Source organism: Bacillus sp. XT-4 (assembly GCF_050864245.1).
Classification (GTDB): Bacteria; Bacillota; Bacilli; order Bacillales; family Bacillaceae; genus Bacillus; species Bacillus altitudinis.
This window is the reverse complement of record NZ_JBPAFI010000006.1, coordinates 57,672-115,342: the sequence shown is the minus strand read 5'-3', so window position 1 is coordinate 115,342 and position 57,671 is coordinate 57,672. Positions and strand designations below refer to the sequence as shown.

Below are 57,671 nucleotides of genomic sequence, written 5' to 3'. Positions count from 1 at the left end.
TTCTTCTATTAGGTGTCGGATTATTAAGCGGCATAGCCACGGCGTATTTGACAAAGCTATTTGTGCAAGGGACTGTTCAATCCACTAAGGCATTCATGGGAATGTTTAAAAAGAAGGTCGTGAGAGTATGAACGTGAATGATTTAAAAAAGCAATGCATCAAATGGGGGATCATCTTCACCGTTGCCGGAGGAATTGTCATGGCAATTGGTTTTGGACTTTCAGGCTTTGACCTAGATGCATATCAAAATAATGACCAGTACAATGTGTTCCGCACGATCAATTGGAGCAAGCCATAAATGAAAGACCCGCTTATGCGGGTCTCAGCGTGTAGACAAACCCTCGCATTCGTTGTCAGTCCTGCGCTTCGGTGCTCACGAATGTCAAATTCGCTCCGCGCCGATGCTCGTCCTTCCTAGGGCTGCAAAGGTTTTCTATCACGCTGAAAAGAAGACAAAGGGCTAAAATCAAGTTCATTTTAGCCCTTTGTCAACAATCTGCGACCCGCTTATGCGGGTCTTTTTTTCGCTCTGGCAACAAAGAAAAAATAACAGCAAAGTGCGCCAAGGTCACAGAGCATAATAATCAGCCCCATTGGAAAGGCAGTCTGGCTTCCAGCTAAGCCGACAAGGGGTGTCATGCAAGCGCCTAGCAGCATTTGCGCCACACCGATGAGGGCAGCGGCACTTCCAGCATGTGCGCCGTGATGCTGCATCGCAAGAGATGGTGCAGAGGTGCCGACAATCCCAACGCTTGAGACCACAAAAAAGAGCGGAATGAGAATGCCATACAATCCTGCATCAATAGAGATCATCACACACAAGGTGACGCCTCCTAAAGCAGCTGTCAGCAGCCCGATGCGAAGGACTTTCTCCTCACCAATTTTCGCAGCAACGCGGGCAAATACTTGTCCGGCTGTGATGATGCCAAGACTATTCACCGCAAAGGCAGCACTGAAGCCTTGCGGAGAAAGGTTGAAAATCTCCTGCAATACAAACGGTGATCCAGAGATATACGCAAACATGGCGGCGAAGACAAGTCCTTGTGAGAGAGCATATCCGACAAAGAGTCGATCGCTCGCTAGAATTTTCATCGCACCTAGGATCTGTTTGAAGCCTCCAGTCTGTCTACGTTCCACAGGTAAGCTTTCTTTCAATGAAAACATCGATCTTAGGAGCATGAGCGTCCCGAGGATTCCTAGCAGAACAAACACTCCCTGCCACGTCGTGAACCGTAACATTTGTCCGCCCACGATCGGTGCCGCTGCAGGAGCCACTCCGTTGACTAACATGAGCAAAGCAAAGAATTTCGTCATTTCTGAGCCTTCATAATGATCTCTCACGATGGCTCGTGCAATAACAATGCCTGCTGAACCAGCAAGTCCTTGAATCAGCCTTAAAAGAATGAATGTCCAAATTGATGTGACAACTGTACATAAAAGAGATGCTGCAATAAAAATGATTAATCCAACCATCAGCGGCTTTCTTCTGCCGACTGTATCACTGATTGGACCTGCAATGAGCTGTCCAAGCGCAAGTCCAATCAAACAAGCCATGAGACTTAACTGAGACAGCGCCGTGCTTGCTTCAAAGTCACGGGCGATATTAGGTAAAGCAGGTAAATACATATCCATTGCCAGCGGTGCAAGGGCTGTTAAAGAGCCAAGAAGCGCGGCAAGGAGGAATCGATTTTTTTTCGATTCTTGGGGATAAGATAAAGAATTCATATGATGCCACTCCTCGTATACGTCCTCAAATCAGCATAATGAATCAAGCTTTCCATTTCAATCAAAATTTTCAAAGAAGTTTTCGTGCAAAATCATTGATCTTTCGAAGGAGACTCTTTACATTGAATGAGTAGAGAAAAGAATCAGATCATCGGCATGCAATGATTGCATGATTCGTATATCCATTCATAGACAAACAGGAGGTGCTGGCATGGAGCAACAAGAGTTGATCATTCGTCAAGCGGTGAGCGAAGATCATGAGGCGATCACACATGTGTTGATCAAATCATACGCACAGTATGAGCCTCAATTTACAGAGGAAGGCTGGCAAAATTATTCTGCAGCGCTGCGAGCGGCTGTAGATAACCCAAACATGGAGTTGATGCTCGTGGCCGAGCTTGAGGGCAAGGTCGTGGGGACCCTTCAAATGTTTCGATCATCAGAACAGGCATATGACAAGCCGGAGATGGGCATTACTTCAGCGATTGTCCGGTTTTTAGGGGTAGATCCTGATGTGAGAGGAAAAGGCATTGCAGAGTCATTGTTGCGTAAAAGTATAGAACTAACGCAATCGTGGGGCGAGAACGTCCTGTACCTTCATACGTCGGATAAAATGCAGGCCGCCATTCGTTTATATGAAAGAATGGGCTTTGAACGGGCACTTGATAAAGAATTTGTGAATCAAAATGGGACGCATGTGAAGAGCTATCAGTATGTGATTAAAAAAGAACAGCCGGCTGGCTCATAACATACATCGAATAAGAAGAGGAAGAGTATGTCCTGCATGGACGGGACTCTTCCTTTTTCTCATGACACCCATACGTTCAGTGCCATATATGAAAAGCACCAAGAGATTAACCCGAACATGACAAAGAATTTCAACACATGTTCATAAGGGGTTAGCTTTCGATCTCTTTTCGTTTTCACAAGCCGCCAGTAAAGGGCATAGCCACAAAAAACCAAGATGATTTGTCCGAGTTCTGCTACGGTTTCGATGATTGTGATTCCGTTCATTTGTTTTCACCTCACCATATGTCTTCCATAGGCAGCAGCAGTGAACCTTTATTTCTTCAAAAGAAAGCAGTGTATACTAGAATAAGAAGTAGATGTAGAAGGGGTTGTGACCGATTGTTTCCGCTATATGCAAATTCTTGGGATGACGTCATTGAGAGAAAAATCAAATACGATGATCAGGTTGTGGAACATACGTGTCAGCTGTTAGACGCACAGGAGCAGCAAGTCGTGTTGTTTCATAAAATTCAAGAACCATTTACAATGGTTGCTGGTGATGGCACTGTCACGATTCCAAAAGGGAGTTATACGACCGCCTATTATTGGACAGACCGGCCTTACAATGTCTATTTTTGGCGGGATGATCAAGGCAATGAACTTGGCTCTTATTTGAATATCGTCAGACATACATGGTTTGAAGAACGGGCGGTTGTTTTTGAAGATTTATTGATTGATCTACTCGTTCTTCCGAATGGTGATTTCTTTGTTTTGGATGAAGATGAACTGCCGGAGAGTTTAGCTTCCTTTGAGCAGGGCTCGGTTCATCGGGCACTCCGTGATGTCATCCATTCGTTAGCGCACATCCTCGATCAAGTGAGGCTGGATGCGAAAGGGAAATATCATCACACCCTGTTTCAGAAGATGTTGAAATAGAAAAAACGATTCCTTGCTGAAAGGAATCGTTTTTTTATCAAACCTTGATCCGGTTGATTCGTTTTTGTAAATCAGTTTTTGTTTTAGATGCTTTTAGTTGTTTGACCGCACTTTGAGCGGTTGCTTTTGTTTTCTTTGTTCGTTTGGCTTCGGCTTTTTTGACTTTTTGTTTGGCATCTGTCACTTTCTTTTGATAGGCGACTTGTTTTTTGACTTTGTCGAGCCGGTTTTGCAGGCTTGTTTTTTCTTTGCCTTTGGATAGCTTTTTAATAGCCGTTTGGGCACTTTTAATCGAGCCTTGGGTTTTACTTTTTTCAGCTGATTTGACCTTCGCTCGTGCGTCACGAATATCAATGGCTGTTTGGACTTTTTTGACTCGGTCAGTGAGTGCGGTTTTTTGCTTGCTGGCAGTCAGTCTGCCAATTTTCGTTTTGGCTTGATCAACATCTGTCTGTTTTTTAGATGTTTCGGCTGTCTTGACTGCGCTTGTCGCAGCCTTTAAAAAGGTTGACTGCGGCACATATTGCACGCGGCCATAGCCGAATTGTGGATCTTTTCCTTTTGCGCCAAGATCGACTGTATAGCTGCGCAATAAAGTGCGGAGCTGAACATTTGTTTTCTTAGGATGTAGCTGTTTTAAGAGCGCCAGCATCCCTGTGACATGCGGTGCCGCTTGTGATGTACCCGTGGCATACCAATATTCATTTTTCAAATAGGTACTGATGACGTTCTCGCCGGGAGCGGAAAATTCAATTCCTTTCCCCGTATTAGAGATGGAGGCGAGTTTGTCTTTGTCTGTCGTTGCGGAAACAGCAATGACGCTATTGTATGCGGCAGGATAACTAATCCCATTCTTCTTTCCATCATTTCCACTTGCAGCAACGACCAGCAGTCCTTTTTTGTATGCTTCATCAACTGCTGAACGTAAAATCGGAATGTTATCTTCAAAAGCTAGACTTAGGTTGATGATGTCCATCTTATTGCTAATCGCCCAATCAATGCCTCGGAGCAGACTGTATAAGTCGCCCTCTCCTTTTTTATCTAATACTTTTACAGCATACAGCTTCACACCAGAAGCGACGCCGACCGTACCGTAATCATTATTGAGCGCCCCAATTGTACCGGCGACATGTGTTCCATGTCCTTCATCATCTTTGTAAGAAGACGTGTAATCGACGAATGATTTACCGCCGGCTACCTTTAAATCTTCATGTGGGAAAATACCAGTATCGAGAACGGCTACTTTCACATTTTTCCCTGTCACGCCTTCTTTGATTGCTTGCTTTACATTGAGCTTCTGCAAGTTATAAGATTTTTGTACCAAAGCATCCTGACCAGTAGCAGCAGCCGTTTTTTTCACGGTAGAAGCAGCGAGTTTGACCCTAACGTTTTTTGAAACATAAGCGATGTTTGGGTCTTTTTTAAGTGAGGTGACAGCTTGCTCATCTGCTGTCACTGCTACAGCTGGAAGGTGTATGTATTGAGCGTTCACTTTTTCACTTTCTTGAATAGCCGTCTGTTTTCCTTTTTGATTTTTATAGACGATGATGACATCTGTTTCTTTTGGTGGTGCAACTGCCTGCGAATGGAAAGGCAAAGCAGTTGTCAAAGCAAGAAGAAACGCGATGACCACGACGATTTTCTTTTTCAAGGCAATGGCTCCTTGCATATGAGGTGACCTCCGTCTTTTTTTCTTTATTATATCGGAGAAATAAGATGGATGGTTAGAAGAATCATAGTCTAGAAAGAAAGTTTTTTTCACACGTATCCCGAAATTGAATTTCATAGAATTCTAGTAGACAATAGAGAGATCATAATATGAGAAAGAAGGACATGCCGATGAATATAAAAGAGTATATGACGTATGATGCGACGGGACTGGCATCACTTGTGCAGAAAAAGCAGGTCACGCCCGAAGAGCTTGTACAAGCTGCATTTACTAGATTGGAAGAAGTGAATCCAGTACTAAATGCGGTGATTCAGACAAGGCGAGATCAAGTGTTCAAAGACATGAAGTCACTAGATGCGGATCAGCCGTTTGCTGGTGTTCCGTTTGTGTTGAAAAATATATCGCAGGGGCTGGAACATGAACCTTTGACGGCGGGTGCTTTGCTGTTAAAGGATGTAAAGGCGCAAACAGATTCCCACTTTGTCCGTCGATTGAAGCAGGCTGGGCTCCTCATGATCGGTCATACGAACACACCTGAATTCGGATTGCGAAATGTGACAGAACCCTTTTTATATGGTCCGACGAGAAACCCTTGGAATGCTGACTATTCTCCGGGCGGTTCAAGCGGCGGGACGGCAGCAGCTGTGGCAAGCGGCATCGTACCGGCGGGTGGAGCGAGTGATGGCGGAGGGTCTATTCGGATTCCGGCATCCTTTACTGGTTTATTTGGACTCAAGCCAACAAGGGGGAGAACACCGGTCGGCCCGGGTGCAGGAAGGCAGTGGCAAGGAGCTTCCATTGACTTTACGCTCACAAAAACAGTTCGAGACAGTGCAGCCCTGCTTGATTTGCTTCAAGTCATTCAGCCAGAGGCTGCGTTCCAAACGCCATTATATGACGGTAGCTATCAGGAGGATTTAGTGAAACGAACCTCTTCGATGCGAATTGCTTACAGTGTAGACTCTCCAGTAGGCACGAAGGTGAGTGAGGAAGCAAAGCAGGCAGTCTTGAACACTGTGAAATGGCTGAGTGAACAAGGGCATCAAATAGAGGAAGCGAAGCCGGACATTGATGGTGTCCATCTGATGCAGCAATATTATGTCATGAACAGCGGTGAAATGTCTGCCTTATTTACCTCTCTGGCTCGTTCATTCGGGCGTCCGGTGAAGCCTGAGGAGACAGATATTGTGGCATGGGTACTGGCGGAAGCAGGAAAAAATGTGACAGCTGCTGCTTATACAGAAAGTCTTGATGCATGGGATATGGCCGCTGCAAAAATGGCCGCATTTCATCAAACCTACGATCTATATGTGACCCCAGCTACTGCCTATTCGGCTCCAAAGGTTGGCGAGCTGATGCATAACGATCAAGAAATTGCTGCATTGTTACGTGTGTCATCCCTTTCAATGCAAGCACAGCAGGATCTGATTTATGAAATGTTCCTCAAGAGTTTGACCTACACACCATTTACACAGCTGGCTAACCTAACCGGCCAGCCATCTATGAGTGTGCCAGTTCATCTCACAGAAGCAGGCATGCCTTTAGGCGTACAGGTGACAGCACCGAAAGGAAAAGAGGACTGGCTGCTCAGACTGGCGTCAGAAATAGAATCATCCTCATTATGGAAAGGAACGCATCCATTACTGAATCAATAATACAATGGCATCGACGTTGGTCTATGGAGGAAAGGAGTGTCACACGTGAGTACGAAGGACAAAATCATTCAAACGGCCGCACTTCTTTTACGTAAACAGGGGTATCATGCGACAGGGTTGAATCAAATCATTCGAGAGAGCGGCACGCCGAAAGGATCTCTTTATTATTACTTTCCAAATGGAAAAGAAGAGCTAGCCATAGCAGCCGTTGAATATATGAGTCAAAGGGTCATCGATCAAATTGAAGCAAGCTTTGCTTATTCTGATGACCCATATGTCGCCGTCGATCATTTTATGACAAATATTATTCGGGGTTTTATGGAGCAAGAAAGTGAAAGAGGGATACCGATTGTCTTACTGGCGGCAGAGTCAAAACCTGAACATACAAAACTTCATGCTGCATGCAAACAAGAAATGATCCGCTGGCAAGAGCTTGTCAAAGAAAAGCTGATGAATAGCGGATATGATGAAATAAAAGCGGATGAGCGGGCATCTCTCCTTCATTCAATGGTCATCGGCGGATTATCAATGACTACTGCATTAAAGCAAACGACACCTTTAGAGCACGTAAAATGTTACCTTAGACACTTATTTATGCGAGAAGAGTAAAATCTCTCGTATATTGCCTATCTATTATATCAATTGGTCTATATAATAAAGATAGTCAATTAGTCATGAGGAGTGATGGGATGTCGGAGCAACCACAATCGATCAAGCAATCCGAAGATACCTCTTTTTATACCGTGTCCGGTTCGGGGGAGCTGTATGGTTTGGAAAATCAGCTTGTACATGTGCTGGCAGAAGCAAATCAAACAAATCAACTGTTTGAGCTTGTCTTAATCACAGGTGGGAAAGGTGCTTACTTTCCGCTGCATTGTCATGAGACGCTATTTGAAACCATCTTTGTGCTGGAAGGGAAGCTGGAAGTGATACTGGACGGTAAAAAGTATATGGTGACGGCCTGCGATTATATTCATATTCCGCCCAAAACAATTCATGGCTATAGGATGCATAGTCACAAAACAAGGTTTATTTCTTATACACTGGGCGGGCAAATGACAGATGTCTATCAGCAAATCGGAAAGAGGCTGTTGCAGAATGAATGGCCGATGACTGATCACCCATTTGATGCAGACAGCTTTCATCAGGCTGAAAAAGAAAGCGATATCATGTTGATGCATGGCATTAGAGAGCTATCCAATACAACCAAGCCAGCTGTTTTGTTTCATAGTCAGCTCCCGCGCGCAGTGCAGCCATATGTGCTGGAGGCTGGTGAAGGAAAGCAATACATGGTCGAAGGTCAGCTTCATGAGCTGATTGCGACAACGGAAACAACAGGAGACGGATTTAGTTATTTTGTGATTGAAGGGACAAAGGGAAAAGGGTTACGTTCGCATTATCATGAAATGCATACAGAAGCACTTTATTGTGTTGAAGGCAGAATCAATCTTCAGTTAAGCGGAGAAAATATTTGCTTGATGCCAGGGGATTTTGCCTATATTCCTCCGAATACCGTTCACTCGTATGAATTCGTATCACATTCAAATAAAATGTTGGTTTTGCTGCTGCCTGGCTATATTGAGCAAGTGTTTGAACAATTTGAAGAAGCACAAAGTCCAGGTATGTGCCCTTATTTTATACAGGAAGGGGACATGATGGAGGATGGGGAGACCTCTGCTCAGTATGATTTGGTGTTTGTCGAAGATAAATAGCTGTGTAACGCGTTACACAGATTTGAATAAACAGCCTGTCGAATCAATCGGCGGGTTATTTTATTTCCCTTATGGAACAGCATCCCTATTTACATGCATGAACCCTCGCATTCGGTGTCAGTCCTGCGTGCTGGTGCTCATTAATGTCACATTCACTCCGCGCCAGTACGCGTCCTTCCTAGACTGCAAAGGTTTTCTATCACGCTAAAAGCAAACAAAGGGCTAAAATAAAGTTCATTTTAGCCCTTTGTCAAAAATCTGAGGCTTAGGATAATTCCTAAGCCTTTAATGTGCGCTCGTCCATCATTTTTTCGATTAATTCAAAAAATGTTTTTTTATCTTCTTCTGATAGGTGATTGAACAGTTGATTGACAAGCAGCTGACGATTGTCGATCATTTGTCTGGCGATTTGTTCACCTGATTCAGAGAGTGTAATCCATACCGTACGGCGGTCATTGTTATTTCTAGAGCGGATAATCAGCCCTTCATCTTCTAAGTGATTGAGAGCGGTTGTTGTTGCGGAGGGAGATAATGAAACTTCCTGCAGAATATTTTTCACAGTACATGATTGATGGCGGTAGATGATGCGTAAAATAAACCCTTTTACATTCGTGACGTTTTTCGGGATATTCTCTTCATCTATTCGTTTCGTCGCCTTTAAATACTTTGTCAGTGCATGGTCTAACAAACTTGCCTCTAGCTCGAAATGTTGCATTCTCCATACCTCTTTTCCTATTGCATTCGCATTTTCCGATCAATTACTAGGTCTATCTTATCATAATAAGCATCATCATTTAAACCAAAATGGAAGACGGCTATAAAATTACCTATATTATCAATTAATAAAAGGAACAATTCCAAAATGAAATGATTTTACTTTCACCTTTTTTTATTTTAGAATGTGAATGAGATAAAATCTGCCAATCCAATTCACTGGAAATTGGCTATTGGACATCAAACGTTTGGAGATGAAGATATTGAATACTTTACAGGCATTACTAAACGACAGAATGGAACGCTCTTCACAAATTGAAGCGGTAACTGGCGGAGGTGTGTCTTATACATTTGAAGAATATGCAAAACGCATTGATCAGCTAGCGCATTACTTACATCGTAAAGGAATTCGAAAAGGTGACCGGGTGTGCTTTATTTGTCAAAACCATCATCACTTTTCTACGATTATGCTGGCAGCCATTAAAGCAGGTGCAGTCGCCGTACCGCTTAGCTGGCAACTTACCTCTTTTGAGCTAGAAGGTATCTTGAAAAAAGCAGAGCCAAAGGCTTTATTTTTTGACCGTGAATTCCGTGACATTATTGCGGCAGTGAATGTGTCTTTAGAAGATTGTCTCATGGTGGAATCTGGTGTCAATGCGAAAACAACACAGCTGTTTGAAGACATATTGGCGTCTAATGATGGAAGTGATCTTGCTGAAGAGGTATCAGAAGAGGATTTGGCCATGATTTTATTCACTTCAGGTACAACAGGCAATCCAAAAGGTTGTATGGTCGGACATGGGCGAATCTATCAATTTTTAACAAGACATGGGAACCGAGGATTTGATCTGAGAGGAAAACGGTACTTGGCAAGTCATCCGCTGTATCATATGAGTTCAATTAATCACCTGATTGCAGCTGCAATTGAAGGGTATACGTTAGTCTTCTTACATGATGCAACGCCGAAACGCATTTTAGAAACAATTGAGAAAGAAAGAATTACGTTTATGATGGCTTTCCCATCAGCTTATACGTACATGCTAGAAGAAATGAAGCGCGGTTCGTACGATCTCTCATCTTTTGAAATTGCGATTTCTGGTGGTACGAAGGTACCGGTACGCTTAATTAAAGATTACAAAGAAGTAGGCATTCAGATGATGCATGGCTATGGAAGTACGGAAGCGTGGGTTGTGAGTGCGTGGCATCCAGCGATGGGCGAGGATAAGATGGGCTCTGCTGGTAAAGTGGATCCGGATGTAGAAGTCAAAATCGTGCATCCTGAGACAGAGGAGGCGCTGCCAGCTGGAGAAATTGGCGAGGTCGTCATGAGAAGCCCATTTTATTTCTTAGGCTACTATCATCAACCTGAAGCGACAGAGAAAGTGCTCAAAGATGGCTGGTTCCATATGGGGGATGCAGGCTATCTGGATGAAGACGGTTTTCTTTACATCACAGGGAGATACAAAGATGTGATTCTATACGGTGGGGATAATATTTATCCTGACCAAGTGGAAGAGGTCATTGATCAAATTCCAGGTGTAATTGAATCTGCTGTCATTGGGGTACCAGATGACTTATATGGTGAAGTACCAAGTGCGTATATCGTAAAAGACGAATCTGTCGATTTCTGCGAAGAAGATGTGTTGAATTACTGCAAGGAACGTTTAGCAGATTACAAAGTGCCTTCCATTCATTTCACGCAGGATCTGCCAAAAAATAAACTTGGTAAAATCATGAAGAAAGATTTACGTGAATTGGTTGTGAATGCGTAGGACCTATTCTGCTATAATGAAATTTGAATGATTTTTTTGTTTTTCTAACGTTTTGGAGGGAAAGGGTTTGCGACATATACTTCGTAAGAAACACATTCACGATTTGTTAGAACAGAGCAGACAGCAAAAGGTAAAGAAAACACTGGGCGGGCTCGATCTCACGCTCCTTGGCATAGGGGCTGTGATTGGGACGGGGGTCATGGTGTTAACCGGAATTACAGCAGCTAAGGATGCAGGACCGGCTGTTATTTTCTCCTTTGCGATCGCAGCGATTGTGTGCAGTTTAGCAGCACTTTGTTATGCAGAAATGGCTTCCGCGCTGCCTGTGTTCGGCAGTGCGTACATTTATTCATATACCACAATGGGTGAACTCGTAGGTCATCTCATGGGATGGACGTTATTATCTGTTTATATGCTGACTGCTTCAGCTGTAGCGAGTGGCTGGTCGAGTTATTTTAACAGCCTGCTGGAGGGGTTTGGAATCTCAATTCCACATCAATTTTTAGCTGGTCCAGAACAAGGCGGATATATGAATTTGCCAGCAATTATTATTGCTTTACTCATTGCGTGGATCCTATCTAGAGGAACGAAAGAAAGTAAAAAATTCAATAATATCATGGTGTTTGTGAAACTTGGCATTATTGTTCTTTTCATTGTAGTAGGTGGTTTTTATGTAGAACCAGCCAATTGGCAGCCGTTCATGCCGTTTGGTACGGAAGGGATTATTGCTGGTGCCGCTGCTGTGTTTTTTGCCTTTTTAGGATTCGATGCCATTTCGGCTTCTGCAGAAGAGGTGAAAAATCCACAGCGGAACCTGCCAATTGGCATTATTGGTTCATTGCTCATTTGTACGATCATTTATATTGTCGTTTGTTTGGTCATGACAGGCATGGTGCACTATACGAAGTTGAATGTGACAGAGGCAATGTCTTATGTATTGCAAAGTGTCCATCAACATAGCGTGGCTGGTATTATTTCTGTCGGTGCTGTAATTGGATTGATGGCTGTGATTTTCGCCAATAATTATGCGGCAACTCGAATTGCTTTTGCGATGGGGCGGGACGGGCTCTTGCCTAAAGTGTTTTCAAAAACAAACAAAAGTGATACACCTGTTGCCAGTATATGGGTGATTGGCGGGATGACAGCTGTTATTTCAGGGTTTATTGATTTGAAGGATCTGTCCAACCTAGCCAATATCGGTGCATTATTAACGTTTGCGATGGTGAGTTTATCCGTACTCATTTTGAGAAAGACACATAAACAGCTGGAAAGGGGATTCCGGGTTCCGTTTGTACCGGTTTTGCCAATTATCTCGATGGGCTGTTGTGTGTTTCTGATGCTCAATTTACCAGGCCGGACATGGCTGTACTTCGGGGTTTGGCTGATGATCGGTGTCGTCATGTACGCAGCATATTCTAACAAACACAGTGAATTAGCGAAATCTGCTTGAGAAAAAGGTGCAAATCCGTTGACGATTTGTGCCTTTTTTCATACGATTTGGGATAAGCTATATAAGAGATAATGAACGGAACAAGAGGAGGATGAGGGAAATGATCAGCGTTAGTCCTTATATTGTCGTAGAAGATGTCAAAGAATCTCTTCAATATTATCAAGGAATTTTTGGCGGAGATATTCGTATCTTAAATGAACATCAAGACCGTGTATTGCATGCTGAGCTGCACCTTGGAGAATCACTGCTCCACTTTTCAGATACATTTGGTCGCACACCAAAACCGGAGAATCTTCGATTGATCATGCAGTTTGACAATGAGGAAGAGTTAAAGGCTGTATACGAGGCGCTTGAAGCTGATGGAGATGTCCTTGTAGAATTACAGGATACGTTCTTTGGCGCACTTCATGGACAAGTACAAGATCGGAAGAATGGTTTGATATGGGTGCTGAATTATATGAAATAAATAAAGACCTTCACCCTTGTGAAGGTTTTTTTGTGAGTGTTTTTATTTTCTGAAAAATGGAAAATATGCTATGTTGGAAGAATGATAAGACATGGGGAAAGGGTGGAAAAGGAATGGATCAAGTTGAGTTTCAATATATTCAAACAAACGGCATAAAGGTCCATACAGCAATGGCTGGTCCTGAAGATGGTCCGCTGCTGGTCCTGCTGCATGGATTTCCTGAGTTTTGGTATGGTTGGAAAAATCAAATCCTCCCCCTAGCTGAGGCGGGGTATCGTGTCGTTGTTCCTGATCAAAGGGGATACCATCTGAGTGACAAACCAGAAGGAGTCGAATCATACGTTTTAGACAAATTAAGAGATGATATCGTGGGGTTAATTAAGGCGCTGAGTCCAAATCAAAAGGCCATTGTCGGCGGACATGATTGGGGTGGAGCTGTTGCTTGGCATCTTGCTTCAACCCGTTCTCAATATGTAGAAAAATTAATCATCGTCAACATGCCGCATCCTCGTGTGATGATGAAGGTCCTTCCGTTTTATCCGCCGCAGTGGAAGAAGAGCTCTTATATCGCGTTCTTTCAGCTTCCAAATGTACCAGAGACAGCCCTTCAAGAAAATCACTTTCAAAGACTGGATGAAGCCATTGGACTGTCTGCTAGACCTCATCTGTTCACGAAGGAAGATGTCTCAAGCTATAAGTTGGCATGGACGCAGCCGGGAGCCATTACGTCCATGTTGAATTGGTATCGAGGTATTAAAAAAGGCGGCTTTGAAAAACCGATTTCCAAACGAATTCTCGTTCCTGTCCGTATGATCTGGGGAATGGAGGACAAGTTTCTAAGCAGAAAGCTCGCAAAAGAAACGATCAAAATTTGCCCAAATGGACAGCTGATTTTTGTCGATGATGCCACTCATTGGATCAATCATGAAAAACCAGATGTCGTGAATAAGCTCATACTCGAATTTTTAACATAAAGAAATAAGCTCTGATCATATGACCAGAGCTTATTTCTTTTATCCGATTTGATTCTTTTTCAAGGAAACAGGTTCGTCGTCCCAGCATTCAATCTGTTCATTGTTCGGAACGGCGTTTTTATAGAAAACAGGATCTTTGCCTTCTTTTTTCTGTCGCATGTAATCCCTCAGTGCTGCAAAGGCGACTTTAGACAGCATGGTAATGGCAATGAGGTTGACGATGACCATGAGACCCATGAATAAGTCGGCCAGACCCCAAACGAGAGGAACAGTGGCAATGGCTCCGAATAGAACCATGCCAATGACAGCCACACGATAGATGTTGAGCCAAATTTTATTCGCTCCCAAGAATTCAATGTTCGTTTCACCATAGTAATAGTTACCGATTAACGTACTAAAAGCGAATAAGAAAATCATGATGGCTAGGAATCCAGAAGCCCAAGGCCCAATGTGCTGGCTTAATGAAGCCTGAGTTAGCTCAATTCCTTCCAGATTGGTTGTTTTATACGCATCAGAGAACAGAACAAGAAAGGCTGTGCTTGTACAAATAATTAACGTATCTGTTAACACACCAAATGCTTGGATTAATCCTTGTTTGACGGGGTGGCTCGTAACAGCAGTTGCTGCTGCGTTAGGGGCACTACCCATACCGGCTTCGTTTGAGAAGAGACCGCGTTTAATCCCTTGTAACAATGCTCCACCTAATGTACCGCCGGCAAACTGTTCAAATCCGAAAGCGTGCTTCACAATCGTACTGATGACACCTGGTAGTTCAGTGATATTTGTGATAATCACAAAGAAAGCAATCCCGATGTAAGCAACGGCAAGAAAAACGACAATATATTCAGATGCTTTTGCAATCGCTTTGATCCCTTTGAAAATAATGAACGCAAAAATAACAGCCATAACGATTCCGACAGTTAAACGATCTAGGCCAAAAGAGTTTTTAAAAGCGACGGTGATTGTATTTGATTGCACGGCGTTAAAGACAATCCCAAAAGAGATCGTAATCAGGATGGCAAATAAAATCCCCATCCAGCGCTTATTTAACCCTTTTTCCATGTAATAAGCAGGTCCACCGCGGAATCCTGTTTTATCTTTTACTTTATACACCTGAGCTAGTGTACTTTCAACAAAGCTTGAAGCAGAACCGATAATTGCTACGATCCACATCCAGAAGATTGCGCCAGGTCCACCGATCGCAATAGCGATGGCAATCCCTGTGATATTCCCTGTTCCGACACGTGCTGCCATACTGATGGCAAATGCTTGGAACGGTGAGATTCCCTCTTTTTCTTTTCTTCCTTCTTTTAGAACACGCAGCATTTCTTTCAGCATTCTGACTTGCAGGAAGCGTGATCTATATGTGAAGTAGACCCCTACTCCAAGTAACAGAGCAATGATTAGATAAGTCCAAATAAAATCATTTGTAGTTGTTAAATAAGATAGCAAAGCTTTTTCGTTCATAACATCACCTCTTCGAATTCATCACTGTTCTTTTTAAAAAATACTGAGATCCCACTCTTTGGCGAGTTTCTTCAGCATCATGACACCGGTAATACTATTTCCACAATCGTCAATGGCAGGACCATAAATGCCGATACCGCAGCCTGTCTGAAATGGGAATTCTCTTCTTGCGCTTGGCGGAACGCAAGCCATGATTCCTCCAGACACACCACTTTTGGCTGGAACGCCTACGAAAGCAGCAAAATTACCAGACGCATTGTACATGCCGCATGTCAGCATCAATGCCTTTGTTAGTCTTGCGATATCTTTTGGGATGACTTGGACTTGTTTAAAGGGATGGTAGCCATCACTTGAAATAATCAGTCCAATCAAGGCGATGTCCTCTGTTGTGACCTCAATGGAACATTGCTTTAAATACACTTCTAACGTGTCCTCGACATCTGATTCTAAGTAATTGGTTTCTTTTAAATAATAAGCAAGTGCCCGGTTGCGGTGTGCCGTTGCCCATTCTGATTGATAAACCTCTTCATTAACAGAAGGACGCTTACCTATTAAGTTTTCGATTAAATCGAAAATATATGCTAGCTTTTCTGTAGAAGTCTTTCCAGGAAGGATGGAGGATACGGTAATAGCTCCAGCATTAATCATTGGATTAAAGGGCTTCCCTGGTTTATGCATCTCAAGGCGGTAGATGGAATTAAATGCATCACCAGTTGGCTCTACATCTACCCGATCCAAGACGTACGGAACGCCTCTTCCTAAACAGGCAGCTATAAAGCTGATGACTTTTGAGATACTTTGCAGGGTAAAGGGAACGTCCCAATCACCATAACGTACAGATGATCCATCTGGGCCTATCACGCTGATACCAAGTTGAGAGGAATTTACTTTTCCGAGTGCTGGAATGTAGCCAGCGTTCTGCCCGTTTTTGTAATACGGACGTATTTCTTCTGCCCATTGATCAACAGAAGACTGGCATGCGTGTTGTGTATTATTAGAAATTGCTGTTTTCATACGATTCCTCCAATCAAAAATCAAAAAGTACCCTATTGAATTGGCGGATGACAAAAAATGCGATCAAATAGGCACGAAAACATGTTACACATCTTCAAAGAACTTGTCATGCGCTGCTTGTACCACTCCTTTACACCTAAATATATGTTCAAATGAAGGCTTTGGCGGCGAAACAACAAAAAGGGTTTTTAGTGAAAAGTAAGAAAACGCTTACATATAGTTTCACTAAAATTATTTATTCAATTTATCTTGGAAACTACACAATCTGACGAAAATCTACAGAAAAACTTACAAATAAAAAATCAGTCTGCATACAATTGTCTAAACAATTCCCATTATTGTAGACAATCTCCAAATCGTAGGATAGCTGAAAGGTCACCATGCCTCCTCGGAGAATAGTCATAAAAAATGATTTTGAAGAGAGAAGTAGCCGTGAAAATAATTTTTTTGCTCATTGTGAAGCAAAGAGTCTCCTTGTATACTGTGGCTATGTAAACAGGGGAAGGGATGTCAGTCATTTGAGTTTAAACCAGCTTGTCAAAAAAGACGCATTTATTTTGATTTTTATGATCGTCATTGTGCCGCTTGCGGGAGAGCTGAAGTTTTATCCTGTGAATGAAACATTTCGCATTAGTTTTGGGGCACCTGCGTTTTTCTTTTGCTTATTACTTTTAAGAAAATCAAGACCATTGCTGCCAGGGTTTTTAACAGGCGCAGCCATTGTTCTATTTCGGGTAGGTTTAGACCTTATTCAGCAAAAAGCTGATTTGGCTCTGTCATTTTATCAGCAGTTTCCGAGCTTCTTTTTTTACTTTACTTATGCTTTGCTTTTCTTTGTTGTCCGTACAGGACGTTTCAAGCAACGTTCCATTTTTATTGGGCTGATCGGACTGATGATTGAACTGCTTGCTGATTTTGTTGAGCTGTTTGTACAATTTTTAGTGTTTGATACAACCATGACTTTCTCAAAGCTGAGTGATATGATCCTCATTGCATTTGCTCACAGCTTCGTGGTCATCAGCTTTTTTAATATGATGAGGCTGTATGAGGCACAATCAAGAGAGAAACAAATCATGAAGCAAAATGAGCATATGATGATGGTCATTTCAAATTTATATGAGGAAACAGTTCATTTAAAGAAAACGTTAAATCATACAGAGCACATAACGCAAGAATCCTATCGGCTCTATCGTCTGCTGAATGAACATGAGGCGGGAAGGAAAGTGAGTCAGGAGCTGCTCAAGCTTGCAGGGGAAATACATGAAGTCAAAAAGGACAATCAGCGTATTTACGCTGGGCTTTCAAAGCTGATTTCAAAGGAAAATATGCAAGATTATATGAGGGCAGAGGATCTTGTTCAAATCGTGATTCGCATTCAAGAGAAATATGCGCTATCTCTCGGGAAGAACATTTCCTTTACATCTGATATAAAAGGCATTCACTTGCATGAGTATCATGTGTTCATTTTTTTATCGCTGATTAATAATTTAATGGCAAATGCAGTTGAAGCAATCAAGGATGATGGAGCCATCTCACTCGTATTGAAAGGCAGTCATGATAAAATAGAGGTTCGGGTTGAGGATGATGGACCGGGTATTCCTGAGAAATTGAGAGAGATTGTATTTGATCCTGGATATACCTCAAAATTTGATGCATATGGAACACCGTCAACTGGGATTGGCTTATCCTATGTGAGAGAGCTGGTTCAAGAGCTGGACGGTCAAATCCAGATTGAGCAAAAAGAAACGAAAGGAACAGCTTTTCAGCTTGTCCTTCCGATAAAAAATTTAATACAGAGAGGGTGAGTGTATGCGATTTTTCATTGCAGATGATGATCGTGCAATACGCTCGATTTTAGGTCAGATCATCGAGGATGAGGATTTGGGAGAGGTCGTGGATGAGGCTGATGATGGTGTTGGATTAGAGGCGCATTCATTGAACCTGAAAAAAGTAGACATCCTTCTGATTGATCTTTTAATGCCAGCTAGAGACGGCATTCAAACCATACGTCATATTCACCCTGAATTCAAAGGCAAGGTCATCATGATATCTCAAGTAGAAGCAAAAGAGATGATGGCAGAAGCCTATGAACTTGGAATTGAATATTATATTCATAAACCTGTCAATCGAATTGAAATTGTCAGTGTCATTCGAAAGGTCATGGAGCGGATCAAGCTGGAAAAATCAATTTACGATATTCAAGCTTCTCTTCGACATGTGCTGCCATTAGAGCCAGTGATTTCTCATGAGACAGGTACTGGATCAAAGCGAAGAACGATGAAAGAGGCAGGAGAATTCCTCCTATCTGAATTAGGAATTGTCGGAGAGAGTGGCTCTAAGGATTTACTAGAGATATTGATCTACTTACATGAAACGCAGACAGCCAATTCTCATGAGGTGAATTTTCCGCCATTAAAGCAGCTATTTATCAAAACGGCGGAACGAAAGCTTGGTCGTGGTGCGTCGGATGTGGAAGTGATGCGGGAAGTGAAAGCAGCAGAGCAGCGAATTAGACGAGCCATCCATCATTCCTTAAATCATTTCGCATCACTAGGGCTTACAGATTTTTCAAACCCTAAATTTGAGCACTATGCGTCGAAGTTTTTTGATTTCACTGATGTCAGCCAAAGAATGAAAGAAATGCAGAAGACTTCTTCATCCGCAGGGTCAACAGGCAGAGTCAATACGAAAAAGTTCGTGCAAATCTTTTATTTTGAAGCAAAGCAGCTATTCGAAGGGATGAGCTGAGGGAAATCTATTGGAATGATTGGAGAAAATAAACAGAGACAGAGTGCTTTTGACTATGAGTCGCCTTGCTCTTTTAGACGTCTTTGTTATTTATCTGATCATTCTGATTTTTCTTTTTTCTTGAAAATAAAACTCTCCTGTGCAATCGTTTGTTAAAATAGTGAGGTTAGACTAGAATGTCGGAGGTTTTATTTTGGGAAAAATTAAACGAAATGCGCTCTGCCCATGCGGAAGCGGAAAAAAATATAAACATTGCTGTGGTCAAAAGTCAGGCGGAGAACAAACGTCTGAGCTTGTGTTTAAGGAAGCTGTACAAGTTCAAAAGGATTTAATGAATTATGCGTTCTCTAAGCATCAGAGAGCGATCAATCAATTCATTAATGAGTTTTCTTTCCTAGCAGATATGGATAAAGAAACGCAACAAATCTCAGTCTTTCATTTGAGTGTATGGGGCATTTTCTTCCGCCCATTAACAGATAAGAAAGAGACCATCTTCCAAGAATTCCTGACAAAAAAAGCAGAAGATATTACCCGTCCTAAAACAAGACAAGTGGTGGAATCTTGGACAGACATGGAGCCATCTTTGCTTTTATTAAATGAAAAAACGGACGAGTCTCTTTACTTTGAGAATATGGTGACAGCTGAGAAGGTTGAAGTTGATGTGAAGCCGGATCAAACCGTGCTGCCAGAGAAAGGCAGCCTTGTTCTTGGTTTCCCTGTTCAGTTTGAAGAAAAAGCAGAGTTTTTCATTCAATATACGATGTTCGCGAAAGAGTTTACTGATACGCTTCTTCTTCAGGTTCGCCAGCTCGTTGAAGCACATGAGGCAAACGGAGGAGCACGTAGTACATTTATGAGAGAAGCCTTCCCTGAAGTGCTGAAGTGTATGTTTGCGAAGCAAGAAGTTGAAGAAACAGAAGCGCCTGCTCAAACAGAAGGAAATACAGTAGGACTATCAGCAGATCGTATGGAATGGGCTAGTGACGTTCAGCTGGAAACAGCCAAGCTAATTGAAGACGGGATGAAAGAGCACGGTGACCAAAGCCTGACAGATGGCGCTTTAACGGTTTGGAAAGCTTACTGTGATCAGAAAGCACCTGTGATCCGTAAAGCGGCGTCATTTGCTGCGGGAATCGAATATTATATTCATTCACTTGCAAGCGATGCCCCGCTTTCTCAAGCACAAGTTGCTAAAAAGTATGGCATTAGTGCGTCCACTGTATCGAGCCGATTTAAAGACATTGAAAAAGCGGTCAAAGAAGAGCAAGAGACGACTGTATCATAGCATGAAAAAAGACGCGGCACCTTTCAAGGAGCCAGCGTCTTTTTTTCATCATCTTGTTTTAATAAAACCACTCATGTATTGCTCTGTATTATAATCATTGAGGTCAATTTTCCACTGACCATCTCCGTTACGTTTCATTTTCACTTCATACTCAGCAGGGCTTGAGACTGGAGGAAGCTTTTCAAACTCAGATGCGTACATATTCAAGCTTTTCTTATACAATTCTTCTTTCGAACGGATTTTGCCGTTGTAAAACTCATCTCTTTGTTTGTCTAGTTTGTCTTTTAAGTTAGAAGCATCAATACCGGTTACTTGAGCGACAACCTTCGCTTCGTCATCTGAGATGGTTTTCACACTTGTTTCCACTTTCGCTTTATCCTTCATTGTATTTTGCATGCGTTTGTACATGGATAAAATATCGCGGTCACTGACTTCGTTTCCGTATATGCCTGCACTTCTCTTGAAGTCTTTCACAAACATTTCGTGATATTTATTAACGACATCTGATTGATTGTCACCTGTTAATTCTGAGAATTGATCATTCTTTTTGTCAAAAACAATGATATCTGTATAAGCAGATAGTGCTTTTGCTGGGTTATCTAGCTTTTTCGCTGTATCCAGTATCTTTTCGCCATCTAGTTCAATTTCGATCGAATCGCTGTTTTTCTTGATGCTATCTTGGTACACGAACTGATATTTTTTGCCTTTATCTACTAGGAAATAAAGAGCTCCTGATAGTGATTTCCCTTTGTTCAATGACCCAAGATCAAGGCGGTCTTTACTGCCGTAGAATTTTAAATCAGAGACTTTGGCATCGTCCTGATAAAGGGTGAAATCAGAGTTATATAATGAAAGGGCTTTGTCACCTTTGTTCGTGATCGTCAGGTTGACTTTTAACACCAATTCATTGTCCCGCAGGGTAGTTGTTGAGTCTTCTGGTAACGTATATTCGTAGCTATTCACTTTTACCTCTGCTGTTTTTGTTGATTTTTGGTCAGCCTTTGTTGATTTTGCTGAGCTCTGGCAGGCTGCAGAGATGATCATCACGAATGAAATCATGAGGAGTGCACTTATTTTTTTAAGATTCACAGTTGATGCTCCTTTGCTTTTCTTTCGTCATTTTCTTCCCGCTATCTGACTAAGAAAAAAGAAACAGATAGAATGGTATATTCGGGTGTTAAAGGGGAAAATCTCCTAATGACGATTTGCACTATTCATTCTATCGAATTTCATTCGTGATGAGGAATAGGTTTTAGTCCCTATCTTTAATAGATTTTTACACAAATACCTATAAAAAACGGAATTTAATAAGTAAAATATACTAGTTAATAAGAATTAATTTATCTATTTATCATGGGTTTTAAATGTTTTTTGTATAAAATTCTTGAAATGGAGGTAGTTTTCATTTCAAAAGATGTGTTAGAATTCACATCGCAAAACTTTTTTCTTTCAAAGCGTCCACCTCCAGATTGATTTTCAGAGAGCAGAATACTTGAATGTTGAAAATGATTCATGGGAAAATAAGGATGATTAAGCAGATAAGGGAGATGAGCTTTTGAAAAAAGTAACGCTTGGACGAACTGATTTACAGGTGAATCCGATAGGGCTTGGAACAAATGCAGTAGGCGGGCATAATTTATTCCCGAATCTGAGTGAAGATGCAGGGCGGGAGCTAGTAGAAACAGCTCTTGATCATGGTGTCAATTTCTTAGATTCTGCTTTTATTTATGGGCTGGGCCGTTCAGAAGAATTGATTGGCGAGATCATTGCCAAAAGAGGCGGCAGAAAAGAACTGGTTCTTGCGACAAAAGGGGCTCATAAAGAAGTAAACGGACAAATTGAACTGGATAATAGCCGAGATTTCTTAAGACAGCAGGTCGAAGACAGCCTGAAGAGGCTGCAAACCGATTATATTGATTTGTACTATATGCATTTCCCAGACGGTCGCACGCCGCTGGATGAAGTAGCCGGTACTTTAAAGGAATTGAAGGATGAGGGGAAAATCCGGGCAATTGGGGCATCAAACCTTGATTTTGAACAGCTTCAAACCTTTAATCGAGATGGATACCTAGACGTGCTTCAATCAGAGTATTCTCTGCTGAAACGTCAGGCCGAGCAAGACCTTCTCCCATACTGCGTGGAGCATGGGATTTCCTTTATCCCTTATTTTCCATTGGCGTCAGGCCTGTTGACCGGGAAGTTTACAAAGGATGCGACATTTGATGATATTCGAGCAAAGGACCCGCTTTTCCAAGGTGATGCTTTCCTTCAAAACCTCGAAAAAGTAGACAAGCTGAAGGCCATTGCGCAATCAAAACATGCCGAAACAGCTCATGTAGCGCTGGCGTGGCTATTGGCGCAGGATGGCATTGATGCCATAATTCCGGGTGCAAAACGAGCCGAGCAAGTCTTACAAAACTTGAAAACAAACGATGTTCAGTTAACAAAAGAAGAAATCAACGAAATCGATCAGATCTTTTCATAATATAAAAAATAAGGTGCCAAGCAGCACCTTATTTTTTTATGCCATTGTGAGAGGAATCTTGATCACGAGCCTCAGGTTTGGAGAACGATACGTAAAATCAAGCGTGCCGTCTGCCTTTTCAACAAGCTGATGAATGATATAAGTACCCATACCTTGATGATCACCGCCTTTTGTCGAGCGGCCAAACGTCTTAAACAGATGATCTAATACGTGTTTTTCCATTCCCTTCGTACTGTTTTCACAATGAATCAAAAAGAGCCCGCTCCGTATGGAAGTCGTGATCGAGATGCTTCCCTCGTTCCCAGCTTGCTTCGCTTCAATGGCGGCGTCTAATGCGTTATCAAGCAGGTTGCCAGTAAAACTCACCTGATCCGCCTTAGAAAAAGGCAGAGAAGAAAAGGGTGCTTGAAGATCTAGTGAAAGGGCGATGTCCTCTTTTTCAGCCCGCTGGAAAAAGGAATGAAGGGTTGAGGCCAAATAAGCATTTTCCCCTTTGATCCAAGGGAAATGTTTCACATATTGCTGAATCAAATCTTTGATCTCATGCTCGTCATTCGATGCGGAAAAGGCATTTAAATGTCTAGCTGTTTCATGGTGTTTACTTCGCAGCTCAAGCAGCAAGTCATTGGTTCTCGACTCAGCATGAATCAGCTCTTGAAGCCGTCCATTTAATCGTTGCTCCGTTTGCATTATCTTGAAGGAAAGGAGATCGGCTGTCAAAATGATGATGACAGTTAAAAGATGGCTTAGTCCATTTCCATGCGTGAGAAAAAGTGAAATGCCTGAACAGGTAATGAGCACAAAAGCGCCTAATATCATGTAACCATTCATACCTAGCCAAAACCTTTTGTAAATGAAAAAGGTGTAAAGGCACAAGATGCAAAAGGTCAGAAGCCAAACCATGCTTGATGACAAAGGCAGAACAGCTTTAGCAGAAGCTTGAACTGCAAGACCCAGCCAGATGAGCGTATATATGCGAAATCCAAGATAGAAAGCGTTCACGTTCGTTCTCCTTAAAAGTAGTATTTCTTAAAGTATTCTAATTGCTGCTTCGTCATCATGGCTTTTTTATCAGTCCCTTCAAAAGACACGATAAATGAATTTTTGGCATACGCCGAAAAGTTCTTAATGTAATGAATATTGATGATAAACGAGCGGTGGGAGCGGATAAAGTCTTTCTCAGCTAAATCACCTTTTAACTCGTTGAGAGTTTGGTATGTTTGAATATCTCCTGTTGTTGTGACAATGGTCGTCGACCTGCCAGTACGTTCAACAAAGATGACATCCTTTTTTTGCAGTACATGGATATCTGATTGCTGTTTGATGAGAAGCCGTCCGTGAATGCTTTTCTCCTGCTTGGTGGACATGTAGCGCTCTAAGGATTTGGCGATTCGATCAGCTTGATAAGGCTTCATAATATAATCATGGACATTCAAATCAAAGGCATGGACAGCATACCCACTGTTTCCCGTCACAAATACAACATCCACATTCAGTGCATGAGAGTGAATAAGGTCTGCTAATTCATAGCCTGACATGCCAGGCATCTCAATGTCTGCAAACAATAGATCAATGTCTCCCTGTTTGACCTTCTCATATGCCTCCTCCGCTGACTGCGTCACAAAAACGATGTCAACGGCATCCATTCTGCCGACAATGGCATGCAGCTTTTCTAAATCCACTCGGTAATCATCGACAAGACCTACTTTTATCATAAAAATCACCTATGACTCTTCTTATTATTTGTCTATTTTACCATTTGTTTTTTAAAATGGATCATTTCAAGACAGAAAAAGGACGATTCGCGACATTTTTATGTCAGTCAGGCGGTATTTTTTCTATCATAGACGTAGATAGTCGAAAGGGGCGAACCAAATGATTACTCTCAGCGATTGTAGTTGCTGGTTTACAGATAAGAAAAAAGTCGTAAAGGCGATGAAACATATGACGTTCTCCGTGAAGGAAGGAGAAGTCGTCGGCATCTTAGGAGAAAATGGTGCAGGGAAAACCACATTATTACGAGCCGTTGCGACATTATTGGAGCCTACGCATGGAACAGTCAATGTTGCAGGCTTTGATACAGTCAAAGAAGCAACTGAAGTGAAGAAGCGAATTGGGGTCTTATTTGGCGGCGAGACGGGACTTTATGACCGTTTGACGGCTCGTGAAAACCTTGAATACTTTGGGAAATTATATGGCTTAGATCAGCATGAAATCAAAGCAAGAATTGAGGATTTGGCAAAGCGATTCGGGATGAGGCAGTACATGGATCGCAAGGTAAAAGGATTTTCAAGAGGGATGAAACAAAAGGTGGCGATTGCCAGAACATTGATTCATGACCCTGACATTATTTTGTTTGACGAACCAACAACAGGTTTAGATATCACATCGAGTAATATTTTCAGAGAGTTTATTCATCAGCTGAAACAGCAAAATAAAACGATTCTATTTTCAAGCCACATCATGGAAGAAGTCAGCCTGCTTTGTGACAGTGTCATGATGATTCATCAAGGGGAGCTCGTGTACAAAGGAACGCTTCCAGAATTATATGCACAGGAACAAAGTGAAGACTTGAATTACATCTTTATGTCGAAGCTCGCAAGGGGGAATGTATAATGTGGAAAACCGTCTTTTTAAAAGAAATGACAGATTCTCTCAGAGACAGGAAAACGTTGCTCTTAACAGTGTTGATCCCTCTTTTGACGATGCTCGGACTCGTGTTTTTCTACGAAAGCATGATCGCTGATCCAGGCGATAAAACGTATACAGTCGCAATCAATGAAAAGCTTCCGTCCGATATGAATGACATGATCAAAGAAGTGAAAAACCTGAAACTTGAAACATTTGATGACCCGCAGCAAGCCGTTAAAGACGGTGAGGCAAATGCTTATCTAGAAATACCAAAAGATGCAGGCGATATGCTTCAGCATCAAACATCGTTTGCCATTAAAGTCCATGGGTATCCAACAGATGATGATTCAGTGATTGCGGTTCAAATGCTGCAATCGTTGCTGGAGCAATATCAAAATCAAGTCGTAGAAAAGCGTTTGGCACAGGATCAGATCAAATCGTCAGTGATTCATCCGTTTGAGGTGCAATCGGTTGATGTGCAAGAAGGAGAGGACGGGGATGGAGAAAACGGTGTGACCACCATGCTGCTGTCGATTCTCCTTCCAATGATTTTAGTGACGTCCGTGATCTCAGGTGCTTTGCCAGCTGCGCTTGATATCGTAGCAGGTGAAAAGGATAGAAAGTCAATTGAAGCTTTATTCCTGACACCGGCCAGCAGACTTCAGCTTTTAATTGGAAAATGGCTAGCTGTTTCTATGTTTGGTATATTAAGTGGCATTGTGGCGATTGGTATGCTGCTGCTCTCTACATTGCTCTTTACAGAAAAGCTGAAACAAGCGCTGAACTTCGGAGATCAAGTATGGAGCATCATCGGTGTTATGTTTGCGGCATTAATTATTTTCTCATTCATGGTATCCATGATTGAACTGCTGCTCAGTGTCGTTTCAAGCTCAGTGAAAGAAGCACAGTCGTACATGTCCATGATTATTACACTAGGTGTGATTCCGATGTTTTTCACCATGAGAGCAGGCGCTACGCAGCTAGATACGTATTACTTTGCGATCCCATTCCTTAATATTCACGCACTATGCAAGCAATTGATGTTTGGCATCGTTGACCCAATGTCGATTGCCCTGACGCTCGGCTCCTCGGCGCTGACAGTGATGATTTTGTTTGTCATCGTGAGAAGTTTGTTTATGAAAGAGAAATGGATGCTGGCGAAATAGAAAGAACATTTCATTGATAGAAATGAAGAACTTGTAGATTTTTTCTACAAGTTTTTTGTTTTGTATGTTTAAGTGAGTGATAAAAAAGGGCTGATAGAATTGAGAAATGCAATTGATAGAGCTTTAGGTTCTGTTGCACATTTATTCCAATCTGACTATGAAGGCGATGAAACTTATATTGCTTTAGTAGACGATGAGCAAAGGTTCGAGAAATTAATCACTCCTTATGTAGAGGAATACATACAAGAAGATGATGCAGTTGATCCGATTGACATCATAAAAGGATATGATGCTGAAAAGGGGAATTTATCTTCATAGTATGTTGTATCCTTTTGTCAGTATACGCCTTACAATAAGGAGGTGCGAAAATTGCCCGCAGCTTTCAGTTATGGAATCACCTGTTTCATCGCTTTTCTACTAATCATTTTCGTTCTCACCCATAAAAAACTAGAAAAAAAATTAGATCTCACAATTTTGATTGTAGTAGCCACCACATTATTGATGGTGAATGTCTTGTGGGTGTGGGTCACCATTTTCTTCCTTACTTGCTTGTATGTCGGAATCAAATATAGACATCAATCGAAAAAAGACTAAAGAAAACCCCCGGGAAACGGGGGTTTTTCTTTAGTTCTTGATGAACTTTTCAACCAATGAGCTTGTTTTGTAGTCGTTCAAATCAAGTTTCCATTGGTCGATGTCGTTTTTCTTCATGTTCACTTCTACTGTTTCTTCAGAAGATGATGGTCCTAATTTTTTAAATTCATCTGGATAGATAGAAAGTAGATATTTCTGTGCATCATCATAAGATGCTGTACGATTTTTGCTGTAGAATTCAGTTGCTTTTTCTTTTAAACGATCGACAAGCGGGCTTGCATCAATTGGTGTAAGTGTCACAGTCACGACAGCTTTATCACCGCTGATTGATTTTGTTTTCGTTGATACTTTTGATTTTTCAGCTAATGTTTCTTTCACAGCTTTTAGAAGCTTATCAAGGTTTTCGTCTTTTGCTGAGCTAGATGAAATACCAGAAGAAGAAATGTAGCCTTGTTTGAATGATTTATCAAATTCGTTGACGACAGTTGATTTGTTATCACCTGTTAGTTTTTCGAAATCGTCATTTTTCTTACCAAAGATCATGACATCAATATAAGAAGAAAGGGCTTTTGCAGACGCTTGAAGTGTATCTGCCTTTTTCATCAAGTCTTTTCCTTTAATATCGAATTCTAGTGTTTTGTCATCTTTTTTCGATCCAGAACCAGGCTCTGCGTAAACCAATTGATAGTCTTTTTCTTTATCAACCACAAAGAAAAGACCGCCTTTTGATACTTTACCTGCATTTAGAGAGCTTGAAGATAATACTTCGTTGTAGTCATCAGGAGAGATGGTAGACACCTGAGCGTCATCTTGGTAAAGCGTAAAGTTGCTTTTATCCACATTCAATGGTTCTTTGCTGATGTTTTTTACAGATACATTCACTTTTAGGACATATTGATCATCCTGAACAGATGTATCGTATTGAGGTGGTAAAGTGTACTCAGCACTTTCTACTTTTACTTCAGCTGCATCAAGGGATTTTTTTGTATCGCTTTCTTTCGCAGCAGTTTTGTCTTTTCCACCACTACAAGCAGCAGCGACAACAGTTACACACAAAATCAGAAGAAACAGGGATAATTTCTTTTTAAACATGAGATGTTTTCCTCCTCGGGTTTTATGGTGAATTTCATTGGAAAGCTTTAGTTCATATCATTCTTTTTGCACAAAAAGAAAAATACTGTATGTTTTTTACTGTAGAATGAAGCGAAAGTACTGTCAATACCTCAGTGCGTTCGAAAGGTTCATCCACTTCAAGTAGTAAAAATGACACTATGTTGAGAGGAGAAATGTGTATTTTATTGTTTGAAATCTCCTGTAAAAACTCAACATTTTATATTTTAAGGTTTTGAGTCGGATTATTGAATAGGTTCAAATGACTGTTTTTGAAGAAGATGTAGCAAATAGAAGGATTTTTATGACTTGTAAATGAGTCGTTAGTAATGAATATTTTTTCCTGTGATGTGTATGATCACTAGGTTTGTGTGTTGTTGACAGAGAGACACTTGTCCAGCGAAATGTTGAGGTATTTAGACAGGCTCTCGACACGGAATGTGTCTTTTCCCTTCAAAATGGCAGTCATCTACACAGAAACCCTACATAAAATAAAAGAGAAATGAATGGGAGGTGGATGTATGGCAGTGGTAAGAGCGACAAGCTCTGATATTGATTTAATGGCCAGACTGCTGAGAGCCGAAGCGGAAGGTGAAGGGAAACAAGGGATGCTGCTTGTAGGAAATGTAGGCATCAATCGTTTGCGTGCCAACTGTTCTGACTTTAAAGGGCTGCGTACGATTCCACAAATGATTTACCAGGAGCATGCGTTTGAGGCAGTCACGCATGGTTATTTTTATCAGCGAGCACGAGAAAGTGAAAAGACACTTGCACGGAGGAACATTAATGGTGAACGATTTTGGCCTGCGAAATTCAGTCTTTGGTATTTTAAACCGCCTGGAAATTGTCCATCCACTTGGTACAATCAGCCGTTTGTGGCAAGGTATAAGTCACATTGCTTTTACCAGCCCACAGCTGAAACTTGCGAGAATGTTTATAACACCTTTTAGCTTGATGAACAGCACAATCCTTTGTATTCAAGAGGATTGTGTTTTTCTTTTTTTCAAAATGGGTAACCATTGTGTATCAACAAGATGAAGCACGTGATTGGAGGAAATGAAGATGTATCAAGATTTAAAAGGGAAAACAGCCATTGTGACAGGTTCTTCTAAAGGGATTGGACAAGCCATCGCCTTGAGGTTTGGACAAGAACAAATGAACGTGGTTGTGAATTATAAAGGTGATGAAGAGGGTGCTGAAGAAACGGTACAAGCCATTCAGCAGCAAGGGGGTCAAGCGGTGAAAGTACACGCTGATGTCTCCAAACAGGAAGGAATTCAGGCGTTAATGGATGCCGCGCTGGAGAATTTTAACGCATTAGACGTGTTCGTCAATAATTCGGGATTTAATGGTGAAGAAGCAATGCCGCATGAAATGACGCTGGAACAATGGCAAAAGGTCATTGATGTGAATATCACAGGCTCATTTTTAGGAGCAAAGGCAGCGATTGCCTATATGATGGAACATGATGTGAAAGGATCAATCTTGAATATATCCAGTGTCCATCAAGAGATCCCGCGTCCGTTCAATGTTCATTACTCTACTTCTAAAGGAGGAATGAATATGATGACGAAGACGCTGGCTCTTGATTATGCCGAAGCGGGTATTCGGGTCAATGCGATTGCACCAGGTACAATGGCAACGGAATCAAATGACGACCTTCAAGATGAACAGAAAAAACAAAAGCAGCTTGAGAAAATTCCAATGAGAACGTTTGGCGATCCGAAAGAGATTGGGTCCGCCGCTGCATTTCTCGTATCGAAAGAAGCGGCCTATATTACAGGTACTACATTATTTGTTGATGGAGGAATGACGCTTTATCCTTCTCAATTAAATGATGAATAATAGCAAAACATCCGCCCCATTAGCCGGCGGATGTTTTTTCTTTGTAGCGGTGTGCTGCTTTTGCTGGTTTGCCGAGCAGCATAGGATACTTGCTCAAGAAAGAGATACATGGCACCATGAGCAGCAATGTACCGATCGTATAAAAGAGCGTCCAAGAAAGCTGCGCTGTATCAGAGATATTGATGCCTAGTCCGTAATAAACAAATGCCTTCATGATATCGAGACCGGCAAATTGCAGGACGAGAATCACAATGGAATGACGTCCGAGATACGTCAATATCGTGGACGTTTTCAATTTGAAGCTTAAATAAATAACAGCAGCTGAACCGAGCAGTGCACAAGCATAAAAAATGAATAGATCCCCATAGTCATTGACCCGCATATCAATTCGTGAATTAAAGCTTTGCATATATGCAGTCAGTACAAGCAGACCTGTACATAACAGAAGGGTAGGATCTGTTTTTAATTCCACAAACCATTGTTTTGCTAAAAATCCGATTGAATAAAACACAACAGCCGTTAACGCAACATTGGCATTCCAAGGGAGACTCTGGTTTAACAATAGCGTGGAAGCATATCCGGCTCCACCGCAAAGGACGGTCAGTAAAATCAATACAGCTGGTTTTCCTTTTGTCAGACGATGCATTAAGAAAAACAACATTTCTACTAAAAAGAGCGTCGTTAAAAACCAGATGGCTGGGTTATGCGTCAGTCTTGCTTCATCGGCATTTGAAATGAAAATTCCCGTAAATGGAACGAAGGGATCAATATCTGTTTGCCCTTTAAAGGCGAAAAATCGGGTCACCGTGAACCAGAAAACGTACGTAATAATGGAGAAATAGAGATAAGGTAAGAGCAAGCTTTTCGCTTTTTTCTGTATAAATGACATAGCAGGTTGTGAGGATGATCGAAACATCATACCTGATAGTAAAAAGAAGAGTGGCATATGAAAAGAGTATATAAATTGCTTGAATGAATCAGGAATGGGTACATGCGCCATAACGACGAGCAGAATGCCGATTCCTTTAGCCGCATCCACCCAGTCGAGTCGTTTATTCATGGCCAGTCATCTCCTTCCATCTCAGCATTGTAAACCGTTACTTCATATGTACCTCTACTATATAAAAGGTACACCTACAATGCGTTTACAGTTCGCTAACGATTAGAAGACACATTTGCGATCAGATGACAGAAGGAAGCGTTTTGACATCTCGATGTTACATTTCCCATTTTTTATGACAATGTAAAAAAAGAAGCCAACGAAAGATTGGCTTCAAAATAGTTCTGCGATTCGTTCGAAGGAACGCTGTTTTTCCATTGGATCAAATGAATTGTTTAATATCATGATCTCGCCTGTTTGATAGCGGTCCATTAAGATTTGCAGCTGTTCTTTCACTGTTTGCTTTGAGCCAACAATCATTCGCTGGCGGTTTTGTAACACTTTTTTCTTTTCTTGTTCAGTGTAATGATAGTTCTCTGCTTCTTCTATAGAAGGAACGTGACTGTCCAGCCCTTTTTCAACCCGAAGTAGCCATAAGTCTGTACTGGTGGCAATGCGGCTTGCTTCCTCGTCTGTGTCTGCGCAGATCACAAAGACAGCAAACATAGACTGAGGCTGACGTGAGAAAACGGATGGAGAAAAGTGTGACCGATACGCTTCAAAAGCTTGCTGGCCTCGTGCAGGATGAATAAAATGTCCGAAAATATAGTTGATTCCAAGTGATGCCGCCTGGATGGCACTGTTTTCCCCGAGTCCAAGCAGCCAGACTGGCGGATAAGAATCAATGAGCGGAGCCGCTTTCACTCCTGCATGCCGATGACCAGAAGGCAGGCTGTCAGATAAGTAAAAAAGAAGGTCCTCCAGCTGGCGGTCAAATTGAGACAGTTCTTTCTTCACGCCGTCTGTCAAAGCGAGTCTCGTCCGTTCAATTCCGCCTGGGGATTTACCAACCCCGATCTCAATCCGCCCAGGGTAAAGGGCTTCAAGCTGGCGGGTGACTTCTGCTACTTTAAAAGGGCTGTACTGCGGGAGTAAAATCCCTCCAGAGCCTGTGCGCAATGTCGATGTGTGTGAAGCAATATGTGCCATTAATATTTCAGGTGCTGTACTCGCGAGTCCTCTCGTGCTGTGGTGTTCAGCAAACCAATACCGCTCATACCCCAGTGTTTCCGCAAGCTTGGCCAGCTCTGTCGTATGAACCAATGTTTCTTGTGCGGATTGGCCTTTAGGGATGGCGACTTGATCTAATATATGAAGTGATGGCATCATCAACACCCTTTCATCAATACGTTGAATTCTATCCATAAGTATAAAGAAAGTCATGAACGGAAGGAAATGAAAGGGTTTATCACAGCTATGTACATGAATTTTCTATATCAACATATGAAGTGGATGCGCGCCCTGTTTTTAAGCGAGAGGCTTTGTAACGGGAACATTCGACAATGTTTCACATGAAACACTTCTTTTACGACATGAATCATTTTTGCCATGGATCTTTCTTTAAAAAAATATCATCATATTGAAACCTCTTTTATACATAGATCGTATATACTAGTAAATAGAAAAAAGAGTAAGAGGCTCCAATGTCATTTCATGAATTTTGTCGAATTTTCATGTATGATGATTTTAATAGGGTCCATCGCTTAATAAATAGATTTTTATTATGCTGGAGGAGTGATTGATTTGGCGATTACATTAGAAAAAGGTCAACGTATTGATTTAACAAAAGGAAAAGCAGGACTAACCAATATTCTAGTTGGACTTGGCTGGGACCCTGTATCACAAGGCGGCGGTTTTCTTGGAAAGCTGTTTGGCGGCGGAGGCGGCGCTGATATTGATTGTGACGCTTCAGTGCTGATGCTGAAAAATGATAAGTTTGTTGAAAATAAAGATCTGATTTACTTTGGTAACTTGAAAAGCAAATGCGGCAGTGTTGAACATACAGGTGACAACCTGACAGGTGAAGGAGACGGAGATGATGAACAAGTCCTCGTCAACTTAAGCAAGGTACCAGGCAATGTGAATAAATTGGTGTTCGTTGTGAACATTTATGATGCACTTAGAAGAAACCAACACTTTGGTATGATTCAAAATGCTTACATCCGAATTGTTGACCGTTCAAACAATCAAGAATTAGTGAAATATAATTTGAAAGATGAATATGCAGGTAAAACATCATTAATCGTTGGAGAGCTTTATCGCCACGAGAATGAGTGGAAGTTTGTAGCTGTAGGAAATGGTACAAACGATGCGAAGCTTGCCGATATTACGAGAAACTACATTTAATTAGAAGGGAGAGGTTCCTAGTGGGAATTTCTTTAGCGAAAGGTCAAAAAATTGATTTAACAAAAACGAATCCAGGTTTAACAAAAGTAGTCGTAGGTCTTGGCTGGGATGTAAACAAGTATGATGGCGGACATGACTTTGATCTAGACGCAAGCGTATTCCTTTTAGATGCAGCAGGGAAAGCAAACTCTCCATCTGACTTTGTCTTCTACAATCAAACAACTGGCGGTGGCGGAAGTATCGTACATACAGGCGATAACCGTACAGGTGAAGGAGACGGAGATGACGAGCAGGTCAATGTTGATCTTTCAACTGTACCAGCAAGTATTGAGAAAATCTCCTTCGTCATTACAATCCATGATGCAGAAGCACGCAGCCAAAACTTTGGACAGGTGTCTAACGCTTACGTCCGTATTTTAAATGCGGCATCAAATGAAGAGCTCATTCGCTATGATTTGGCGGAAGACTTTTCAATTGAAACAGCGATTATTGTAGGTGAATTATACCGTCATGGCGGAGAGTGGAAATTCTCAGCTGTTGGATCAGGCTATCAAGGCGGACTTGCCCGCATTGCAACAGACTTCGGCTTAGATATCGGGTAACGCCCGTTTTCATATTTTCAGAAGATAGGAGAGATACGAATATGGCGATTCAGCTTTCAAAAGGACAACGTGTCGATTTAACGAAAACCAATCCAGGGCTGACAAAAGTGATGATCGGACTTGGCTGGGATACGAATAAATATTCAGGCGGAGCCGAATTTGATTTGGACGCTTCGGCTTTCTTAGTAGATGCAAACAATCGTTGTCAACAAGATACAGACTTTGTGTTCTATAATAATCTGCAGCATCCAAGCGGCAGTGTTACTCATACCGGTGATAACCGTACGGGTGAAGGAGATGGAGATGACGAGCAAATTCTCGTTGATTTCTCGAAAATTCCTGCTAACATTGATCGTATCGGAATTACAGTGACGATTCATGATGCAGAGGCACGCAGCCAGAATTTTGGACAAGTCTCTAATGCATTTGTTCGTGTTGTAAATGAAGAGGGCGGGGAAGAATTGATTCGTTTTGATTTAGGGGAGGACTTCTCAATTGAAACAGCTGTCGTCGTATGCGAACTATACAGACACGGCAGCGATTGGAAGTTTAACGCAATCGGAAGCGGATTCTCTGGCGGACTTGCAGCTCTTTGTCAAAATTATGGGTTAGAAGTGTAAAGAGAAGAAACAACTTCATTCAAGAGGCGCTGCCAATGACTCATATGAGGGTATTTTCCAAAGTGAGAAAGAAACAGCGATCAAGAATAACAGCAGGCGAAAGCCTGCTGATGCTTCTACACTTATAGGAGGAAAACCAGTTGGACATTTTGAAACATATGTTGGACACGTATGCCTCGTTTTTTGATTGGCATATGTGGGCAGAGGTATTAACAGACCCTGTCTCTTGGGGGCTTATTGGGACCCTTGTCGTGCTTGAAGGTTTGTTGTCAGCGGATAACGCACTTGTATTAGCTGTAATGGTGAAACATTTACCTGAAAAGCAGCGTAAAAAGGCATTAACCTACGGATTAATTGGCGCTTATTTCTTCCGTTTTCTATTTATTGGCGTAGGGATGCTGCTTATTAAGTTTTGGTGGATTAAGGTACTAGGCGCTGCATACTTAGCTTGGCTGGTCATTAAGCACTTCTGGTTAGGTGACGGAGATGACGAAGCGAAGGAATTGAAAAAAGAAGGCTGGATGATTCGTGTATTTGGCGTCTTCTGGGCAACTGTTATTTCTGTAGAAATTATGGACCTTGCCTTCTCGGTAGACAGTATTCTTGCTGCATTCGCTGTATCTGAGGAAGTATGGATTCTTCTTTTAGGTGGAATGCTTGGAATTCTCATGATGCGTACAGTGGCACAATTATTCCTTGTGCTCATCGACCGTATACCAGAGCTTGAGAATACGGCATTTATTCTCATTGGAATTATTGCCATCAAAATGGGCTTAAGTGCTGCTCATATTGAAATCCCGCATCTTGCATTCTTTGCGATTATTATCCTAGCGTTTATCGGAACGTTTATTGTTCATAAAATCAATAAGAAGAAGCATCAAGGTGTAACAAACGAAGCTGCGGCTTCAAAAGAAGAATAGGACGATCAAAAAGGAATGGAGTTGACTAGCGGCTCCATCCTTTTTTGAATCATCAAGTCATTACAACAGGAGGTGGCACTGCATGCGATATTTTCGTTTTTTATCAGAGACGAGGCAGCACGATATTTTTTTTAAGCGGCCGGCGGCAGTTCATTCATCGACGCCAAGGCATGTACTTGCGCATGCATTAGGTGCTACTTTGTATATGCCTGCGACAAGACAGGATGTAGCAGACATGCTGCTTTCGCAGAAATATGAAGCGCTTTGCTCTGTTGTGTTTTGCTTGGAGGATGCCATTGGTGATCAGGAAGTGGACATGGCTGAACAGAATATAGTGGCACAATTGACCTGCCTTTCTGAGACAATTCATCACTCTCCAGAAATAGCTGAGCATTTGCCGCTTTTATTTATTCGAGTTCGTTCGCCCAAACAACTGCTCAAAATGGCAGATTTGCTCGGTCCCTCTCTTCATTTACTGACTGGTTTTGTGTTTCCAAAGTGCTCCGTTCACAATGCAAAGGAATATGTGGACAGTTTGAAACAGGCTTCAGCACAAACTCAGAAAACACTATACGGAATGCCCATTTTAGAAACACCAGATTTATTAGAAAAAGAAACGAGATATCAGGTGTTGTCTGAATTAAAGCAGATCATGCTGAATGATGAGGAATATATTTTGAATATTCGCATTGGAGCAACGGATCTGTGTGGATTATACGGCATTCGCCGTGATCGCGAGACCACCATTTATGAGATCAGAGTCATTTCTGAGTTGATCACAGATATCATCAATTATTTTGGTCGTTCATTTGTGATATCAGGTGCTGTATGGGAGCATTTTGGACCGGCACGAAAAGAACAAAATCCATTCATCCGTGCAATTTCTAAGAGCGGTGAATCTTCCTCATCTGAACTCGATCATATGCAAGGTCTGCTCAAAGAGACAAAGCTGGATGTGGTAAACGGTATTCATGGCAAGACAGTCATCCATCCAACACATCTCAAGCCAGTTCAAAGCATGTACGTTGTCACAAAGGAAGAGTACATGGATGCATTAAGTATTTTAGAGCATGCAGATGGTACAGTCGGCGTGATGAAGAGTACCTTCTCCAATAAAATGAACGAAACGAAGCCGCACTATCGCTGGGCGGAAAACATTTTAATGAAGTCAGACATTTACGGGGTGTTTCATGAAAATAGAAGCTATATCGACATACTCACAGAAGCAGAAGCCACATACGCTGAACATCTTGGAACATATGGAGGTGGAGCTTAACCTCAAAGAGGGTACGCTTCAGCTTGAAAAAGAACATCTTTTTGACATGGCGGCACGGGTGAACAAAAAGAGAGCCTTTTTATTTGTTAGCAAGGTGCTCGGGAAACATATGCCTGTTCACCCGTTGAAACCACTCCTCGTCTCAGGTCTTTTGGCAATGGCTTATGCAAAAGAACAAACAGGCAAGACGCCCCCGCATCAAGACGATGTAGTAGAAGCACTAAAAACGAATGATCATGTTAAGTTAACTGAAGCCTATGCTGCGCTCAAAAAAGAGAAGCTTTCGGCGGTAAACGAGCCGATTGTGATTGGCTTTGCTGAAACGGCAACTGCGCTTGGTCATGGTGTGTATGACGTCATAGAAGGAGCCTCTTACATTCATACGACACGTGAACAGCTGTTGGATTTTGATCCTTCACTCGTATTTGAAGAGGAACATTCTCATGCGACAGATCAGCTTTGCTACGCAGATGACGCCTTACTTCGGACGGATCGCCCGATTGTGCTAGTAGATGATGAGGTCACGACAGGCCGGACAAATATGAATATTATTCGGGATCTGCACGCAAAGCACCCTAGATCCTCTTATACGATTCTATCCATTTTAGATTGGAGAACAGAGGAGCACGAGGAAGCGATGCTTCAGCTTCAAGAGGAGCTAGGGGTAAATATCACATCATTATCTTTATTAAAAGGGCAGATGATGTTTCGGGGGACAACGCTGGATGAGCCTGCTTATTCGTATGAAATTGCTGCGCAAGAGAAAAGACCTGAACTCTCTTTTCATTCTCTTCAATCCTTCTTTAAGCAAGTGCCATATTCACTTTCCCATGCAGTCAATCCGGCGGGGCATTCGCCGTATATCCATGAAACAGGTCGTTTCGGTTTAAGCGCAGTGGACACGGACGCCATTGATCAAGCAACTGCTGAGGCTGGGCTGAAGCTTCAGCGAGAACGAAAAGGAAAACAGACACTCTGCTTAGGAACAGGAGAATTGATGTATGTGCCGATGAGACTTGCAGCTCATATGGGCGAAGGTGTCCTTTTTCATTCGACGACAAGAAGTCCGATTCATCCGGTTGAAAAGGAAGGGTACGCCGTTCAAAACGGATTCGCATTTTTGAGTCCAGAGGATGCCCGCATTCAGCATTACGTGTACAATATCCCTAAAGGTCAGTACGATGATGTCTTTTTGTTTTTTGAGAAAAAGGTGTCTCAAGAAGCTTTGATGCCGCTGATCCACTTATTTGCCGAGCGGCATGTGAAGCATGTGCATATTGTGACTTTATCAGATGAGAGGTGAAGGTGAATGGCTAACGTGTATACAAAGATGGGAAGCTATCCAGAGCAGGACGTAACCTTCTTACTCAAGGATTTATCATCGATTGAGATGGAGAAAAGTACAGAAGAGCGAGAGCGCTCTATTCAAAGCGGTGCCCATTACTCAGAAATGCTGCCAATTGAATATAAGCCGACGGCATCTTATATGGACTTATTCTATCAATCTCTTGAAGAAAGTAAGCAAAAGGTAGCGGAAGCCGTAGCGATTGTCGCAGAACAAATTGTGAAAAAGCGAGGATTTCAAACCGTTCTGTGCAGCTTGGCACGGGCTGGGACACCAATCGGGGTGCTCATTAAACGGTATATCAGAAAGACGTATGGTCTCGATTTGCCGCATTATAGCATCTCTATTATTCGTGACCGCGGAATAGATGAGAATGCGCTGCATTATATACTCAAAGAACATCCAGGTTTTGAGATTGCCTTTATTGACGGTTGGACCGGAAAGGGTGCTATTTCCAAAGAGCTTCAACAAGCGGTGCTTGATTTTGAACAGAAATATGGAATTCGTCTTTCGAGTGAGCTAGCTGTGCTGGCTGATCCTGGTTATTGTACGAGTGTTTACGGAACGAGAGAGGATTTCCTCATTCCAAGTGCCTGCTTGAATTCAACGGTCTCTGGCCTAGTTAGTCGAACGGTGCTAAACAACCGCTGGATCCATGCCGATGATTTCCATGGGGCTAAGTATTATGAAGAGCTCATTGATGAGGATGTCTCTAATTTGTATGTCAATACAATTGAAGAAGCGTTTTCTGAACTTGATGCAAATGTACAAGAGAAAGCAGAGACCCTGCTCGCACAAGGAACGCCTCCTGACTGGCGGGGGATGACCTCCATTGAAGCAATTGGTCAGGAGTTCCAAATTGACAATACGCATTTGATTAAGCCGGGCGTCGGTGAGACGACCCGTGTGCTGCTAAGAAGAGTTCCTTGGAAAATACTCATTCAGCCAGGATCTCGGGAAAAGCTCAAGCACATTTTACTACTCGCAGAGGACAGAGGCGTGCCCGTGATTGAATATGCTAACATGTCCTACACATGCTGTGGGCTCATCCGCCCGTTGGAGCAATCGTCATGAAGAACATGGCATTTGCCAGTGACTTAGACCGGACACTGATATACTCACATCGAATGCTGGAGCAGTATGCATACAAGGGAGCATACGAATTAATTGAGGTGCTGGACGACCGGCCGCTTTCCTATGTGTCGATTGAAACGAAAGCATCCTTACAGGCAATTCATCAAGCAGGCTGGTTTATCCCAGTGACGACAAGAACGACAGCACAATTTGAACGAATCACTCTCTTTCAGCAAGAGATCAAACCAGAGTATGCCGTCACGACAAACGGCGGCTGTATCCTTCATCATGGCAAGCCGCTTGAGGAGTGGCAGGCGATTGTAGATGAGAGACTGCAAGAGTGTATGCCGGTGAGAGATATGCTGCGGGCGATCTCTGAACTTCCGGTTGCCGCTTGGGTGAAACGTACTCGAACAGCTGAGGGAAGATTTCTTTATTTAATTATGAAAGACGAGTTTCTTTCTCATATTCCGCTTGCTGAATTAAGGCTGTGGGGTGAGGAGAGAGGCTGGCAGGTTTCCCTTCAGGGCCGGAAGCTATATTTTATTCCAAAGCCGCTCAATAAGTGGGCTGCTGTTGCTTTTCTAAAAGAAAGGCTACACCTTGAATATGTATATGGTGCGGGCGACTCCTTGTTAGATGTTGATCTCATACGTCAAGCGGATAAAGGCTTCGCTCCGAGTCATGGGGAAGTCTTAGATGTTGATCTATCGCTTGAACCGACGACAGCCTCTGGCATGGCGGCGGCAGACGAAATCGCCGCTTCTGTCGCAAAGAAGATGAACACGGCAAAAAAGCCTTCGATTCGATAGCAGAAGTAGAAGGCTGAATGATATGATAGTAGTAGCTTTCGAGAAAATATAGGAGAAAGGAAGGAGCGGCGTGAGTTATAAAGAAATCAACGTAACCCAGACACGGGCGAAACAGGAAGCCTGGAAAAACCTGCTGAAAAAGCCGCTCCCTGAACGAGACGGCTACGTCAAGGACGAGCACACCTTATCCTTGCCGCGTCTCGCCGCCCGTGTCCTTGGAACTCCGCATGATGCAACCGATTATTTTATTTATTTACATGAATTATACGAAACTGACGGCATGCATATTTTAAGTGAAACCCTCAACCGGCATATTGAGCCGGAGCACTTTCAAGCGCTCCAGCGGATTCATATGATCAATCAGGAAGAAAAGGGATTGTCCGTGAATCGATTTGTGGCTTTCTTAGACGGTGAACAGCTCATTGTGCGTCATCCAAACCCAGTGATGAACCGGCATATTCGTCTTTCGTTAATTCAGGTGTTTGAACATTTCAAGCAGTTGCATGAAGGGGGATTCCAGCATCCTGATTTCCGCCGTGTGCTGCTAGATGTAGTGAAGTTTTCAAATAATCATCTAGGACCATGGCTGAAGGAAGGCAATATGGAAGAAAAAATGCCAGCTGTCATTTGGTATGGAGAGGCGAATAAAAGTCAGCTTTATTTTCTTTACTATGTCATGCTGATTGGCTGTGATGTGGTGCTGTTTCATCCAGAAGGCAAGGATCAATTTCGTGAATTAGATCCAGAAGAAAAGCTGACTTTTATTGATCAGTATCCAGGGACGTCAAAGCTTGAACCGTTCCCTACTGAAAAGCCTGAGAGGAAATCAACGGTGGCGTACCGTTCGACAAGAGAGCTTGAAGAGGTACTTCACACAGAAGATTCCATGCTGTATAAGCCATGGCAATTCAGAGATCATACCCCTCATTCTATTACGCTAAAGACAACGTATGATGAGCTGTTTTTAATTGCGAAGGAACGGTCGTTTATCCGCCCGAATTTCAAAGCAGACCGTGACACCATACAGATTCCGAATCTTTTTGCGAAGATGATGGGGGTGACGAGAGACAAGCGAGAATATTGGGACCGTATCCATACGCTAATGGAGGGGAAAGAAACGAAAACGATTCGTCATTTCCCTTTCACACAAGAAGTGTCTTCGAATTATCAATTTCATTATCAGCATGCACTCTCTAAAGCAGAAGAGGTTGACCCTGATTTGTTAATGAAAAGCAATGTGTGGCAGTTCTCGCATTTGTATGAGGGCACGCAGCGTGCGATCGCAGAGGCCATTTCTCGCATATGTCAGCATCCGAAGCTGTTAAAAGAAGGCCATGAGACCGAATTAGATGTGCGTATTTATTTATTCAAGCAGCTTTTGCATATGAACCAAGATGTAATTGAACTCATTCAAACCTTTGATTATGCCCAGACTGTACCGAAAGTGATTTTATACCATACGGAATATAATGGTGAGCTGACTCGTTCTGATGCGGCTGCCCTGATTTTCCTAAATGAAATGGGTGTGGATCTCTTCGTGTATCATCCCGCCGGCTATCAGTGTATAGAGCGGTATATTGACGATCAATTATTTGATACACATTGGCTTGATGAAATGGTCATGAACCAAGAGTTTAAAGAGCCGTCTATTGTGAGAAAGTTATTTCAATCCATTAAAAACCGATAAGGAGATCAAAGCTTATGACAAATACAAACGGAAATGACATCATTTCAATTGATAAAGAGGAAATCACGATTGAAAAGGCAGACGATATTCGCGTTCAGCTGCGCAATGAACCAGAAGTCCAAAACATTGCGAGACAGATTGATGCCAAAAATCAGCTTGAACTGCTTGAATACGGAAAACAGCCGGCTGTCGAAATCTCTAAGTTTTCTGACCGTATCCTCTCTATGATGCGTTCAACAAGTGTCACAGACTCAGGAACGATGCTTACACAGCTTGGAAAGATTATGGATCGGTTTGATAAAAATGATTTTGACGAGCCGAAGGGCGGTTTGTTATCAAAAATCTTTAAACGCGGCGGCAGCATGATCGAGAAGATTTTCAGCAAATATCAAACGCTCGGTGCAGAAATTGAAAAAATCAATGTGGAAATTAGTAAATACAAAGATGAAATGACCAAATCGACGGTCACGCTTGAAGAAATGTATGAGCATAACATTCAATACTATATGGAGCTTGAAAAGTATGTCGTCGCAGGGCAAATGAAGATCGAAGAATTAAAACAATTGGTTCCTTCTTATGAAGAAAAAGCGGCGGGGGGAAACCAGCTGGCACAAATGGAGCTAGATACGCTTCGTAATGGAATTCAAGCGCTTGAAGAGCGTGTATATGATCTTGATATGGCACGGATGGTGGCACTTCAAACGGCACCGCAAATCCGTTTGCTACAGCGTGGTAATACGAAATTAATCGGGAAAATTAACTCTGCCTTCATCATTACGATTCCAATTTTCAAAAATGGAATTATTCAAGCGGTGACAGTGAAGAGACAAAAGCTTGTGGCTGATTCCATGAGTGAACTGGACAGAAGAACGAATGAAATGCTGAAACGAAATGCTGAAAATATCTCAAGTCAAAGTGTTGAGATTGCTAAATTATCAGGTCGTCCAAGCATCGACATTGAAACGATCGAATCATCCTTTAATACGATTGTACAAGGGATGAAAGAGACGAAGCAGATTGAAGAAGAAAACAAACGATTACGTGAGGACGGAACAAAACGTATGCTTGAGCTTCAAGATAATATTAAGAAAGCTGCCCTAGAGTCCTAAAAAAACAGGCTGTCTGTAACGAAAGTTGCAGGCAGTTTTTTCATGAATTTGATTAAAATTTGAGAAAAAAGGTTTTTATGTGACCTTTTTCGGGTAAATCCTGTTCAGGGGCATGGTTCACCCATGAAAGAAAAAGTCCGCTATCACAAGGATTCGACTTATTTTTTAGCACAATAAGGAATTTCCAGTAAAATATTGTCTGGTGAGAGAAAATACCCCGTATAATATGTAGTTTATGAAGCATTCTATAGGATTTACGAGTAATACGGCGTATAAACTGTAATCACCAGACCTCTATATGGAATTCATACATATTGTACGGAAATAAGCGAATTCTAAAGATTGTTCGCATCATAACGCTTATGTTACGGTTATAAAGATGCTAATTTGGAGGGAAAAAATGAATTCTGAAGAGAGAAAGATCAAAATCAAGATAAATAATGTATCTAAAATTTTCGGTAAAAATGCTAAAAAAGCATCTCAAATGCTTGAAAAAGGGAAGACAAAAAGAGAAATCCTAAAAGAGACCGGCGCAACAGTTGGTGTCAATCGAGCAAATTTTGATGTGTATGACGGCGAGATATTTGTCATCATGGGGCTATCAGGGAGCGGAAAGTCCACACTTGTGCGGCTGCTAAATAGGTTAATCGAACCAACCTCCGGAGAAATTTATATTGATGGGGATATGATAACAAATATGTCAAAGGATCAATTGCGTGAAGTCAGACGGAAAAAGATCAGCATGGTCTTCCAAAACTTCGCATTGTTCCCGCATCGTACCATTCTGGAGAATACAGAATACGGACTTGAATTGCAAGGTGTAGAGAAAGAACAGCGCCGCTCTAAAGCGCTTGAATCTTTAAAGCTTGTTGGACTTGAAGGTTTTGAAGAGCAGTACCCAAATCAATTAAGTGGCGGTATGCAGCAGCGTGTTGGATTGGCACGTGCACTAGCTAATGACCCTGATATTTTGTTAATGGATGAAGCATTCAGCGCACTAGATCCATTAATTCGTAAAGACATGCAGGATGAATTGCTTGAGCTTCATACGTCTGTAGGAAAAACAATTATTTTCATCACGCATGATTTAGATGAAGCGCTTCGTATTGGCGACCGCATTGTCCTCATGAAAGACGGGAATATCGTTCAAATCGGAACACCAGAAGAAATTCTGATGAACCCATCGAACGAGTATGTTGAACGTTTCGTTGAAGATGTAGACCTTTCTAAAGTATTAACCGCTGGTCACATTATGAAACGTGCAGAAACAGTTCAGCTTGATAAAGGGGCACGTGTTGCGCTCACGCTCATGAAGAACCTTGGTATTTCGTCTATCTATGCAGTAGATAAGAAAAAGCATTTATTAGGTGTTATTTCTGCACAAGCAGCGAAAAAAGCGGCAGAAACGGGTGCGTCGCTAGAAACTGTTCTTGATAAAGAATTTACGACAGTATTGGAATCAACGTATTTAACAGAGATCTTTGACGCGGTGTCTGATGCGAACATTCCAATTGCCGTTGTAGATGAGAAAAACAGAATGAAGGGTATTGTGGTCAGAGGTGCATTGATTGGTGCATTATCAGGTAATGATGAATATATCAACATGTCTTCTAACGAGCTAGAGGAAATTAAAGCACAAGAGCCTTCTGCACAGGAGGTAGAATAAGATGTTTAGTATGAGTGATTTACCTAGAATTCCGTTCGCGGATTATATCGATCAATTTGTTGACTGGTTAACATTAACCTTTGGTGGTTTCTTTGATGGCATCACAAATGGATTAGCTGGAACAGTAAATGGTATTGTAGCTGCACTTGGCGTCATTCCATCCATTATTTTAACGCTTATCTTTGCCGGCATTGCTTGGTGGATCAGTACAAGAGGAGTTGCTCTTTTCACACTTATCGGATTCTTACTGATCGACTATTTAGGCTACTGGCAGCCAATGCTGCAAACACTTGCGCTCGTTCTGACAGCTGTGGTCATTTCTATCGTGATCGGGGTTCCGATCGGTATTTGGGCATCACAGAAGGAAACGGTGCGTAAAATTGTCACACCTATTTTAGACTTAATGCAGACAATGCCTGCATTCGTATACCTTTTACCAGCGATCTTCTTCTTTAATATTGGAGTTGTTCCTGGGGTTGTGGCATCGGTTATTTTCTCTATGCCGCCAACGATTCGTATGACCATTCTTGGGATTAAACAAGTACCATCTGATTTAATTGAAGCAACAGAAGCTTTTGGTTCAACGACATTCCAGCGTTTGTTCAAAGTTCAGCTTCCACTTGCTACAAAAACCATCTTAGCTGGGATTAACCAAAGTATCATGCTTGCTCTATCCATGGTCGTCATTGCGGCAATGGTTGGTGCACCAGGACTTGGTTCGGAAGTATATAGTGCAGTAACGCAGCTGAAAACAGGGATTGGTTTTGAAGCTGGTATTGCCATTGTTATCGTAGCGATCACACTAGATCGTATTACACAAAACATTAAAACGAAAAAAACCAGGGGGAATGCTTAATGTGGAAAAAGTCTCTCTACATTGGGATGACCGCCCTGCTCGTCTTTTTACTAGCGGCTTGTGGTGCACAATCAGATTCAAATGCAAGTGCAGCACAGCAGGTCAATAAAACGATTATCGGGATTGATCCGGGTTCAGGTATTATGGCCTTAACCGATCAAGCGAAAAAGGATTACGGTTTAGAGGATTGGACGGTTGTATCTGCCTCAAGTGCAGCGATGACAGCGACATTGAAGAAATCGTATGACCGTAAAAAACCGATTATCATCACTGGCTGGAATCCTCACTGGATGTTTTCCCGCTACGATTTGAAATATTTAGATGATCCGAAAAAATCATATGGTGACGAAGAAGAAATTCACACCATTTCACGTAAAGGATTTGCGAAGGATCAGCCGGAAGCAGCCAAAATGCTCAGTCAGTTTAAATGGTCTCAAGATGACATGGGTGAAGTGATGCTTGATATTCAGGATGGCGTCAAACCAAAGGATGCTGCTGTTAAATATGTGAAAAAGCATAAAGATCAAGTAGCGAAATGGACAAAAGGCGTAAAAAAGTCAAACGGTGACAAAATCAATCTTGCCTACGTTGCGTGGGATAGTGAGATTGCAAGTACCAATGTGGCCGCCGAGGTATTGCGTGAACTTGGCTTTAAAGTGACCTTGACTCAGGTTGAAGCGGGTCCAATGTGGACAGCAATTGCAACCGGAAGTGCTGATGCATCATTATCTGCATGGCTTCCAAATACGCATAAAACGTATGCAGCGAAGTTTAAAGGAAAATATGATGACCTCGGTACAAGTATGAAGGGTCTTCGCATGGGTCTCGTTGTTCCGACTTATATGAAAAACGTCAACTCGATCGAAGATTTGAAAAAATAGCCAATTGTATAACAGTTCCCTTATAATAGAAGGGAGCATATGGAAAAAGCAGTCTGCTCAAAAAGCGACTGCTTTTTCTTATATATAAGGATGGTGGATGAGTTGTCGATGGTGGAAAAACCAATGATGATTTTCCTGCACGGTGGAGGCGTAAGCAGCTGGATGTGGCAGGAGCATATGGAAATATTCAAGGAAACGTATGAATGCTATACCCCTGATTTTATTGGTCACGGGACAAGAGCAAATGAAACGTCGTTTTCCATGCGAGAAAGTGCTTTTGAAATCATTTCATGGATAAAGGAGAATGCACATGGTCGTACAGTCATTCTAATTGGCTTCTCTCTAGGTGCACAGGTAGCCGTTGATGTGTTATCGAGAGAGCCAGACATCGCAGACATCGCCATCATCAATAGCGCCCTTGTGTTGCCATTACCATGGCTCTATTTGATGGTAAGGCCCATTTTACCTCTTACATATCCGTTATTAAAGAAAGATTGGTTCATCCAGCTGCAAGCAGAAAAGATGGGACTTCCAAACGATGTACTGGATCATTATGCAGCGGATTCCAAACAATTGCAGAAGAAGACGTTGCTTACGATGTTTCAAGAAAATCTTCATTACAAGCTCCCTGAGACGTTTCAACAAGCGAAGGCACGGATTCTTGTGACAGTGGGAGAAAAGGAAAAGGGAATTATGACTAGGTCAGCAGAAAAAATCACGAATGCACACCCGAATGCAGCCGGGTTCATCGTTCCTGACATTGGACATACGTTTACTTTTGAAAAGAAAGAACTTTTTGTCGACATGATCAAAAGCTTTATAGAAGCGCGTGCGTTACCAGAGGAATTAAAGGAAATAAGGAAGCTAGGCCATTTAGAAAGTAAAGATGAGCATAAAAGGGGCAGGCATGTATAAGACACTGTATGATATAGGTATAAAACGCTTACAGATGAATGGGTGTATGGATGGAAGCTCGTAAGTGAGCCATGAAGGAGGAAGCATGAGTAAAAACTATATCATATTCGGTGCGAGTCAAGGATTAGGGGATGCCTTTGTAAAAGGTCTTCCTTCAAGTGGAGATACAGTATGGATTGTGTCACGAAGTGAACCAAGCAGTTTGAACATAGACGATGGGGTGCGTAGAATTTGGCTGAAGATCGATTTATCAAGCCAAACCCATATCCCTTTTATGCTCGAAGCATTGAAGAATCAAACAATTGATGTACTTATTTATAACGTAGGCTTATGGGAGAAACGCGGCTTTGAAGATGATTATTCTTTCGATCTTGATCAACCGGAGGATATCGCTCATTTAATCAATGTGAACGTTACCTCAACGATTATCTACATCCAAGCTCTGCTTCCGCATGTAAGGACATCTGGGAATGGAAAGATCATCGTCATTGGTTCTACTGCGGGACTTGACCATACGAATTTGTCTCAGGTTTCTTTTGTTGCTTCTAAATTTGGGCTTCGTGGTATTGTGAACGCACTAAGAGAGCACGTAAGGAAAGATAAAATATCCGTTACCTGTATCAATCCAGGGGAGCTGGCGGCAGAAGTTCCGTACGAAGATGGCGCTGAAAAAGCCATTGCTCTGTATGATGAAACGAGAATACCTGTACAAGATATTGTCGAGCTGGCGAGATGTGTTATTCATCTATCAAGGGTGTCCTGTGTGAAAGAAATCAATGTCCCGGCGATGACAGATGTGAATGCGTAAAATAAAGGAGACCACCCGCTTCAGGAAAGACGGGTGGTTTTTTTATTTTACGATGAATGCTGCTGAAGTGTTTCGTATACAGCTTCCGTCAAAATCTCAATGCCGGTAAAAATCGCAGAGCGATCGAATGTCATATAAGGGTGATGAAGCCCAGGTTTTAAATCACAGCCTAAACCGAGCATCGTCGATTTAATATGAGGAACCTTTGCTGCATAAAAATGAAAGTCCTCTCCGCCTGTCGTCACGATCGGTGGATCGAGCTGTTCTTTGCCTAGCACTTGCTCTATGGCATGTGACATGATCTCCACAGCTTCTTCATTTAATGTCGCAGCTGGAAGACGATGATCAGTTGAAAGTGTGATAGAGGCGCCAAAAGCATCCGCTACAGAATGGCATGCTCTTTCAATTTCCTTTTCTAATTCATCCATCACTTCGTTTGTCTGCGCCCGAACGTCGAGTGTAAAAGAGGCCTTGCCAGGGATGATGTTGGAGCTGCCGCCGCCTGCATTTAAATTGGTCATTTTCACAGAATGAGCGACTCGTGGATCGACATGGATATGCGCCAGTCTTTGCACAAGCGTAGATGCAACTTCGATGACGTTGACCCCAAGGTGCGGGCGTGCACCGTGTGCTTCCTCCCCTAGAATGGTCCCGACGTAATGATTACTTGATCCGTGCAAAATGGCAGGAGCGCAGCGTCCGTTTAAGGTTTCTTGAATTGGGCGCACATGCACCCCGTATAAATAATCGACGTCAGCTAACACACCTTTTTCGATCATCTTTAAAGCGCCGCCGCCTCTTTCTTCGGCAGGCTGAAAAATGAATCGGATCGTGCCACTTGGAAGTTCTTTATCTTTCAATGCCATGAATGTCCCAAGTGCCATCGTCATATGAGCATCGTGTCCGCATGAATGGTTGGCTTGAAATACGCCATCTACTTCCTGCCACAATGCGTCAATATCGGCTCTCACAGCAACCACTGGTGCGCCTTCCCCAATTTCACCTATTACCCCTGTACAGTCTTCAAATGTTCTCGTTTTACAGCCTAATTTCTTTAATAGAGCTTCAATATAAGCTGTCGTATTTGTCTCTTCCCAGCTGATTTCTGGATGAGCGTGCAGATGTTCAAAGATGTCTGTCACGGTTTGTTTCATCTCGTTTGTCAAAGTTGTCATGAGAAGCCTCCTTGCTGACAGATAATCTGCCAAAACATTCTTTTAGTGAAATAATATTGATCTTAAATATCATCAGTGTTTATAATATAACACATCATTTGATTATTCAGAAAATTAAGTGAAATTCCGATCGGGACAAAGGGGTTTTGACAGATGAAAACAGCGACAGTATCAGCACCTGAGAAACAAAAAAGAAAACTTCAGATGCCGGATGCGTATGTACTCTTATTTATGATTGCTTTAATTTGTACGATCGCAACGTATTTTGTACCAGCCGGTGAATTTGATCGAAAAACGTCAGGAGAAATCACAACAGCTGTTCCTGGCAGTTATCACCGTATAGATCAATCACCAGTTAGTCCGGTTGGTTTTTTTACAGCGATTCAAGAAGGGATGGTTGGTTCATCCTCTATTATTTTTCTGATTCTTTTTACTGGCGGAACCATTGCGATTCTGGAAAAGACAGGTGCCATTAACGGGATGATTCACAATGTCATCAGCCGGTTCCAAACGAAACAGCTATTGTTTATTTGTATTGTTGGCGGATTGTTTTCTGTACTTGGGACGACCGGAATTGTGGTGAACTCGGTCATTGGCTTTATTCCTATTGGGATCATTGTGGCACGTTCTTTAAAGTGGGATGCAGTGGCGGGAGCGGCGGTTATTTACATCGGCTGTTATGCAGGTTTTAACGCAACCATTTTGTCTCCATCTCCATTAGGTTTATCACAAACGATTGCAGAACTGCCGATTTTTTCTGGTATTGGTCTGCGTGTCATCATTTATCTTTGTTTTCTCCTATCTAGTATTGTGTACATCTATTTGTATACAAAACGCTTGAAAAATAAAGAAAAGGGAAGCCTTCTTGGTGACGAGTGGTTTCCTGCTAAAGGGCTTGGAGGAGCTGATGCGGAATCTGTGGACAAGCCTGAATTCACCGGTAGACATAAGCTGATTTTAACGGTGTGTGGTTTGTCGCTTGGGGGGTTCTTATATGGTGCGCTTCAGCTTGGCTGGACCGATAAGGAAATGGCTGGTGTGTTCATTTTCATGGCCATTGCTGCTGGCCTGCTTGGGGGATTAGCTGCCAATGATATTGCAAAAACGTTTATTGTCGGCTGTCAAAGCCTTGTATACGGCGCACTCATTGTCGGCATGGCACGCTGCATTTCAGTCATTTTGGAAAACGGCAAGCTGCTTGATACTGTGGTGAATGGGCTTGCGAGTATGCTGACAGGGTTTAGTCCAATCGCTGGTGCGATCGGCATGTATATCGCCAGTGCGCTCCTTCACTTTTTGATTTCATCAGGATCAGGAGAAGCGGTTGTCTTTATACCGATTCTTGCGCCGCTTGCTGATTTAATGGGTATCACGAGACAAGTAGCGGTAGAAGCAGTGATGCTCGGTGAAGGGGTGGTCAACTGCGTGAATCCGACTTCAGGTGTGTTGATGGCTGTCTTGGCTGCAAGTGGGATTCCATACGTGAAATGGCTGCGTTTTATGGTGCCGCTTGCGCTCATTTGGTTCGTCATCGGCCTTGTCTTTATTTGTATCGGTGTCATGATCAATTGGGGACCTTATTAAATAAGAGAGAAGCCACCAAAGAGTGTTTGGTGGCTTTTTTCTTATGAGAACATGTATGGGGACAGCGGTTTAAAACCACAATATGAGTGTTCACAAAATGGCAACATTATTTTTTTGAGCAATCCCCTTGCAAAAGTTTGTGAAGTGTTGCACAATAAGAATGTGAAATACTTCACATAAGAAAAACAACCTAGTTTTACTCAGGAGGATGAGATAAATGACAAACGAAAAAGTAAACAAAGTAGCACTTATTGGAGCAGGTTTTGTCGGCAGCAGTTATGCCTTTACATTAATAAATCAAGCAATCACAGATGAATTGGTAGTCATCGATTTGAATCAAGATAAAGCAATGGGTGACGTCATGGATTTAAACCACGGGAAAGCATTCGCCCCGCATCCTGTGAATACTTGGTATGGAGATTATGAGGATTGTCAGGATGCTGATATTGTATGTATCTGCGCTGGTGCAAACCAAAAGCCAGGTGAAACGAGACTTGATCTTGTTGAGAAAAATTTAAATATATTTAAAGGCATTGTAGACAATGTGATGAAAAGCGGATTCGATGGTATTTTCTTAGTTGCTACGAACCCAGTTGATATTTTGACTTATGCGACTTGGAAATTCAGCGGACTACCAAAAGAACGAGTGATTGGCAGTGGAACAACGCTTGATACGGCAAGATTCAGATACATGCTTAGTGAGTACTTTGAAGCAGCGGCGCACAATGTGCATGCGTACATCATTGGAGAGCATGGGGATACAGAGCTTGCTGTTTGGAGCCATGCGAATATCGGAAGTGTACCGATCACAGAATTAATGAAGAGAAATGACCAATACAAACAAGAAGATTTAGACGACATCATGGAAAATGTCCGTCATGCCGCTTACCAAATCATTGAGAAAAAAGGAGCGACTTATTACGGCGTAGCGATGAGTTTAGCCCGTATTACTAGAGCCATTTTACACAATGAAAACAGCATTTTGACTGTCAGCACTTATTTAGATGGGGAATACGGAGCAGAAGATGTCTACATTGGTGTACCTGCCCTCGTGAACCGAAATGGTGCAACAGAAGTGATGGAGCTCGCACTGAACGACACAGAAAAAGAAAAATTCGCACATAGTGTGAATGTGTTAAAAGAAATTTTAGCTCCTCATTTTTAATCAATCAAAGGCAACCTATCTGAGCAGAAAAGGATGAATCACTATGTGGCAGCAAATATATGATCCGTTTGGTAATGAGTTCGTCAGTGCATTGGTGGCCATGCTTCCAATCTTGTTTTTCCTACTAGCATTAACTGTATTTAAGTTAAAAGGGGTATTAGCCGCTTGTTTTACCTTGATTGTCAGTTTTGTAACAGCTGTTTTCTTCTTTCATATGCCAATTGAAAAAGCATTATCTGCTGTGGTGCTCGGTGTATCTAATGGGCTGTGGCCGATTGGATATATCGTCATCATGGCCGTATGGCTCTATAAAATTGCTGTGAAGTCTGGAAAGTTTGATGTCATTCGTTCTAGTATTGCAGGAATTTCTCAAGATCAACGGTTACAGCTCTTATTAATTGGTTTTAGTTTTAACGCATTTTTAGAGGGAGCCGCTGGATTCGGTGTACCGATTGCGATTAGTGCCGCTCTTTTAACAGAGCTTGGGTTTAAACCACTAAAAGCCGCCATGCTCTGCTTGATTGCAAATGCTGCGTCTGGCGCTTTTGGTGCAGTAGGTATCCCGGTTATTACAGGGGCGCAAATGGGAAATATGACGCCGCTTGAGCTGTCTCAAACCCTTGTGTACACCATTCCGTTTATTTCTTTCTGTATCCCATTTCTGCTGATTCTCATTGTAGACGGCTTTAAGGGAATCAAAGAAACGCTTCCAGCCTTGCTTGTTGTGAGTGGAAGCTATGCGATTCTGCAGGCTGTTACAATGGTCACGATGGGTCCTGAGCTTGCCAATATTATTTCAGCTTTAGCGAGTATGGGAATTTTGGCTTTATTTCTTCGAAAATGGCAGCCGAAACATATTTATCGTGAAGAAGGGGCACCAGCCATTGAGAAGAAACAAACGTATAGCGGTGTTGAGGTGCTGAAAGCATGGTCTCCGTTTTATATTTTAACTGCCGTCATTACTGTATGGAGCCTACCAGCTTTTAAAGCATTATTTGCTGTAGGAGGACCGCTTAACTGGACAACCATTTTAGTGAAAATGCCGTTTCTGCATCAGCAAATTGTGAAATTACCGCCAATTGCCCAAACAGAAACACCGATTGATGCGATCTTTAAAATTGATGTTATTAGTGCAACAGGTACCGCCATTCTAATTGCAGTGATGCTGACAGGATTGTTCAGCAGACATATTACATTAAAAGAAGGGGCTGCCTGCTTAAATGCAGCGGTCAAAGAGCTTTGGGTCCCTGTTCTTACGATTTGTTTTGTCATGGGCTTTGCCAACTTGGCGAACTTTGCAGGTCTAAGTTCTGCTATCGGACTAGCGCTTGCTAAAACAGGCGATTTATTCCCGCTTGTCAGCCCAGTGCTTGGCTGGATCGGCGTGTTTATTACGGGATCTGTTGTGAGTAACAATGCCTTATTCGGCAACCTTCAAGCGGTCACTGCTTCTCAAATCGGCTCTCAGGCAGGTTTGTTAATCGGGGCAAATACGACCGGTGGTGTGATGGCGAAATTAATTTCTCCACAATCTATTGCTATTGCAACAGCAGCTGTAGGAGAAACAGGTAAAGAATCTGAGCTCTTCCAAAAAACAGTGAAGTACAGCTTCATTTTGCTCGGCATCGTATGTATATGGACATTCATTCTTGCTCAATTTGTATAGGTTGATCGATTGATTGAAAAATGGAAGACTGAGAGATTTCTCAGTCTTCAGATTGTTAACAAAGGGCTAAAATATACTTTTTTTAGCCCTTTGTCTTCTTTTCAGCGTGAAAGAAAACCTTTGCAGTCTAGGAAGGACGAGCACTGGAGCGGAGCGAATTCGGCATTCGTGAGCACCAGAGCGCAGGACTGACAAAGAATGCGAGGGTTTGTCTACACGCTGAGACTGAGAGATTTCTCAGTCTTTTTTTTATGTAGATTCTCGTGTGACAAGCCGAGTAGGTAGCTGAATATGTTCACGTTGTAATGGTTTTTGATCTTGTAGCAGCTGAATCATTTGTTTGACAGACTGCTGGCCAAGCTCGACGATGGGGATGTCGATGGTCGTGATCGTTGGAGCTGTCACCTCGCAAATGTCTTGGTTGTCATAACCGATCACCGCTAAATCCTTAGGAATGTGATATCCATATGAAATGGCTTGTTTAATGAGGCCTGCTGCCACTTGATCATTGCCGGTGAAAATCGCATCCGGCGCATCCGGCATCCGGTGGATTAAGTCCATCAAACGAAAGCCGTCTTCAATGGTAAAAGCCTCGCCAAACAGCCAATCTTCTTTAAGCGGCAAACCGTGATCAGAAAGCGCATCAAGATAGCCTTGCTTTCTTTGTTTTTGTGCTTCACTGCTTTCTGTATCAAAGCAAAATCCAATGGATGTACGCCCTGATTGAATCAAGTAGTCAACCGCTTTATAGGCAGCTTCCCGCTCATCATATCCGATAATCGGAATGTCTGCTGTTTGATGAAATTCATTTGCCATGACGATCGGGCCGTTTGCTAAAAATGGCTCGATTGTTTCCCACTTATTTTCTAACGCCCCCAATATGACACCATCTACTTCTTTTCTTTTTAATAATTGAAGCCCTTCAAGTTCTACTGATTCTTGATAAAACGTCTGGAGCACGATGGCTTTATACCCTTGATCCAGTGCTTCCTTTGAAATGCCTTTAATCAATTGTGCAAAAAAAGGATGGTCCACAGCTGGAACAGACACAGCAATGGTTTTTGTCTGATGTGACCGAAGGGTGCGGGCTGCTGAGCTTGGTGTATACTCCATTTCCTTCATCACCTGTAAAATGTGCTGGCGCTTTTCTTCGGATACATATGGATGGTTGTTCAGCACCCGAGAAACAGTGGTCGTTGAAACCCCGCAGCGTTTGGCAATTTCATAAATTGTACACATATTAACAAATCCTTTACACAAAGTTATTGTTCTGAAATCGATAACATCATTTACAATGTGAAACAAGTTAAATATTAACAAATGGAATTGATTAATTGGAGGGAATGGAATGCAAATATTGACGAAGATATCAGGTAAAAGCAAGGATTATCTACCGTTGCTGGATATGATCAATCAAGGTGTTCAAGTAAAGGCTGATTCAGTTGAAAAGAATCTAGCGAATGATAAGCTTGCTGCGTTCTTTGAGCAAGATATTGCGCGTACAGGTTTGGAAAAAATTCTCTTCCATTATAAACAAAATAAGGAAAAAAAGATACCGTTCCTGCCGGTCGATAAACTGATTTCAGAGGATGAGATTGATGATATTATGCAGGTGCTGAAAGAAGTATTAAGTTCAGGCCGTTTTACATCAGGCCCTTATATTCCAAAGTTTGAAAAGATGCTTGCAGCGTACTTAGGGAAAAAATATGTCATTGCCACATCAAGTGGAACAGATGCCTTGATGATCAGTTTAATATCAGCAGGCGTCCATCCTGGAGATGAGGTCATCCTACCTGCCAACAGCTTTGCTGCAACAGAAAATGCAGTGCTTGCGATTGGTGCGGTTCCAGTCTATGCCGATATTGATCCAGACACCTACTGCCTAGCGCCGAATGAAATAGAAAAGCATATCACAGATAAGACAGTATGTATTCTCCCGGTTCATTTGTATGGAAAGCAAGCGGATATGAAGGCCATTTCGACGATTGCGAAACGGCATGGTCTATCGATCATTGAGGATGGCTGTCAGGCGATTGGCAGCAGCGAGCTTGGGGCATTTGGGGATGGACTTGTTCTCAGCTTTAATCCTTACAAAAACCTTGGAGTTTGCGGAAAGGCAGGAGCCATCGCGACAAATGATGAAGCCCTAGCCGAAAAATGCATGGAAATCAGCTATCACGGTTTTGAACCAGGAAAGAAAAACGTGAAGCGCAGTGACTATGGCTTTAATTCTAAGATTGATAACTTACAGGCCGCAATCGGGCTAGAACGAATGAAATATTTAGGTTTACAAAACTTTAAACGCTTTTACTTGGCAAAGAGATACATAGATCAGCTGCAAACGCTGGAAGACGAAGGCTATATTAAGCTTCCGAAGCTGACAGACGATCATGTATGGCATCTATTCCCGATCAGAGTGGTGAAGGGAAGCCGAGATGAGCTGGCAGAGAAATTATTAGAAATGGGCATAGAAACAGACGTCTATTACCCAATTTTATCGCATCAGCATCAAACGAATCTTGTTTCTCAAAAGTATAGACAAACGGAACTACCACATACGGAAAAAGCCGTACAGCAATTACTCCACTTGCCGCTTTACCCAGGAATGCCGCTGCAAGATCAGGAGAAAGTCATCGAGGGGGTCCATCATGTTATCAAATCTTCCATTCAATAAAAAGCTTGTGCATCAACCGCAACATCCGCAGTGGATCGTCTTCTGTGATTTCGATGAGACCTATTATTCTCACGGAATGACCGAGGAGCAGAGAGAGGATGTAAAACGGCTGGAAGCTTTTGTGGCAGAAAAGAGCGAAGCCGGACAGCTCATGCTGGGCTGGGTGACGGGAAGCAGCCTCGATTCTGTTACGAGCAAAATGGAGAAAGGCGGTTTCTATCAATTCCCGCATTTCATTGCGTCGAATTTAGGAACTGAAATTGTGTATACATCAGATGGGAAATTTGGACAGCCGGATGCAGAATGGATGAAACGGCTTGATGCACAGGGCTTTTCAGACGAAAAAATCGAAGATATTCTGCAAAGCGTACGTGAAAAGGGGATCACTCTTAGGCCGCAAACACAGCTGGGCAGCTCTGGGTATAAAAAGAATTTCTATTATCAGGAGCAGGATGAACGGACAGACCTTCATCATCTATCATTCATCCAAACACTTGCGAAGGAGCGGGGAGTGGCGGTGAACATCAACAAATGCAACCCACTTGCGGGTGACCCTGCGGATTGCTATGACGTTGATTTTTTACCAGTGGGAACAGGGAAGGATGAAATCGTTCGGTTTATGCTGAATCAATATAACCTGTCAAAAGATAAGGGCTTTGCTTTTGGTGATAGTGGGAATGACCTGCGGATGCTTCAATCCGTCACGCACGGCTTTCTTGTCCAAAATGCAACAGCCGAAGCCAAACGGCACCATCATCAAATTTGTCATCATGGGTATGCAAAAGGAATCTATGAAACATTGAAAACAGTGATGTATAAACATGAGGAGGCACATTCATGAAGAAAATTGGAATTGTTGGAGCAGGGAATATTGCAAAAGCACATGCTAGAGCATTATCAACGATCAAAGGTGCAGAATTATCTGGGGTCTATGACTTGCACGAATCCGTCGCACAAGGATTTATTAAACAGTACGGCGGACGGGTGTATGCCAGTATCGAAACACTAGCGGATGCATCAGATGGATTGATCATTGCTTCCCCTAACTTCTGTCACAAGGACCATGCCCTTCAGGCGCTTAGAGCAGGACAGCCGATTTTATGCGAAAAACCGATGGCTGTATCGTTAAAAGAAGCGAAGGAAATGGTGGAGACAGCCAAACAGTTCCAGGTTCAAGCCAGTATGGGTTTTAACTATCGCTATTTATCCTTTGTGAATATTTTGAAGAACTTGATCGCCAATGGTGAATTAGGACGCGTTTTGACAGTACGGACACATTTTAAGAAAAATAGTGCCCTTAGAAGAAAGACATTTTCGTGGAGAGACAGCGGTGAAAGTCTGCGTACAAGCGGTGCATTAGGAGATTTAGGGATTCATTTGATTGATATGCTGTGGTACTTATT

General features: G+C 42.3%; 54 protein-coding genes and 1 pseudogene (2 of these 55 cut by a window edge). 41 read left to right on the top strand and 14 right to left on the bottom strand.

Annotated features, from left to right (window positions below; translation table 11 throughout):
- Both ACRRMM_RS15820 and ACRRMM_RS15815 read left to right on the top strand, forming a co-directional pair.
- Nucleotides 1–131, top strand: the 3' end of a protein-coding gene (locus ACRRMM_RS15820; protein ID WP_057078633.1) for a DUF1700 domain-containing protein. The gene continues 457 nt to the left of window position 1, outside the view; the window shows 131 of its 588 coding nt (coding positions 458–588); the start codon falls outside the window, past its left edge; it ends in the stop codon at nt 129–131.
- Complete coding sequence (locus ACRRMM_RS15815; protein ID WP_017360401.1) at nt 128–298, top strand: hypothetical protein; 171 nt, start codon at nt 128–130, stop codon at nt 296–298. The genes ACRRMM_RS15820 and ACRRMM_RS15815 overlap by 4 nt, the downstream gene beginning before the upstream one ends.
- A 209-nt stretch (nt 299–507) precedes the next feature.
- Here ACRRMM_RS15815 and ACRRMM_RS15810 read toward each other — a convergent pair whose 3' ends face one another.
- Nucleotides 508–1,725, bottom strand: coding sequence for a multidrug effflux MFS transporter (locus ACRRMM_RS15810; protein WP_428828752.1), 1,218 nt, complete (start codon nt 1,723–1,725; stop codon nt 508–510).
- 211 nt (nt 1,726–1,936) lie between these two features.
- On the opposite strand from ACRRMM_RS15810, the gene ACRRMM_RS15805 reads away from it, so the two are divergent.
- The gene (locus ACRRMM_RS15805; protein ID WP_008342165.1) at nt 1,937–2,473 is read left to right on the top strand and encodes a GNAT family N-acetyltransferase; all 537 of its coding nucleotides are present in this window, start codon (nt 1,937–1,939) and stop codon (nt 2,471–2,473) included.
- 59 nt (nt 2,474–2,532) lie between these two features.
- Here ACRRMM_RS15805 and ACRRMM_RS15800 read toward each other — a convergent pair whose 3' ends face one another.
- Complete coding sequence (locus ACRRMM_RS15800) at nt 2,533–2,739, bottom strand: hypothetical protein (RefSeq protein WP_008342164.1); 207 nt, start codon at nt 2,737–2,739, stop codon at nt 2,533–2,535.
- Between the two features lie 114 nt (nt 2,740–2,853).
- Between ACRRMM_RS15800 and ACRRMM_RS15795 the strand changes: the two genes are divergently transcribed.
- Complete coding sequence (locus tag ACRRMM_RS15795; protein WP_057078629.1) at nt 2,854–3,390, top strand: DUF402 domain-containing protein; 537 nt, start codon at nt 2,854–2,856, stop codon at nt 3,388–3,390.
- Between the two features lie 37 nt (nt 3,391–3,427).
- Here the strand turns inward: ACRRMM_RS15795 and ACRRMM_RS15790 are convergent, their stop codons facing one another.
- Nucleotides 3,428–5,041: a S8 family peptidase gene (locus ACRRMM_RS15790; RefSeq protein ID WP_223255657.1), complete on the bottom strand. Its 1,614-nt coding sequence runs from the start codon at nt 5,039–5,041 to the stop codon at nt 3,428–3,430.
- 188 nt (nt 5,042–5,229) lie between these two features.
- Between ACRRMM_RS15790 and ACRRMM_RS15785 the strand changes: the two genes are divergently transcribed.
- The 3 genes from ACRRMM_RS15785 (at nt 5,230) to ACRRMM_RS15775 (ending at nt 8,426) form a co-directional block, all read left to right on the top strand.
- Nucleotides 5,230–6,714, top strand: coding sequence for an amidase (locus ACRRMM_RS15785; RefSeq protein WP_250026981.1), 1,485 nt, complete (start codon nt 5,230–5,232; stop codon nt 6,712–6,714).
- Between the two features lie 45 nt (nt 6,715–6,759).
- A complete protein-coding gene (locus ACRRMM_RS15780) occupies nt 6,760–7,323 on the top strand; it encodes a TetR/AcrR family transcriptional regulator (protein WP_008342160.1) in 564 nt (187 codons plus the stop codon).
- Nucleotides 7,324–7,403: 80 nt separating this feature from the next.
- Nucleotides 7,404–8,426 carry a quercetin 2,3-dioxygenase gene (locus tag ACRRMM_RS15775; RefSeq protein WP_148780760.1) on the top strand — a complete coding sequence of 341 codons (1,023 nt, stop codon included), beginning with the start codon at nt 7,404–7,406 and terminating at the stop codon, nt 8,424–8,426.
- A gap of 277 nt (nt 8,427–8,703) precedes the next feature.
- Here the strand turns inward: ACRRMM_RS15775 and ACRRMM_RS15770 are convergent, their stop codons facing one another.
- The gene (locus ACRRMM_RS15770) at nt 8,704–9,141 is read right to left on the bottom strand and encodes a MarR family winged helix-turn-helix transcriptional regulator (RefSeq protein ID WP_007498406.1); all 438 of its coding nucleotides are present in this window, start codon (nt 9,139–9,141) and stop codon (nt 8,704–8,706) included.
- A gap of 262 nt (nt 9,142–9,403) precedes the next feature.
- Between ACRRMM_RS15770 and ACRRMM_RS15765 the strand changes: the two genes are divergently transcribed.
- From ACRRMM_RS15765 to ACRRMM_RS15750, 4 genes are all read left to right on the top strand, one after another.
- On the top strand, nt 9,404–10,912 hold the full coding sequence (locus ACRRMM_RS15765; protein WP_017366543.1) for a class I adenylate-forming enzyme family protein: 1,509 nt from the start codon (nt 9,404–9,406) through the stop codon (nt 10,910–10,912).
- 67 nt (nt 10,913–10,979) lie between these two features.
- Complete coding sequence (locus ACRRMM_RS15760) at nt 10,980–12,362, top strand: amino acid permease (RefSeq protein WP_017358611.1); 1,383 nt, start codon at nt 10,980–10,982, stop codon at nt 12,360–12,362.
- Nucleotides 12,363–12,462: 100 nt separating this feature from the next.
- Complete coding sequence (locus ACRRMM_RS15755; RefSeq protein ID WP_008342155.1) at nt 12,463–12,828, top strand: VOC family protein; 366 nt, start codon at nt 12,463–12,465, stop codon at nt 12,826–12,828.
- A gap of 113 nt (nt 12,829–12,941) precedes the next feature.
- Complete coding sequence (locus ACRRMM_RS15750; protein WP_428828753.1) at nt 12,942–13,802, top strand: alpha/beta fold hydrolase; 861 nt, start codon at nt 12,942–12,944, stop codon at nt 13,800–13,802.
- A gap of 39 nt (nt 13,803–13,841) precedes the next feature.
- Here the strand turns inward: ACRRMM_RS15750 and ACRRMM_RS15745 are convergent, their stop codons facing one another.
- Together ACRRMM_RS15745 and ACRRMM_RS15740 are read right to left on the bottom strand one after the other, a co-directional pair.
- Nucleotides 13,842–15,269 (bottom strand): alanine/glycine:cation symporter family protein, encoded by a 1,428-nt coding sequence (locus tag ACRRMM_RS15745; RefSeq protein WP_035703064.1) that lies wholly within the window; start codon nt 15,267–15,269, stop codon nt 13,842–13,844.
- A gap of 33 nt (nt 15,270–15,302) precedes the next feature.
- A complete protein-coding gene (locus ACRRMM_RS15740) occupies nt 15,303–16,283 on the bottom strand; it encodes a glutaminase (RefSeq protein WP_008342152.1) in 981 nt (326 codons plus the stop codon).
- Nucleotides 16,284–16,801: 518 nt separating this feature from the next.
- Between ACRRMM_RS15740 and ACRRMM_RS15735 the strand changes: the two genes are divergently transcribed.
- The 3 genes from ACRRMM_RS15735 to ACRRMM_RS15725 all read left to right on the top strand — a co-directional run bounded on the left by ACRRMM_RS15735 (nt 16,802) and on the right by ACRRMM_RS15725 (nt 20,316).
- On the top strand, nt 16,802–18,088 hold the full coding sequence (locus ACRRMM_RS15735) for an ATP-binding protein (RefSeq protein ID WP_146271353.1): 1,287 nt from the start codon (nt 16,802–16,804) through the stop codon (nt 18,086–18,088).
- A 4-nt stretch (nt 18,089–18,092) separates the two neighbouring features.
- Nucleotides 18,093–19,031, top strand: coding sequence for a response regulator (locus tag ACRRMM_RS15730; protein ID WP_008342149.1), 939 nt, complete (start codon nt 18,093–18,095; stop codon nt 19,029–19,031).
- Nucleotides 19,032–19,224: 193 nt separating this feature from the next.
- A complete protein-coding gene (locus tag ACRRMM_RS15725) occupies nt 19,225–20,316 on the top strand; it encodes an SEC-C metal-binding domain-containing protein (RefSeq protein ID WP_017366546.1) in 1,092 nt (363 codons plus the stop codon).
- Nucleotides 20,317–20,364: 48 nt separating this feature from the next.
- Here the strand turns inward: ACRRMM_RS15725 and ACRRMM_RS15720 are convergent, their stop codons facing one another.
- Nucleotides 20,365–21,405: a DUF4352 domain-containing protein gene (locus ACRRMM_RS15720; RefSeq protein WP_017366547.1), complete on the bottom strand. Its 1,041-nt coding sequence runs from the start codon at nt 21,403–21,405 to the stop codon at nt 20,365–20,367.
- Nucleotides 21,406–21,871: 466 nt separating this feature from the next.
- Between ACRRMM_RS15720 and ACRRMM_RS15715 the strand changes: the two genes are divergently transcribed.
- Complete coding sequence (locus ACRRMM_RS15715) at nt 21,872–22,801, top strand: aldo/keto reductase (protein WP_008342143.1); 930 nt, start codon at nt 21,872–21,874, stop codon at nt 22,799–22,801.
- A 36-nt stretch (nt 22,802–22,837) separates the two neighbouring features.
- Here ACRRMM_RS15715 and ACRRMM_RS15710 read toward each other — a convergent pair whose 3' ends face one another.
- Nucleotides 22,838–23,632: a sensor histidine kinase gene (locus ACRRMM_RS15710; protein WP_234884857.1), complete on the bottom strand. Its 795-nt coding sequence runs from the start codon at nt 23,630–23,632 to the stop codon at nt 22,838–22,840.
- A gap of 182 nt (nt 23,633–23,814) precedes the next feature.
- Entirely contained in the window at nt 23,815–24,516 is a 702-nt protein-coding gene (locus ACRRMM_RS15705) for a LytR/AlgR family response regulator transcription factor (protein WP_017358602.1), read from the bottom strand.
- 160 nt (nt 24,517–24,676) lie between these two features.
- Between ACRRMM_RS15705 and ACRRMM_RS15700 the strand changes: the two genes are divergently transcribed.
- The 3 genes from ACRRMM_RS15700 to ACRRMM_RS15690 all read left to right on the top strand — a co-directional run bounded on the left by ACRRMM_RS15700 (nt 24,677) and on the right by ACRRMM_RS15690 (nt 26,916).
- Nucleotides 24,677–25,417: an ATP-binding cassette domain-containing protein gene (locus ACRRMM_RS15700; protein ID WP_017366550.1), complete on the top strand. Its 741-nt coding sequence runs from the start codon at nt 24,677–24,679 to the stop codon at nt 25,415–25,417.
- Entirely contained in the window at nt 25,417–26,598 is a 1,182-nt protein-coding gene (locus tag ACRRMM_RS15695) for an ABC transporter permease (RefSeq protein WP_017366551.1), read from the top strand. The genes ACRRMM_RS15700 and ACRRMM_RS15695 overlap by 1 nt, the downstream gene beginning before the upstream one ends.
- Before the next feature lie 99 nt (nt 26,599–26,697).
- Complete coding sequence (locus ACRRMM_RS15690; RefSeq protein WP_226650748.1) at nt 26,698–26,916, top strand: hypothetical protein; 219 nt, start codon at nt 26,698–26,700, stop codon at nt 26,914–26,916.
- A 306-nt stretch (nt 26,917–27,222) separates the two neighbouring features.
- On the opposite strand, the gene ACRRMM_RS15685 is transcribed toward ACRRMM_RS15690, so the two are convergent.
- Nucleotides 27,223–28,284 carry a DUF4352 domain-containing protein gene (locus tag ACRRMM_RS15685; RefSeq protein ID WP_428828754.1) on the bottom strand — a complete coding sequence of 354 codons (1,062 nt, stop codon included), beginning with the start codon at nt 28,282–28,284 and terminating at the stop codon, nt 27,223–27,225.
- 539 nt (nt 28,285–28,823) lie between these two features.
- Here ACRRMM_RS15685 and ACRRMM_RS15680 point away from each other — a divergent pair.
- Together ACRRMM_RS15680 and ACRRMM_RS15675 are read left to right on the top strand one after the other, a co-directional pair.
- On the top strand, nt 28,824–29,252 hold the full coding sequence (locus ACRRMM_RS15680; RefSeq protein WP_008342138.1) for a cell wall hydrolase: 429 nt from the start codon (nt 28,824–28,826) through the stop codon (nt 29,250–29,252).
- A gap of 112 nt (nt 29,253–29,364) precedes the next feature.
- A complete protein-coding gene (locus ACRRMM_RS15675) occupies nt 29,365–30,147 on the top strand; it encodes a glucose 1-dehydrogenase (RefSeq protein WP_108611523.1) in 783 nt (260 codons plus the stop codon).
- 19 nt (nt 30,148–30,166) lie between these two features.
- Here ACRRMM_RS15675 and ACRRMM_RS15670 read toward each other — a convergent pair whose 3' ends face one another.
- On the bottom strand, nt 30,167–31,207 hold the full coding sequence (locus tag ACRRMM_RS15670; RefSeq protein WP_108611522.1) for an acyltransferase family protein: 1,041 nt from the start codon (nt 31,205–31,207) through the stop codon (nt 30,167–30,169).
- A 213-nt stretch (nt 31,208–31,420) separates the two neighbouring features.
- The gene (locus ACRRMM_RS15665) at nt 31,421–32,413 is read right to left on the bottom strand and encodes an LLM class flavin-dependent oxidoreductase (protein ID WP_108611521.1); all 993 of its coding nucleotides are present in this window, start codon (nt 32,411–32,413) and stop codon (nt 31,421–31,423) included.
- A 417-nt stretch (nt 32,414–32,830) separates the two neighbouring features.
- On the opposite strand from ACRRMM_RS15665, the gene ACRRMM_RS15660 reads away from it, so the two are divergent.
- The 15 genes and pseudogenes from ACRRMM_RS15660 (at nt 32,831) to ACRRMM_RS15590 (ending at nt 48,004) form a co-directional block, all read left to right on the top strand.
- Nucleotides 32,831–33,433 (top strand): TerD family protein, encoded by a 603-nt coding sequence (locus ACRRMM_RS15660; RefSeq protein WP_008342134.1) that lies wholly within the window; start codon nt 32,831–32,833, stop codon nt 33,431–33,433.
- A gap of 20 nt (nt 33,434–33,453) precedes the next feature.
- The gene (locus ACRRMM_RS15655; RefSeq protein WP_008342133.1) at nt 33,454–34,035 is read left to right on the top strand and encodes a TerD family protein; all 582 of its coding nucleotides are present in this window, start codon (nt 33,454–33,456) and stop codon (nt 34,033–34,035) included.
- A 41-nt stretch (nt 34,036–34,076) separates the two neighbouring features.
- On the top strand, nt 34,077–34,655 hold the full coding sequence (locus ACRRMM_RS15650) for a TerD family protein (RefSeq protein ID WP_007498343.1): 579 nt from the start codon (nt 34,077–34,079) through the stop codon (nt 34,653–34,655).
- Between the two features lie 140 nt (nt 34,656–34,795).
- Nucleotides 34,796–35,575 carry a TerC family protein gene (locus ACRRMM_RS15645; RefSeq protein WP_008342130.1) on the top strand — a complete coding sequence of 260 codons (780 nt, stop codon included), beginning with the start codon at nt 34,796–34,798 and terminating at the stop codon, nt 35,573–35,575.
- An 82-nt stretch (nt 35,576–35,657) separates the two neighbouring features.
- On the top strand, nt 35,658–36,851 hold the full coding sequence (locus tag ACRRMM_RS15640) for an HpcH/HpaI aldolase/citrate lyase family protein (protein ID WP_046342549.1): 1,194 nt from the start codon (nt 35,658–35,660) through the stop codon (nt 36,849–36,851).
- Nucleotides 36,835–38,168 (top strand): annotated as a pseudogene (locus ACRRMM_RS15635) (phosphoribosyltransferase family protein). Before ACRRMM_RS15640 ends, ACRRMM_RS15635 begins: the two are co-directional and overlap by 17 nt.
- Nucleotides 38,161–39,270 (top strand): cysteine protease StiP family protein, encoded by a 1,110-nt coding sequence (locus tag ACRRMM_RS15630; protein WP_046342552.1) that lies wholly within the window; start codon nt 38,161–38,163, stop codon nt 39,268–39,270. The pseudogene ACRRMM_RS15635 and the gene ACRRMM_RS15630 overlap by 8 nt, the downstream one beginning before the upstream one ends.
- A complete protein-coding gene (locus tag ACRRMM_RS15625; RefSeq protein ID WP_017366558.1) occupies nt 39,267–40,082 on the top strand; it encodes an HAD family hydrolase in 816 nt (271 codons plus the stop codon). The genes ACRRMM_RS15630 and ACRRMM_RS15625 overlap by 4 nt, the downstream gene beginning before the upstream one ends.
- Before the next feature lie 70 nt (nt 40,083–40,152).
- Entirely contained in the window at nt 40,153–41,769 is a 1,617-nt protein-coding gene (locus ACRRMM_RS15620) for a YceG family protein (RefSeq protein ID WP_428828755.1), read from the top strand.
- Between the two features lie 14 nt (nt 41,770–41,783).
- Entirely contained in the window at nt 41,784–42,878 is a 1,095-nt protein-coding gene (locus ACRRMM_RS15615) for a toxic anion resistance protein (protein WP_025206695.1), read from the top strand.
- Between the two features lie 400 nt (nt 42,879–43,278).
- Entirely contained in the window at nt 43,279–44,544 is a 1,266-nt protein-coding gene (gene opuAA / locus ACRRMM_RS15610) for a glycine/proline betaine ABC transporter ATP-binding protein OpuAA (protein WP_008342124.1), read from the top strand.
- A gap of 10 nt (nt 44,545–44,554) precedes the next feature.
- Nucleotides 44,555–45,400 (top strand): glycine/proline betaine ABC transporter permease subunit OpuAB, encoded by an 846-nt coding sequence (gene opuAB / locus ACRRMM_RS15605; protein WP_024718999.1) that lies wholly within the window; start codon nt 44,555–44,557, stop codon nt 45,398–45,400.
- Complete coding sequence (locus tag ACRRMM_RS15600) at nt 45,400–46,281, top strand: glycine betaine ABC transporter substrate-binding protein (RefSeq protein WP_008342122.1); 882 nt, start codon at nt 45,400–45,402, stop codon at nt 46,279–46,281. Before opuAB ends, ACRRMM_RS15600 begins: the two co-directional genes overlap by 1 nt.
- 108 nt (nt 46,282–46,389) lie before the next feature.
- Nucleotides 46,390–47,196 carry an alpha/beta fold hydrolase gene (locus tag ACRRMM_RS15595; RefSeq protein ID WP_428828967.1) on the top strand — a complete coding sequence of 269 codons (807 nt, stop codon included), beginning with the start codon at nt 46,390–46,392 and terminating at the stop codon, nt 47,194–47,196.
- Nucleotides 47,197–47,281: 85 nt separating this feature from the next.
- On the top strand, nt 47,282–48,004 hold the full coding sequence (locus ACRRMM_RS15590) for an SDR family oxidoreductase (protein WP_138825010.1): 723 nt from the start codon (nt 47,282–47,284) through the stop codon (nt 48,002–48,004).
- 47 nt (nt 48,005–48,051) lie between these two features.
- Here ACRRMM_RS15590 and ACRRMM_RS15585 read toward each other — a convergent pair whose 3' ends face one another.
- A complete protein-coding gene (locus ACRRMM_RS15585; protein WP_366206015.1) occupies nt 48,052–49,179 on the bottom strand; it encodes a M20 peptidase aminoacylase family protein in 1,128 nt (375 codons plus the stop codon).
- 153 nt (nt 49,180–49,332) lie between these two features.
- Here ACRRMM_RS15585 and ACRRMM_RS15580 point away from each other — a divergent pair, with 153 nt between their 5' ends.
- The 3 genes from ACRRMM_RS15580 to ACRRMM_RS15570 all read left to right on the top strand — a co-directional run bounded on the left by ACRRMM_RS15580 (nt 49,333) and on the right by ACRRMM_RS15570 (nt 53,594).
- Entirely contained in the window at nt 49,333–50,763 is a 1,431-nt protein-coding gene (locus ACRRMM_RS15580; protein WP_125590063.1) for a YfcC family protein, read from the top strand.
- A 217-nt stretch (nt 50,764–50,980) separates the two neighbouring features.
- Entirely contained in the window at nt 50,981–51,928 is a 948-nt protein-coding gene (locus tag ACRRMM_RS15575; RefSeq protein ID WP_007498309.1) for an L-lactate dehydrogenase, read from the top strand.
- A 43-nt stretch (nt 51,929–51,971) separates the two neighbouring features.
- Nucleotides 51,972–53,594, top strand: a complete 1,623-nt coding sequence (locus tag ACRRMM_RS15570; RefSeq protein ID WP_108611514.1) for an L-lactate permease — start codon at nt 51,972–51,974, stop codon at nt 53,592–53,594.
- A gap of 249 nt (nt 53,595–53,843) precedes the next feature.
- Here the strand turns inward: ACRRMM_RS15570 and ACRRMM_RS15565 are convergent, their stop codons facing one another.
- Entirely contained in the window at nt 53,844–54,833 is a 990-nt protein-coding gene (locus ACRRMM_RS15565; RefSeq protein WP_017358581.1) for a LacI family DNA-binding transcriptional regulator, read from the bottom strand.
- Between the two features lie 109 nt (nt 54,834–54,942).
- Here ACRRMM_RS15565 and ACRRMM_RS15560 point away from each other — a divergent pair, with 109 nt between their 5' ends.
- The 3 genes in view from ACRRMM_RS15560 to ACRRMM_RS15550 are tightly spaced (each overlapping or abutting the next) and all read left to right on the top strand, a layout consistent with a single transcriptional unit that may run on beyond the window.
- Nucleotides 54,943–56,268, top strand: a complete 1,326-nt coding sequence (locus tag ACRRMM_RS15560; protein WP_353829594.1) for a DegT/DnrJ/EryC1/StrS family aminotransferase — start codon at nt 54,943–54,945, stop codon at nt 56,266–56,268.
- Entirely contained in the window at nt 56,243–57,109 is an 867-nt protein-coding gene (locus ACRRMM_RS15555) for an HAD-IIB family hydrolase (protein ID WP_017366565.1), read from the top strand. The genes ACRRMM_RS15560 and ACRRMM_RS15555 overlap by 26 nt, the downstream gene beginning before the upstream one ends.
- Nucleotides 57,106–57,671, top strand: the 5' portion of a protein-coding gene (locus tag ACRRMM_RS15550; protein WP_202734012.1) for a Gfo/Idh/MocA family protein. 481 nt of this gene lie beyond the right edge of the window; the window shows 566 of its 1,047 coding nt (coding positions 1–566); the start codon lies at nt 57,106–57,108; its stop codon lies beyond the right edge, outside the window. The genes ACRRMM_RS15555 and ACRRMM_RS15550 overlap by 4 nt, the downstream gene beginning before the upstream one ends.

Excerpts from the sequence above, each read along its gene's own strand:
- ACRRMM_RS15570 (WP_108611514.1), top strand. The coding sequence starts at position 51,972 with ATGTGGCAGCAAATATATGATCCGTTTGGTAATGAGTTCGTCAGTGCA.
- ACRRMM_RS15815 (WP_017360401.1), top strand. The coding sequence starts at position 128 with ATGAACGTGAATGATTTAAAAAAGCAATGCATCAAATGGGGGATCATC.
- ACRRMM_RS15560 (WP_353829594.1), top strand. The coding sequence starts at position 54,943 with ATGCAAATATTGACGAAGATATCAGGTAAAAGCAAGGATTATCTACCG.
- ACRRMM_RS15785 (WP_250026981.1), top strand. The coding sequence starts at position 5,230 with ATGAATATAAAAGAGTATATGACGTATGATGCGACGGGACTGGCATCA.
- ACRRMM_RS15625 (WP_017366558.1), top strand. The coding sequence starts at position 39,267 with ATGAAGAACATGGCATTTGCCAGTGACTTAGACCGGACACTGATATAC.
- ACRRMM_RS15685 (WP_428828754.1), bottom strand. The coding sequence starts at position 28,284 with ATGTTTAAAAAGAAATTATCCCTGTTTCTTCTGATTTTGTGTGTAACT.
- ACRRMM_RS15665 (WP_108611521.1), bottom strand. The coding sequence starts at position 32,413 with ATGCCATCACTTCATATATTAGATCAAGTCGCCATCCCTAAAGGCCAA.
- ACRRMM_RS15575 (WP_007498309.1), top strand. The coding sequence starts at position 50,981 with ATGACAAACGAAAAAGTAAACAAAGTAGCACTTATTGGAGCAGGTTTT.
- ACRRMM_RS15755 (WP_008342155.1), top strand. The coding sequence starts at position 12,463 with ATGATCAGCGTTAGTCCTTATATTGTCGTAGAAGATGTCAAAGAATCT.
- ACRRMM_RS15750 (WP_428828753.1), top strand. The coding sequence starts at position 12,942 with ATGGATCAAGTTGAGTTTCAATATATTCAAACAAACGGCATAAAGGTC.
- ACRRMM_RS15640 (WP_046342549.1), top strand. The coding sequence starts at position 35,658 with ATGCGATATTTTCGTTTTTTATCAGAGACGAGGCAGCACGATATTTTT.
- ACRRMM_RS15585 (WP_366206015.1), bottom strand. The coding sequence starts at position 49,179 with ATGACAACTTTGACAAACGAGATGAAACAAACCGTGACAGACATCTTT.
- ACRRMM_RS15670 (WP_108611522.1), bottom strand. The coding sequence starts at position 31,207 with ATGAATAAACGACTCGACTGGGTGGATGCGGCTAAAGGAATCGGCATT.
- ACRRMM_RS15770 (WP_007498406.1), bottom strand. The coding sequence starts at position 9,141 with ATGCAACATTTCGAGCTAGAGGCAAGTTTGTTAGACCATGCACTGACA.
- ACRRMM_RS15600 (WP_008342122.1), top strand. The coding sequence starts at position 45,400 with ATGTGGAAAAAGTCTCTCTACATTGGGATGACCGCCCTGCTCGTCTTT.
- ACRRMM_RS15730 (WP_008342149.1), top strand. The coding sequence starts at position 18,093 with ATGCGATTTTTCATTGCAGATGATGATCGTGCAATACGCTCGATTTTA.
- ACRRMM_RS15705 (WP_017358602.1), bottom strand. The coding sequence starts at position 24,516 with ATGATAAAAGTAGGTCTTGTCGATGATTACCGAGTGGATTTAGAAAAG.
- ACRRMM_RS15615 (WP_025206695.1), top strand. The coding sequence starts at position 41,784 with ATGACAAATACAAACGGAAATGACATCATTTCAATTGATAAAGAGGAA.
- ACRRMM_RS15745 (WP_035703064.1), bottom strand. The coding sequence starts at position 15,269 with ATGAACGAAAAAGCTTTGCTATCTTATTTAACAACTACAAATGATTTT.
- ACRRMM_RS15700 (WP_017366550.1), top strand. The coding sequence starts at position 24,677 with ATGATTACTCTCAGCGATTGTAGTTGCTGGTTTACAGATAAGAAAAAA.
- ACRRMM_RS15595 (WP_428828967.1), top strand. The coding sequence starts at position 46,390 with ATGGTGGAAAAACCAATGATGATTTTCCTGCACGGTGGAGGCGTAAGC.
- ACRRMM_RS15710 (WP_234884857.1), bottom strand. The coding sequence starts at position 23,632 with ATGAATGGTTACATGATATTAGGCGCTTTTGTGCTCATTACCTGTTCA.
- opuAB (WP_024718999.1), top strand. The coding sequence starts at position 44,555 with ATGAGTGATTTACCTAGAATTCCGTTCGCGGATTATATCGATCAATTT.
- ACRRMM_RS15805 (WP_008342165.1), top strand. The coding sequence starts at position 1,937 with ATGGAGCAACAAGAGTTGATCATTCGTCAAGCGGTGAGCGAAGATCAT.
- opuAA (WP_008342124.1), top strand. The coding sequence starts at position 43,279 with ATGAATTCTGAAGAGAGAAAGATCAAAATCAAGATAAATAATGTATCT.
- ACRRMM_RS15590 (WP_138825010.1), top strand. The coding sequence starts at position 47,282 with ATGAGTAAAAACTATATCATATTCGGTGCGAGTCAAGGATTAGGGGAT.
- ACRRMM_RS15740 (WP_008342152.1), bottom strand. The coding sequence starts at position 16,283 with ATGAAAACAGCAATTTCTAATAATACACAACACGCATGCCAGTCTTCT.
- ACRRMM_RS15680 (WP_008342138.1), top strand. The coding sequence starts at position 28,824 with ATGGCAGTGGTAAGAGCGACAAGCTCTGATATTGATTTAATGGCCAGA.
- ACRRMM_RS15800 (WP_008342164.1), bottom strand. The coding sequence starts at position 2,739 with ATGAACGGAATCACAATCATCGAAACCGTAGCAGAACTCGGACAAATC.
- ACRRMM_RS15675 (WP_108611523.1), top strand. The coding sequence starts at position 29,365 with ATGTATCAAGATTTAAAAGGGAAAACAGCCATTGTGACAGGTTCTTCT.
- ACRRMM_RS15650 (WP_007498343.1), top strand. The coding sequence starts at position 34,077 with ATGGCGATTCAGCTTTCAAAAGGACAACGTGTCGATTTAACGAAAACC.
- ACRRMM_RS15695 (WP_017366551.1), top strand. The coding sequence starts at position 25,417 with ATGTGGAAAACCGTCTTTTTAAAAGAAATGACAGATTCTCTCAGAGAC.
- ACRRMM_RS15565 (WP_017358581.1), bottom strand. The coding sequence starts at position 54,833 with ATGTGTACAATTTATGAAATTGCCAAACGCTGCGGGGTTTCAACGACC.
- ACRRMM_RS15775 (WP_148780760.1), top strand. The coding sequence starts at position 7,404 with ATGTCGGAGCAACCACAATCGATCAAGCAATCCGAAGATACCTCTTTT.
- ACRRMM_RS15630 (WP_046342552.1), top strand. The coding sequence starts at position 38,161 with ATGGCTAACGTGTATACAAAGATGGGAAGCTATCCAGAGCAGGACGTA.
- ACRRMM_RS15580 (WP_125590063.1), top strand. The coding sequence starts at position 49,333 with ATGAAAACAGCGACAGTATCAGCACCTGAGAAACAAAAAAGAAAACTT.
- ACRRMM_RS15555 (WP_017366565.1), top strand. The coding sequence starts at position 56,243 with ATGTTATCAAATCTTCCATTCAATAAAAAGCTTGTGCATCAACCGCAA.
- ACRRMM_RS15810 (WP_428828752.1), bottom strand. The coding sequence starts at position 1,725 with ATGAATTCTTTATCTTATCCCCAAGAATCGAAAAAAAATCGATTCCTC.